This is a genomic window from Parasediminibacterium sp. HNIBRBA5674, assembly GCF_056745525.1.
In genome coordinates this window covers 1-48,125 of the sequence record NZ_JBQWIE010000031.1, presented here as the reverse complement: position 1 = coordinate 48,125, position 48,125 = coordinate 1, and the positions used below count along the sequence as shown (strand labels likewise).

Annotated in this window: 37 protein-coding genes and 1 tRNA gene; 25 read left to right on the top strand and 13 right to left on the bottom strand. The window is 36.1% G+C overall.

The features are described 5' to 3' along the window. Nucleotides 1–285: 285 nt before the first annotated feature. Complete coding sequence (locus tag ACT9TX_RS14480; RefSeq protein ID WP_481339307.1) at nucleotides 286–732, top strand: peptidylprolyl isomerase; 447 nt, start codon at nucleotides 286–288, stop codon at nucleotides 730–732. A 64-nt stretch (nucleotides 733–796) separates the two neighbouring features. Here ACT9TX_RS14480 and ACT9TX_RS14475 read toward each other — a convergent pair whose 3' ends face one another. Beyond that, complete coding sequence (locus ACT9TX_RS14475; protein ID WP_481339305.1) at nucleotides 797–1,669, bottom strand: LysR family transcriptional regulator; 873 nt, start codon at nucleotides 1,667–1,669, stop codon at nucleotides 797–799. A 197-nt stretch (nucleotides 1,670–1,866) separates the two neighbouring features. Here ACT9TX_RS14475 and leuC point away from each other — a divergent pair, with 197 nt between their 5' ends. The 5 genes from leuC to leuB all read left to right on the top strand — a co-directional run bounded on the left by leuC (nucleotide 1,867) and on the right by leuB (nucleotide 7,136). Next, the gene (gene leuC, locus ACT9TX_RS14470) at nucleotides 1,867–3,261 is read left to right on the top strand and encodes a 3-isopropylmalate dehydratase large subunit (protein ID WP_481339303.1); all 1,395 of its coding nucleotides are present in this window, start codon (nucleotides 1,867–1,869) and stop codon (nucleotides 3,259–3,261) included. A 101-nt stretch (nucleotides 3,262–3,362) separates the two neighbouring features. Further along, on the top strand, nucleotides 3,363–3,959 hold the full coding sequence (leuD, locus tag ACT9TX_RS14465) for a 3-isopropylmalate dehydratase small subunit (RefSeq protein WP_481339301.1): 597 nt from the start codon (nucleotides 3,363–3,365) through the stop codon (nucleotides 3,957–3,959). Between the two features lie 59 nt (nucleotides 3,960–4,018). Next, nucleotides 4,019–5,566: an alpha-isopropylmalate synthase regulatory domain-containing protein gene (locus tag ACT9TX_RS14460; protein ID WP_481339299.1), complete on the top strand. Its 1,548-nt coding sequence runs from the start codon at nucleotides 4,019–4,021 to the stop codon at nucleotides 5,564–5,566. Between the two features lie 65 nt (nucleotides 5,567–5,631). Further along, entirely contained in the window at nucleotides 5,632–5,991 is a 360-nt protein-coding gene (locus ACT9TX_RS14455) for a four helix bundle protein (RefSeq protein ID WP_481339297.1), read from the top strand. A gap of 74 nt (nucleotides 5,992–6,065) precedes the next feature. Next, nucleotides 6,066–7,136, top strand: coding sequence for a 3-isopropylmalate dehydrogenase (leuB, locus tag ACT9TX_RS14450; RefSeq protein ID WP_481339295.1), 1,071 nt, complete (start codon nucleotides 6,066–6,068; stop codon nucleotides 7,134–7,136). 168 nt (nucleotides 7,137–7,304) lie between these two features. Here leuB and ACT9TX_RS14445 read toward each other — a convergent pair whose 3' ends face one another. Together ACT9TX_RS14445 and ACT9TX_RS14440 are read right to left on the bottom strand one after the other, a co-directional pair. Next, nucleotides 7,305–7,925, bottom strand: coding sequence for a hypothetical protein (locus ACT9TX_RS14445; protein WP_481339293.1), 621 nt, complete (start codon nucleotides 7,923–7,925; stop codon nucleotides 7,305–7,307). A 196-nt stretch (nucleotides 7,926–8,121) separates the two neighbouring features. Further along, a complete protein-coding gene (locus tag ACT9TX_RS14440) occupies nucleotides 8,122–8,979 on the bottom strand; it encodes a hypothetical protein (RefSeq protein WP_481339291.1) in 858 nt (285 codons plus the stop codon). A gap of 337 nt (nucleotides 8,980–9,316) precedes the next feature. Between ACT9TX_RS14440 and ACT9TX_RS14435 the strand changes: the two genes are divergently transcribed. The 3 genes from ACT9TX_RS14435 to ACT9TX_RS14425 are packed head-to-tail and all read left to right on the top strand — an operon-like array spanning nucleotide 9,317 to nucleotide 11,928. Then, nucleotides 9,317–10,615 (top strand): NCS2 family permease, encoded by a 1,299-nt coding sequence (locus tag ACT9TX_RS14435; protein WP_481339289.1) that lies wholly within the window; start codon nucleotides 9,317–9,319, stop codon nucleotides 10,613–10,615. A gap of 9 nt (nucleotides 10,616–10,624) precedes the next feature. Beyond that, nucleotides 10,625–11,437, top strand: coding sequence for a 5'-methylthioadenosine/adenosylhomocysteine nucleosidase (locus tag ACT9TX_RS14430; protein ID WP_481339287.1), 813 nt, complete (start codon nucleotides 10,625–10,627; stop codon nucleotides 11,435–11,437). 29 nt (nucleotides 11,438–11,466) lie between these two features. After that, nucleotides 11,467–11,928 (top strand): nuclear transport factor 2 family protein, encoded by a 462-nt coding sequence (locus ACT9TX_RS14425; protein WP_481339285.1) that lies wholly within the window; start codon nucleotides 11,467–11,469, stop codon nucleotides 11,926–11,928. Nucleotides 11,929–11,982: 54 nt separating this feature from the next. Here ACT9TX_RS14425 and ACT9TX_RS14420 read toward each other — a convergent pair whose 3' ends face one another. Next, complete coding sequence (locus tag ACT9TX_RS14420) at nucleotides 11,983–12,753, bottom strand: restriction endonuclease (protein ID WP_481339283.1); 771 nt, start codon at nucleotides 12,751–12,753, stop codon at nucleotides 11,983–11,985. Nucleotides 12,754–13,165: 412 nt separating this feature from the next. Here ACT9TX_RS14420 and ACT9TX_RS14415 point away from each other — a divergent pair, with 412 nt between their 5' ends. From ACT9TX_RS14415 to cysM, 10 genes are all read left to right on the top strand, one after another. Next, entirely contained in the window at nucleotides 13,166–13,879 is a 714-nt protein-coding gene (locus ACT9TX_RS14415; protein WP_481339281.1) for a hypothetical protein, read from the top strand. Nucleotides 13,880–13,962: 83 nt separating this feature from the next. Further along, nucleotides 13,963–15,258: an aminopeptidase P family protein gene (locus tag ACT9TX_RS14410; RefSeq protein ID WP_481339279.1), complete on the top strand. Its 1,296-nt coding sequence runs from the start codon at nucleotides 13,963–13,965 to the stop codon at nucleotides 15,256–15,258. 56 nt (nucleotides 15,259–15,314) lie between these two features. After that, the gene (locus ACT9TX_RS14405) at nucleotides 15,315–15,671 is read left to right on the top strand and encodes a four helix bundle protein (protein WP_481339277.1); all 357 of its coding nucleotides are present in this window, start codon (nucleotides 15,315–15,317) and stop codon (nucleotides 15,669–15,671) included. 38 nt (nucleotides 15,672–15,709) lie between these two features. Beyond that, nucleotides 15,710–16,534, top strand: a complete 825-nt coding sequence (locus ACT9TX_RS14400; RefSeq protein WP_481339276.1) for a CDP-alcohol phosphatidyltransferase family protein — start codon at nucleotides 15,710–15,712, stop codon at nucleotides 16,532–16,534. Further along, complete coding sequence (gene purS, locus ACT9TX_RS14395) at nucleotides 16,531–16,782, top strand: phosphoribosylformylglycinamidine synthase subunit PurS (RefSeq protein ID WP_481339275.1); 252 nt, start codon at nucleotides 16,531–16,533, stop codon at nucleotides 16,780–16,782. The genes ACT9TX_RS14400 and purS overlap by 4 nt, the downstream gene beginning before the upstream one ends. A gap of 26 nt (nucleotides 16,783–16,808) precedes the next feature. Then, on the top strand, nucleotides 16,809–17,552 hold the full coding sequence (rsmI, locus tag ACT9TX_RS14390; RefSeq protein ID WP_481339273.1) for a 16S rRNA (cytidine(1402)-2'-O)-methyltransferase: 744 nt from the start codon (nucleotides 16,809–16,811) through the stop codon (nucleotides 17,550–17,552). Nucleotides 17,553–17,665: 113 nt separating this feature from the next. Continuing rightward, nucleotides 17,666–18,382: a Crp/Fnr family transcriptional regulator gene (locus tag ACT9TX_RS14385; protein WP_481339272.1), complete on the top strand. Its 717-nt coding sequence runs from the start codon at nucleotides 17,666–17,668 to the stop codon at nucleotides 18,380–18,382. Between the two features lie 89 nt (nucleotides 18,383–18,471). After that, nucleotides 18,472–19,020, top strand: a complete 549-nt coding sequence (locus ACT9TX_RS14380; protein ID WP_481339270.1) for a hypothetical protein — start codon at nucleotides 18,472–18,474, stop codon at nucleotides 19,018–19,020. Further along, complete coding sequence (locus ACT9TX_RS14375) at nucleotides 19,007–21,403, top strand: heavy metal translocating P-type ATPase (protein ID WP_481339268.1); 2,397 nt, start codon at nucleotides 19,007–19,009, stop codon at nucleotides 21,401–21,403. Before ACT9TX_RS14380 ends, ACT9TX_RS14375 begins: the two co-directional genes overlap by 14 nt. 132 nt (nucleotides 21,404–21,535) lie before the next feature. After that, nucleotides 21,536–22,408, top strand: coding sequence for a cysteine synthase CysM (gene cysM / locus ACT9TX_RS14370; RefSeq protein ID WP_481339266.1), 873 nt, complete (start codon nucleotides 21,536–21,538; stop codon nucleotides 22,406–22,408). A 5-nt stretch (nucleotides 22,409–22,413) separates the two neighbouring features. Here cysM and ACT9TX_RS14365 read toward each other — a convergent pair whose 3' ends face one another. Continuing rightward, on the bottom strand, nucleotides 22,414–23,847 hold the full coding sequence (locus ACT9TX_RS14365) for a PAS domain-containing sensor histidine kinase (protein WP_481339264.1): 1,434 nt from the start codon (nucleotides 23,845–23,847) through the stop codon (nucleotides 22,414–22,416). 692 nt (nucleotides 23,848–24,539) lie between these two features. Here ACT9TX_RS14365 and ACT9TX_RS14360 point away from each other — a divergent pair. Both ACT9TX_RS14360 and ACT9TX_RS14355 read left to right on the top strand, forming a co-directional pair. Beyond that, nucleotides 24,540–25,310 carry a DUF6261 family protein gene (locus tag ACT9TX_RS14360; protein ID WP_481339262.1) on the top strand — a complete coding sequence of 257 codons (771 nt, stop codon included), beginning with the start codon at nucleotides 24,540–24,542 and terminating at the stop codon, nucleotides 25,308–25,310. A gap of 272 nt (nucleotides 25,311–25,582) precedes the next feature. After that, a complete protein-coding gene (locus ACT9TX_RS14355; RefSeq protein WP_481339260.1) occupies nucleotides 25,583–30,580 on the top strand; it encodes a PAS domain S-box protein in 4,998 nt (1,665 codons plus the stop codon). A 39-nt stretch (nucleotides 30,581–30,619) separates the two neighbouring features. On the opposite strand, the gene ACT9TX_RS14350 is transcribed toward ACT9TX_RS14355, so the two are convergent. The 3 genes from ACT9TX_RS14350 to ACT9TX_RS14340 all read right to left on the bottom strand — a co-directional run bounded on the left by ACT9TX_RS14350 (nucleotide 30,620) and on the right by ACT9TX_RS14340 (nucleotide 33,114). After that, nucleotides 30,620–31,183 (bottom strand): hypothetical protein, encoded by a 564-nt coding sequence (locus ACT9TX_RS14350; RefSeq protein ID WP_481339259.1) that lies wholly within the window; start codon nucleotides 31,181–31,183, stop codon nucleotides 30,620–30,622. A gap of 101 nt (nucleotides 31,184–31,284) precedes the next feature. Next, nucleotides 31,285–32,109 (bottom strand): N-acetylmuramic acid 6-phosphate etherase, encoded by an 825-nt coding sequence (gene murQ, locus ACT9TX_RS14345; RefSeq protein WP_481339258.1) that lies wholly within the window; start codon nucleotides 32,107–32,109, stop codon nucleotides 31,285–31,287. Nucleotides 32,110–32,277: 168 nt separating this feature from the next. Beyond that, the gene (locus ACT9TX_RS14340; protein ID WP_481339257.1) at nucleotides 32,278–33,114 is read right to left on the bottom strand and encodes an N-acetylglucosamine kinase; all 837 of its coding nucleotides are present in this window, start codon (nucleotides 33,112–33,114) and stop codon (nucleotides 32,278–32,280) included. A 202-nt stretch (nucleotides 33,115–33,316) separates the two neighbouring features. Between ACT9TX_RS14340 and ACT9TX_RS14335 the strand changes: the two genes are divergently transcribed. After that, nucleotides 33,317–34,906, top strand: a complete 1,590-nt coding sequence (locus ACT9TX_RS14335) for a S41 family peptidase (RefSeq protein ID WP_481339255.1) — start codon at nucleotides 33,317–33,319, stop codon at nucleotides 34,904–34,906. A gap of 342 nt (nucleotides 34,907–35,248) precedes the next feature. On the opposite strand, the gene ACT9TX_RS14330 is transcribed toward ACT9TX_RS14335, so the two are convergent. From ACT9TX_RS14330 to ACT9TX_RS14315, 4 genes are all read right to left on the bottom strand, one after another. Then, the gene (locus ACT9TX_RS14330) at nucleotides 35,249–36,364 is read right to left on the bottom strand and encodes an alkaline phosphatase family protein (protein WP_481339253.1); all 1,116 of its coding nucleotides are present in this window, start codon (nucleotides 36,362–36,364) and stop codon (nucleotides 35,249–35,251) included. Between the two features lie 155 nt (nucleotides 36,365–36,519). Beyond that, nucleotides 36,520–37,275 (bottom strand): DUF6261 family protein, encoded by a 756-nt coding sequence (locus tag ACT9TX_RS14325; RefSeq protein WP_481339251.1) that lies wholly within the window; start codon nucleotides 37,273–37,275, stop codon nucleotides 36,520–36,522. 427 nt (nucleotides 37,276–37,702) lie between these two features. Then, nucleotides 37,703–39,358: an FAD-dependent monooxygenase gene (locus ACT9TX_RS14320; RefSeq protein ID WP_481339249.1), complete on the bottom strand. Its 1,656-nt coding sequence runs from the start codon at nucleotides 39,356–39,358 to the stop codon at nucleotides 37,703–37,705. After that, on the bottom strand, nucleotides 39,351–39,974 hold the full coding sequence (locus tag ACT9TX_RS14315; protein ID WP_481339247.1) for a TetR/AcrR family transcriptional regulator: 624 nt from the start codon (nucleotides 39,972–39,974) through the stop codon (nucleotides 39,351–39,353). The genes ACT9TX_RS14320 and ACT9TX_RS14315 overlap by 8 nt, the downstream gene beginning before the upstream one ends. A 419-nt stretch (nucleotides 39,975–40,393) precedes the next feature. On the opposite strand from ACT9TX_RS14315, the gene tyrS reads away from it, so the two are divergent. The 3 genes from tyrS (at nucleotide 40,394) to ACT9TX_RS14300 (ending at nucleotide 42,560) form a co-directional block, all read left to right on the top strand. Next, the gene (tyrS, locus tag ACT9TX_RS14310; protein WP_481339245.1) at nucleotides 40,394–41,677 is read left to right on the top strand and encodes a tyrosine--tRNA ligase; all 1,284 of its coding nucleotides are present in this window, start codon (nucleotides 40,394–40,396) and stop codon (nucleotides 41,675–41,677) included. An 88-nt stretch (nucleotides 41,678–41,765) separates the two neighbouring features. Beyond that, nucleotides 41,766–42,413: an alpha/beta hydrolase gene (locus tag ACT9TX_RS14305; RefSeq protein WP_481339243.1), complete on the top strand. Its 648-nt coding sequence runs from the start codon at nucleotides 41,766–41,768 to the stop codon at nucleotides 42,411–42,413. A gap of 73 nt (nucleotides 42,414–42,486) precedes the next feature. Then, nucleotides 42,487–42,560, top strand: a tRNA-Gln gene (locus ACT9TX_RS14300). A gap of 120 nt (nucleotides 42,561–42,680) precedes the next feature. On the opposite strand, the gene ACT9TX_RS14295 is transcribed toward ACT9TX_RS14300, so the two are convergent. Further along, the coding region (locus ACT9TX_RS14295) for a beta strand repeat-containing protein (protein ID WP_481339241.1) at nucleotides 42,681–48,125 on the bottom strand (5,445 nt) is incomplete at its 5' end.

The following is a 48,125-nucleotide window of genomic DNA, read 5'->3' as shown; positions in this document are numbered from 1 at the left end:
GTTTGATGAGTGTGGTAACTTTTAAACTCTTTTCGATGCTCACTTATTTTATAACTAGCAACTTGCGTTAATTATTCCGAAAAACATAGAAATGGTTGGCATAACTAATATTTACATGCTAAAAATAATCATTAAATAGTAAACAAAAGAAAGTACATCAAAAGTTAGTATTCATAGCATCTAAGCATTTTGAATACCATATCTTATGATTATTGAAGCACCAGGGCAAACGCCCCCACACAATAACCATAAACCATTACTTTCGCTAGCTAATTTGATATTGACATGAGCGAAACAACTTTAACAAAAGGTACTATTACTACCGCTAAGGGTGTAATAACATTTGAATTGTACGACGATGCAGCACCAATTGCTGTTGAGAATTTTAAGAAACTAATCAGCGAAGGGTTTTACAATGGCATTAAATTTCATAGAGTAATACCAGATTTTATGATACAGGGTGGCTGCCCTATTGGTAATGGTACTGGCGGGCCGGGTTACTCAATTAAATGCGAAACAAAAGGTGATAAACAATACCACGACCGTGGCGTATTGTCTATGGCGCATCGTGGTAAAGACACTGGCGGCTCACAGTTTTTCATTTGCCACAGCCGTAATAACACTAGCCATTTAGATGGTGTACACACTTGCTTTGGTAAAGTAATTGATGGTATAGAAGTGGTAGACCAAATAAAAGCTGGTGACGTGATGGAAAAAGTTGAATTGATCTAGAAACCATTACGCTACAATACTTCAAAGCTCTCTTAGAATTAAACTTTTAAGAGAGCTTTTTTATTTACCGCAGCAAAAAGCCAATAGCTGCTTTGGCTATTTCAGAATCATCATCTTTTGGTGTAGCTATTAATACATCGGTAAACAAATTACCTTTCTTCAATTCAATAAATCCTAACTCTGAATAGTTGTGGCTTTTTAAAATATTTGTGGGTACAATAGATGATCCCAACCCATTTTTAACCAACTGAATGATAGACGATATATTGTTGGATTCATGTACTACTTTGGGTACAAAACCATAAGTGGCACATATTTCTAGTAGCAACTCATAATAATGTGGTGCGTAATCTTTATTAAAAAATACAAAAGTCTCGTCCTTTAGTTTCTCTATATCTTGTTCCGTGTCAAGCTGTACCAATTGCTTATTAAACACTACCGAAAAACTATCCCTAAACCATAAATCGGTAGCAATTTTAGGCGATTTTAGTGGTGCACGAATAATACCTAAGTCTAGTTTTCCTTGCTCTAAGTCACTAATTTGCCTTGCTGTAGGCACTTCGTACAAACTAAAATTTACAAAAGGATATTTGCTAGACAAGAACTTAATTAGCTCAGCAATATCACCAGAAAACGTAGAACTGATGTAGGCAATCCTAAATTCACCACTAATATTATTACTAATCTTCTGGGTTTTTAGTTTTATTCTATCCAAATTATCTAGCAGTATTGTCACTTCTTCCTTAAAGTATTTGCCAGCTTGTGTTAGTTCTACTTTTTTACTATTTCTGTCAAATAATTTTGCCCCTAACTCGTCTTCTAATTCTTTTATCTGACGGCTCAATGGCGGTTGAGAAATAAATAATTTCTCTGATGCCTTTACAAAACTCAATTCATCTGCTAAAGTCAAAAAATATTTGAGGTGCCTTATTTCCATAAATACCTATTAAGTATTGATAATTGACAAAATAAGTATGTTTTTGTCATGCTTCAACACTTTACTTTTGTAAGCGAGTAAGAAAAAGGTATTTGTAAATGATAGAAGCGATACGTAGGCTTTTGTTCTATTTACTTACCAAAAACAAAAAATTACTGATATTTACAAACTATTTTTAATAAATAAACAAAAGCTTTATGGCTAGTACATTGTTTGATAAAGTGTGGGATGCCCACGTTGTACGTAAAATTGAAGATGGCCCAGATGTGTTTTTTATCGACCGTCATTTTATTCACGAAGTAACCAGCCCGGTTGCGTTTTTAGGTTTAGAAACAAGAAATATCGGTGTGATGTTTCCTGCTAGAACCTTTGCTACCGCTGACCATAACACACCTACTATCAATCAACACTTACCTGTTGAAGATCCATTATCGGCTAATCAATTAAAAGCATTAGAAACAAATGCTGCTAAATATGGTATTTCGCATTGGGGTTTAAACAATCCTAAAAATGGTATTGTACACGTTGTAGGGCCAGAAAATGGTATTACGTTACCAGGCATGACCATCGTTTGTGGGGATTCTCACACCTCTACACACGGTGCTTTCGGTGCTATTGCCTTTGGTATTGGTACTTCTGAGGTAGAAATGGTATTGTCTTCTCAATGTATTATGCAGCCAAAGCCTAAAAAAATGCGCATTACTATTAATGGCCAATTAGGTAAAGGTGTTTCGCCAAAAGATGTGCCTTTGTTCATTTTATCGCAAATTTCTGCAAGTGGTGCCACAGGCTATTTCATTGAGTTTGCAGGTGAAGTATTTGAGCAAATGAGCATGGAAGGAAGAATGACGGTTTGTAACTTATCTATAGAAATGGGTGCTCGTGGCGGTATGATTGCGCCAGATGAAACCACTTTCAATTATTTAAAAGGTAGAGAAAAAGCACCAAAAGGCGATGCTTGGGATAAAGCGGTAGCACATTGGAAAACCTTAAAAACCGATGCTGATGCACAGTTTGATTTAGAGTTAACATTTACTGCTGACCAAATAGAACCACAAATTACTTATGGTACAAACCCTGGTTTAGGTACTGGTATTAGCAAAAATATTCCCATGGCTGCCACTGTTAAAGACGGTGCAGCATCTTATAAAAAATCATTGGCTTACATGGGCTTTGCCGAAGATGAAAAAATCATTGGTAAGCAGGTTGATTATGTGTTCTTAGGTAGCTGTACCAATGGTCGTATTGAAGATTTTAGAGCATTTGCAAGTATTGTAAAAGGTAAACAAAAAGCTGATAATATTACTGCTTGGTTAGTGCCAGGTAGCCATATTGTAGAAGCGCAAATTAAAGAAGAAGGTATTTTAGATGTGTTAAACGAAGCTGGTTTTCAATTACGTCAGCCGGGTTGTTCAGCATGTTTGGCAATGAACGATGATAAAATTCCTGCTGGTAAATATGCGGTAAGCACTAGCAACAGAAACTTCGAAGGTCGTCAAGGCCCAGGAAGCAGAACGCTTTTGGCTAGTCCATTAGTGGCTGCTGCTGCTGCTGTTACAGGTGTTGTTACAGATCCTAGAGAGTTAATGTAAACCCCTTACCCCTAAAGGGGGAAAGAGAAAAAAGTTTTTTATAAATATTAAATTGAAAAAATACTACACCCCTTTAGGGGCTGGGGGCAAAAATAATTATCATGGCTTACGATAAATTCACTGTTCTTACAAGTTCTGCGGTTCCTTTACCAATAGAAAACGTAGATACTGATCAAATTATTCCTGCACGTTTCTTAAAAGCTACTAAGCGTGAAGGTTTTGGCGATAATCTTTTTAGAGATTGGCGCTACAATAACGACGAAACACCAAAGCAAGATTTCGTTTTAAACAATCCTATTTACTCGGGCAAAATATTAGTAGGTGGCAAAAACTTTGGTAGCGGTAGTAGCCGTGAACATGCTGCTTGGGCAATTTACGACTACGGATTTCGTTGCGTAGTTTCAAGCTTTTTTGCTGATATTTTTAAAGGCAACGCTTTAAACATTGGCATTTTACCAGTTACTGTAAGTGATGAATTTTTAGTAAAAATATTCACTGCTATTGAGGCTGACCCAAATGCACAATTAGAAGTAAACTTACCAGAACAAACCATTACTATTTTAGCTACTGGCGAGTCTGAATCTTTTGCTATTAATGGTTACAAAAAACACAATATGCTCAATGGTTTTGATGATATTGATTATCTACAAGCCATGAAAGACGAGATTAAAACTTTCGCAGCCAATTCAGCATACTAGCCCCCTGCCCCTAAAGGGGATATAAAAGTGGGTTTTGTGAATAAAAATTTATCCAATAAATGAGCGATAAAAAAAGAAATCACCCTTTAGGGGCGGGGCGTCACATAGAAATAATGGATACCACGCTACGCGATGGTGAACAAACGAGTGGTGTATCCTTTTCTGCTTCAGAAAAATTAACGATTGCACAATTACTACTAACAGAGGTCAAAGTAGATAGAATTGAAATTGCTTCTGCACGTGTTTCAGAAGGCGAATTTTTAGCCGTAAAAAAAATTACGAATTGGGCTACTGCTAATGGCTTTATTGATAAAGTAGAAGTACTCACTTTTGTTGATGGTGAAACCTCTATTAATTGGATGGTAGAAGCTGGCGCAAAAGTGATGAACTTATTAACCAAAGGTTCGCTGAATCATTTAACGCACCAATTGAAGAAAACACCACAGCAACATTTTGATGAAATAGCTGCTGTGATTGCTTTAGCCAATAGCAAAGGCATTACTTGCAACGTGTATTTAGAAGATTGGAGCAATGGTATGCGTAACTCTAAAGACTACGTTTTTCAATACCTTGACTTTTTAACGCAACAACCTGTTAAGCGCATTTTATTACCTGATACTTTGGGCGTTTTAATTCCTTCAGAAGTAAGTGAATTTATAAGCGAGATAGTCAACAGATATCCAAATACGCACTTCGATTTTCATGGTCATAACGATTATGACTTAGGTACAGCAAATGTTTTAGCCGCTGTTAAAGCTGGTATTCATGGTTTGCATCTTACTGTTAATGGTATGGGCGAAAGAGCTGGTAATGCGTCATTATCTAGTACTGTTGCGGTATTGAATGATTTTGTAAAGAATATAAAAACATCGGTGGTTGAAAAATCGTTGTATTCTGTAAGCAAGTTGGTTGAAACTTTTTCTGGCTTTCGTGTATCGCCTAATCAGCCAATTGTGGGTGAAAATGTATTTACCCAAACAGCTGGTATTCATGCAGATGGCGACAAGAAAAACAACTTGTATTTTAATGATTTAATGCCTGAACGTTTTGGCCGTCAGCGTAAATATGCTTTGGGCAAAACAAGCGGTAAAGCCAATATTGAAAACAATTTACAGCAACTAGGCATTCAATTATCTGATGAAGATTTGAAGAAAGTTACCCAACGTATTATTGAATTGGGTGACAGAAAAGAAATGGTTACGCAGGCTGATTTGCCCTATATCATTTCTGATATTTTAGATAGTAACACCATTGAAGAAAAAGTACAGATTGATAATTATGTACTCACACATTCAAAAGATTTACGTCCATCAGTAACATTAAGAATCAGTATTAGTAACGAAATATTTGAAGAACATGCACAAGGCGATGGTCAGTACGATGCCTTTGTAAATGCTTTGCAAAAAATATATAAACTCAAAAAATTGGAATTACCACTATTAACAGATTATACCGTTCGTATTCCTCCTGGTGGTAAATCAGATGCTTTGTGCGAAACCATTATTACATGGCTACACAATGGCAAAGAGTTTAAAACCCGTGGCCTTGATAGCGACCAAACAGTAGCAGCTATTAAAGCAACGCAGAAAATGCTCAACATAATTTAGAAGGCAAAGAGGTGTAAGGCAAGGAGGCAGGAAGATGTAAGACAGAAAGTAAAAAAAGTATACAAATGACACCAATTAAATCATATAGAGACTTAATTGTTTGGCAAAAAGCAATGACATTAGTAAAGGATATTTACCTTACAAGTCAAGTTTTTCCGCAAGAAGAAATCTATGGTTTAACAAGTCAAATACGTAAATGTGCCGTTTCTATACCAAGCAATATTGCAGAAGGTTATGGTAGAAATTCAACTGGTGATTACAAACGTTTTTTACAAATAGCAAATGGCTCTCTGTACGAATTGCAAACACAAATTCAAATTGCTTTAGACCTAAATTATATTACACAAGAAAGCTTTAATAAAGTATTTAACCTAAGTATTGAAGTTGATAAAATTTTATACACCATTATTCAAAAACTAAAATAAAAGAGACATTTGTTAGTCGCTTAGATCAACTCTTTGCCTTTCTGCCTTTCTGCCTCTTTGCCTCAAAAGAAAAAATGAAAAAACACATCTTAATCGTTCCTGGTGATGGTATTGGTCAGGAAGTAACTGCTGTAGGTAAGCAAGTTTTAGACAAAATAGCTGCTAAATTCAACCATGAGTTTACATACGATGATGCCTTAATTGGCCACGTTGCCATTGAAGCGACTGGCAATCCTTTACCAGACGAAACTTTGGTAAAAATGAAAGCCTCTGACGCTATTTTATTTGGTGCGGTTGGTCATCCAAAATACGATAACGACCCTACTGCTAAAGTACGTCCAGAGCAAGGTTTATTGAAAATGCGTAAAGAACTTGGCTTGTATGCCAACTTACGTCCTATCAAATTATTCGATGAATTGTTAGGTGCTTCTAGCATTAAACCAGAAATTTTAAAAGGTGCTGATATTTTATTCTTCCGTGAATTAACAGGTGATATTTACTTCGGCGAAAAAGGTCGCAAAAACAATAACGATACTGCTTTTGACGTAGCTGAATATAGCCGTTTTGAAGTAGAACGTATTGCTCGTAAAGCATTTGATGCAGCTATGACACGTGGCAAAAAACTAATGTCGGTTGATAAAGCCAACGTTTTAGAAACCAGTCGTTTGTGGCGTGAAGTGGTACAAAAAGTTGCTTTAGAATATCCTGAGGTTGAAGTAACACACCAGTTTGTTGACTCTTGTGCTATGATGTTGATTAAAGATCCAAAGCAATTTGATGTAGTAGTTACAGCCAATTTATTTGGTGATATTTTAACCGATGAAGCCTCTCAAATTGCAGGCTCTATGGGCATGCTAGCGTCTGCGTCTATTGGTGATGGCACGGGTGTTTACGAGCCTATTCATGGTTCTGCACACGACATTACTGGTAAAGGTGTTGCTAATCCTTTGGCTTCAATTTTATCGGCTGCTTTGTTGTTAGATATTTCTTTCGGTCTTAAAGAAGAGTCAGAATTGGTAATTAGCGCTGTAGACAAAGTATTGAAAGAAGGTTACAGAACTCGTGACATTGCCGACGCTACCACACCGGCTGACAAAATTTTAGGCACAGCAGCTATGGGTGCAGAAGTATTGAAATTTTTATAAGCTTTTATATTTTGTGTTTAAAACATCCTTAAAGCCAAAGGCTTTAAGGATGTTTTGTTTTATGTAACTAAAGTGAAAATTCTATACATTATTGATACAAGAAGAAAGGAAGGCTGTAATATTTAAAGGAAAAAGATATTATTGAAGAGCGTTTGATTTCAAAAAAAATTAAATATTTTTTAAAATCATTTTTTCAAAATTTTTGCCATGACACAATATAAATGGAAGATTATTACCACAAACACAACGTGAATTTCTAGTACCCTTCATTTTCAAAATACAAAGTATCATTGTTTTAAGTTCGTATAAATAATTCAAATGAATCGCTTGTTCATTAGTCAAGTTGAAGCTAAGTAAATTGGCTCTTTCACCTCTATTTTCAAAAGCAAATATTGCTTCGCATACTTTGATTAAATCATCAACTAAAGGATTAGTAGTTGTATTTAGCCTGATATTTTGAATCTGTTTATTATCGTATTTTAACTTTGGGTCAGCAACAAAAAGTATTCTTCTAGCACCATTATTTTTTGGTGTAATATCTTTTAGATTACCATTTAAATCTTCCCAAACTGCATGAGCTTCTGCTTCGATAAGATTATTTGTCTGCCAAATTTGCCATCCCATAATCATTTTGCCCCCGCAAGTTTCTGCTTTTCTTAAAACAGAAGGAAAGCAATCACTTATCATCACGCCTGGTTCGGCTTCAACTCTCATAAATATCGGCTCGCTCGGTGAGTTAATGATTGTAAGTAGCGTCAATACATCTTTGTTAATTCTATTTGGCGTCATTTAAATACATTTTCAATCTAAGTTAATTGCAAATTTAACCCGCTATTCGGGGATATTCCTGAGGGCATCCCAAAGTCTAGATAAGGGCAAATTATTCATCTGAATTCACTTTGATTTATCATTTATCAACTCATCCACATTCCTTGCAGAACATGATAAGCATGGGAAACAATGGGATGCTGAACCATTTTGGGTATCAATTTTTAATAAATTTTGTTTCAAGTCTATCGTTCCAATACCTTGACTCTTTGATTTCCATAATTTTTCTTTCGACAATGGAATTATCATCATTTATATAAATAGCTTCATTTAAAATTGACTCAATATATAATGGATGAAACCTCTCAAGATTTGCTTTAAATTCACTGAGGTATAATTCAACAAAAGTTGTCCAATACATTTTCGTTTTATTAGTTGGAACAACCTTGACCAAAGGGATGATAAAATCTGTATTATGTAATTGATTAAGCAATGATTTTTTACTTTTACGAGGTTCGATATTTAGTTTAAAGGCAAGATTTGTCAACGAGTTTAGAGTCATGTCATTTAAGTATTCCTCCTTTGTAACTGCTTTATCTTGAATTTTTAAATAACCAAATTTTTGATAAAACTCAGCTACTGAATTGTTCATTGTCCAGTAAGAATTAACTTCAATATCTTCTTCAATTAAATACTCCTCAAATAAACTGAAGAGGAATAATGATGAGCCCTTTCCAATTTTGTTGTCGAATTTCTTTTCATTTATTTTTTCAATAAATTCTTCAAAGGATTCAACTTCGACTTCTGGTGGTAAAAATATTTTTTCAAAGTCTGAAAAAGTGAATCTTTCTCTTTCATTTTGAGAATATCCACTATAATAGTAGCTAGCATATTTAGTCTTGTCCTTAATTTTTACAAGGAACTTTCTATTATCTCTATTATAATTAGGAAACTTAAACTTGCCATTAATTTCATCAATAAAATATGAGAAATCAAATGTGCCTGTTTTAGCTGAGGTATAAGGAAGCATATTTTGAAAAATTTCTATCAACTCTCTTATTGGTGCAACTTCCAATTCAAAAGTTCAAAATTGATTATTAATTATCGAGCATTTATAGTTGCTTTTTTTGTGACAATGGCAATATAAAATAATTTATCCATCAAAACTTTCTACTCTTAATGAAGATACCGAGGGAATCCCAAAGTTTAGATAAGAGCAGATGTTTCATCAGTCTTTACTATGTTATTATCATTTATCTGTATTTTGACATCTATTGCAAAATATCTAAAGAAAGAAAAATTCACAAAGAAATAAAGTCCCCGAAGCATCAATACTTCGGTGTTGTCATTGAGTTACATCAGCTTTATCATAAGCCCTTCGCACTTATCTTTGAGCAAACCACCTAATTGCTATGCAGTCATTTGCGTTACAAGATAAAAAGCCTGTTTCTCTATCTACAGAAATATTGGCTGGTATTTCTTCTTTTTTAGCAACAGCTTATATCATAGTTGTTAATCCGTCTATTTTAAGTCAAGCAGGTATGTCGTTTTCAGCGGTGCTTACTGCTACAGTACTGGTATCGTTTTTCAGCAGTTTACTCATGGGTTTATATGCACGTAACCCTATTTTGGTAGCACCAGGTATGGGGCTAAATGCCTTTTTCACATTCACCGCTGTGCTTACTTTAAAAGTGAGTTATACTGTAGCCTTGGGTGCAGTTTTTTGGTCAGGTATTATTTTCTTATTATTATCAGTATTCAATATTCGCACTTACATTGTAAAAGCCATCCCTAAAACTTTGCGTTATGCAATTGCTGCTGGTATTGGTTTGTTTATTACGTTGATTGGTTTTGTAAATGCAAAGTTTATTGTAGCTAATCCTGCAACCATTGTTGGCATCGGTACATTATCAGCACCAGTTATTACCTTTTTAATTGGACTTGCTATTACAGCCATCTTGTTACTTAAAAAAGTAAAAGGCGGCATCATCATTGGCATTATTGCAACTAGTGTATTGGCTTGGCCAATTGGTAGATATTGGGGCGGCACAAATACCATCATCAATTTCAATGGTATTGTCGCCATGCCAGATTTTAGTTTGCTCTTTAAGCTAGATATAGTGCATTCGTTACAATACAGCATGCTACCAGTAATATTTGCTTTTGTATTTACTGATTTGTTTGATAGCCTTTCCACTTTTGTAGGTCTTGCCGAAGCGGCAGATTTGATGGATGCTTCTGGCGAACCTCGTAACCTAAAACAGTCTTTGCTAGTTGATGCTTTTTCTACCACCATTGCAGGCTTATTAGGTAGTAGCCCTGGTACAGCTTATATAGAATCTGCTGTAGGCATTGAAGCTGGTGGACGCACAGGTGTTACTGCCATTACAGGTGCTATTTTGTTTTTACCGTTTCTATTTTTATCGCCATTAATTAGTGCAGTACCAGCTATTGCTACCGCACCGGCTTTGGTTTTAGTAGGCGTGTTTATGATGAAGCCTGTGGTAAAAATTAATTGGCTAGCTATGGAAGAAGCCGTGCCAGCTTTTATTGCGATGGTACTTATTCCTTTCACGTATTCTATTACACAAGGCATTATTTGGGGCTTTTTAAGTTATACTACTTTGCAAATAGCAGCAGGTAAATTCAAGAACATATCATTAGCCATGTGGCTTATTGATGCTTTTGCTATTGCAGCACTTATTTTTTAAATCATCCGTATGAAACATTTAATAGCATTCTTTCTAAGTTTAGTATTGTGTATTGCTAGCGTTAAGGCGCAAAAAGTAATTGGTATTTTGGGTGCTTTTCCACCAGAATTGGTATTGCTAAAACAACAATTGGTACAGCCTTCAGATACCATCATTCAGCAAATACATTTTACCAAAGGATTATTGCGTGGCAAACAAGTAGTGCTAGCACAAACTGGTATTGGTAAGGTAAATGCAGCTATTACCACCACGTTAATGCTAGAACATTTTAAGCCGCAAAGCATTGTATTTTCTGGTATTGCAGGCGGTGTAGATAGTACGTTACAGCCTGGCGATATTGTGATTGGCACTACCCTTACCTATCATGATTTTGGTGCAGTTACAGATACTGGCATGGTGTACAATCCTACCAAACATCCTGTAACGATGCAACCAAATCCTTTGTATTTTAATTGTGATTCAAGTTTGGTTAAAAAGGCGATGGCCGTAGCTAAAACAGTGCAGTTAGAAAAAGTACAACGAGGCGATAGCAATTTTTTACCGATTATTAAAAGCGGCATTATTGTTACAGGCGATGTATTTGTATCGTCTGAAAAGCTGAACCAACAACTACGCTACCAACTGCATGCAGCCGCTACCGAAATGGAAGGCGCTGCGGTGGCACAAGTTTGTTGGCAACAACAAACGCCATTTTTAGTCATCAGAAGTTTGAGTGATAATGCCAATAGCAAAGCAGCAACAGATGTAAAACATTTTTATGACATTGCTGCTAAAAATGCCGCTACTTTGGTAATGGCTTTACTAGAAAGCTTGCCACAATAATTGTATTACAATATCATAACAAACTAGCCATGAAACAATTCATCACTACCCTATTTTTTGCTGCCTTTGTATTTATTGCACAAGCACAAAACCCAACCGAAGAAACAGCCGTAAAAGCTGCCGTAACACAATTATTTACCGCCATGAAAACATCTGATGCGGCTTTACTTAATAGTTGCTTTGCCGATAGCGCTTTGCTACAAACCATCGTTACAAACAAACAAGGTAAAACAGTGGTACGTAACGAAGCCATTGCAGATTTTGCCAAGCAAATAGCACAGCTACCAAAAGGCGCAGCCGATGAACGCATCACTTTTGGCAACGTACACATAGATGGTGCTTTGGCCAATGTTTGGACGCCTTACCAATTCTATTACAACGGTAATTTTAGCCATTGCGGTGTCAACAATTTTGTATTGGTAAAACAAAATAACGTTTGGAAAATTCAATACATTATTGATACGAGAAGAAAGGAAGGCTGTGGGTTGTAAGAGTTTGAAAGTCGAAGAGAACAGCATCGATGTGCTAGAAAATGTTAGCTTATTTTATCTATATGCTTTTAGCCATTCTTTTAAATTCTCATAATCTTTTAATTCTAGTTTCCCTCGAAACTGTTTTGCTTCTTCTTGTGCATCTCTAGTAAATGTACTCGTAGTAACAATTATACTTTTTGCGGGCTCCTTTAAAAGATGTACACCTGCAACGCTTCTTACAATAGAAACATTCACCTTATTGTCAGGTGCGTATCTTTTACACTCTACAAGAATTAGAAAACTAGTTAGTGAATTTTTTATTTGTGCGATAATGTCACTACCTCCATCTCTTGTTGCTTGTGTTAGTTCAACACTTAGCCCCATATCTTCTAAAATACTTGCAACCAGTTCTTCAAATTTTCTTGGGCTTATTTCATAAAGTTTTTCTGGATGTTTACTTAAATACTTTTTTACTTCTTCATTAATATCAGTAATTACTATCTTTTGTTCATTCTTATCTATTTTTACATCTTCAGAATAGAATTGTTCTTTGTACTCGCCTGTCTCATTTGATAATACTAATTTTCCAACTAACTCTATTTCCGCACTTTTTTGTGAATGTAAAGAGACAGCCAAGTCAATTGCAGAATATTCATTATTACCATTTTTTGCAAGAATTACATAAGACCAATCGTTGTCAATTTTATCTCTTAAAACTGTTGCAAGCAAATTACTTTCTTCCGCTTCAAACCAACTTTCTTCCGTTCCAAAAATATTGGCCATACCATTTTTTAGCACATTATGCTCATAAAATTTATCTTTTGATATTTTAATTACTCCCATTATATATTTATTGTTCTTAACCTTGGTAAAATAATATTCAATAATTGCGGCTAATACAAAAGTAGAAGCTTAAATCTACTAATAGCTACTAACATTTTTATAGTACCATATAATTTATACGAAATTTCTATACAGCTCCCCGCAATACATTTCCAAACCAAAACTACCTTACGGGATTGCCCCACAGTCCATTTTGCAAAAAATATCTATTACGGGAATGCCCCGTGATATACTTTTTAAATAGAAATTAACAAAGTGACTGCCCCGTAACGCATTTCACTACTAAAAATGTACTACGGGGCATTTTTAATACCAATTTATCTATTTTAACAATGCATTAATAGCTTTCTTTTTTGTATAAAAATAAAGAAGTAATAATTTAGACTATCCAATCATTTAAATTATTACAGCTATGACAATCAAACAAAAACAAATGCATCCAGATGCAACGAATGCAACAGGTTCAGCCACCACCACTTCTACTACTGCATCTACCACATCTAACATTCCTGCAAAAGATGTAGATTTTTTACACACAGTAGAAACCGTGGCTACTACTTGGGCTACACAACCAAAAATTAATTTGCTATGGGTTACCCAATCTGAATTTGCCACTACGGCACAAACCTATCGTACCGTACTTAGCCAAAGGCAATCTACAGGTGGTGGTCGCTCATCAGTTACCAATCAATTAAAAAAGCTAGACAAACAAATAAACGATGCAGTAACCGAAGTGAAAGTGTATATAGAAAAGCAATTTAAAAAAGCTAATGCTGTTGCAGAGTTTAGCCGCTACGGCATAGTAAAAGAAGGTAAAAACTATCGCTTACCATTTGATAGAAATAGTCGCTTGGAAGCCTTAGCACTCATGCAAGCAGCTATTACTAAAGATGGTTTTGACAATGAAGAATATGGTAAAACCTTTTGGGCAACTATTGCAGCCGATTATAAAACGGCTCTAGAAACAGCTAATACCATTGATAGCACCGTAAGTGGTAAAGTAGCCACCAAAAATGATCTTAAAAAGCAACTCACCAAAGTATTAAAAGCCTTACTACTGTTGATAGAAGCCAATTACCCCGATACACACAAGGGCGTAAAAAGAGAATGGGGCTGGAAGAAATAATGGGTAGAGACGCCAAACATTTAATACGTAGAGACGCCACGCATGGCGTCTCTACGTATATTGCAACCTCTAAACTGTTGTAAATGAAATATCTACCTCTTAATCCGAATATTTTTATTAATAATCGTAAGCGCTTTGCTAAAGAAATGCAGCCAAATAGCATTGCCATTTTTGTAAGCAACGATGAGTTTCCTAGCAATGGTGATGCCATTCATAAGTTTAAGCAAAACAGCGACTTGTACTGGCTAAGTGGTGTAGAACAAGAAGATAGCATGGTGATTTTATATCCTGATTGCTATGATGAAAAATACCGTGAAGTGTTGGTTTTGGTGCGCCCAAATGAACTAAAGGAAAAATGGGATGGCAAGCGCCTTCGTGCTAATGAGGCCACTGCTATTTCTGGTATACAAACCATTATTTGGCTAGATAGTATAGATGCATTGCTGCAAACATGGGTGCATTTGGCAGATAATATTTACCTAAATAGTAACGAGAACGATAGAAAAGCAAGCCTTGTACGCAGCCGTGATTATCGCTTTATTGATGAGATGAAAAGCCGCTATCCTTTGCACAACTACTTGCGTGCAGCAAAGTTGATGAAGGCATTGCGTGGTATAAAAACCAAAGAAGAAGTAGAGGTATTACAAACAGCCATAGACATTACCCAAAAAACATTTGAACGTGTATGTAGGTTTGTAAAACCGGGTGTAATGGAATACGAAATTGAAGCAGAAATTATGCATGAGTTTTTGCGCAATCGTGCTACAGGCGAGGCTTACGGCAGCATTATAGCAAGTGGTGATAGAGCAAGAACTCTACATTATGTAAGTAACAATCAAGCGTGTAAAGACGGCGAACTGATATTGATGGATTTTGGTGCAGAATATGGTGGCTACTGTGCCGATTTAACAAGAACAATACCTGTAAATGGCAAGTTTAGCAAGCGCCAAAAAGAAGTGTACAATACTTGCTTGCATTTACACAATTACGCTAAAAGCCTTTTAAAACCAGGCATTACCATACTTGACTATACAGATAAAGTAGGTGAAGAAGCTACGAAACAGTTTGTAAAAATTGGTTTGCTTACCAAGGCTGATATCAAAAACCAAGACAAAGACAATATGGCCTACAGAAAATATTTGTACCACGGTATTTCGCACCATTTAGGTATAGATGTACATGACCTTGGCACACGTACCGAACCTATAAAAGCAGGTATGGTGTTTACAGTAGAGCCAGGCATTTATATAGAAGAAGAACAAATGGGTATTCGCATAGAAAACAACTTGTGGATTACCAAAAACGGCAACATTGATTTAATGAAAAATATACCAATTACGGTAGAGGAGATAGAAAAATTAATGAGAGCAAGACCATAGACGACAGACCATAGACCATGGTAGCAGCGAGTAATAAACTGTATAATAAAGATAACATGGCATTTAAGTTTGAGAATTTAAAAGTTTGGCAAGCATCACTTGACTTGGCTGATGATATTGATAAGCTGGCTCTCACTTTTCCTAAGCACGAACTCTATTCATTGTCAAGTCAAATTAAAAGAGCTGCGGACTCAGTTTCTTTAAATATTGTTGAAGGTTCTACAGGCTTAAGTAATTTAGAGTTTAAAAGGTTTTTGAGAATTGCCAATAGGTCAGCTTTAGAAGTAGTTGGGTGTTTATTTCTTGCAAAACGTAGAAGCTACATGAACGATGATGATTTTAACAAATTTTATTTGCAGATTGAAACTTTGGTAAAAATGCTGCAATCACTAATCAACTCAATAAAAGAATAAATCACTATGGTCTGTGGGCCATGGACTATCGACTTATTATGAAACAACAAATCCCCAACATTTTCACTTTACTAAACCTCTTTTTTGGTTGCTTGGCTATTATTGCCACGGTTCAAACAGGCTTAACCATTTCTACAGATAACAGTTTGGTGATTATTCCTGAGAAAATAGTAATGGCTAGCTTGTTTATAGCTATTGCAGCCGTAGTAGATTTTTTTGATGGCTTTGTAGCAAGGCTATTAAAAGTACCTTCAGAATTAGGTAAGCAACTAGATAGCCTTGCTGATGTAGTAAGCTTTGGTGTTGCGCCCGGTATGATTGTGTATCAGTTTTTGCGTTTAAGTTTTGCGCAGCAAGCAAATGGCTTAGATATTAATACGCTGTGGCTAATGCCTGCGTTTATCTTGCCTTGTGCAGGGGCTTATCGTTTGGCAAGATTTAATATTGATACCGAACAATCTTATGGTTTTAAAGGTGTACCAATACCTGCTGCTGGGTTGTTAATTGCCGCTTTTCCATTAATATTTTGGGTTGATAACAAAGGATGGCTTTTAGAAATTCTAGGTAACAAATGGTCTAAAATAGCACAGTTTTCAGATGTTTTTAGGGCAGAAACTGTGAGTATTCTAGTTAACAAATGGTTTTGGTATGCAGTGGTACTTGCTATAAGCTATTTAATGGTTTCTACCCTACCAATGCTAGCTTTAAAGTTTAAAAATGCTACGCTAAAAAGCTTTGTTCCATTTATTATCATAGCTGCTGTAGCAATTGTGTCAGCATTATTTTTCAATTGGATGGCTGTACCTATTACATTTGCAGCCTACGTAATTGTATCGTTAGTTTTCAAACCATTAAAATCATGATATACAATATTCAAATTAAGGTAATGCCATTAAAAAATTTGTTAGACCCACAAGGTAAAGCCGTATTAAGTGGCTTATCAAACCTTGGTTTAACATCGGTACAAGATGTACGTGTGGGCAAGCACATTACCTTACAAATTGAAGCAGACAGCGAAGCAGCCGCAAAAGCGATTGCAGAAGAAGCAAGTAAAAAATTATTAGCAAATGCAGTGATGGAATATTTTGAGATAGAAGCCCTTATTCCCTAGAAGGAAATTTTAATAGAAATGAAATAATGGCTACCACAGGAAATATTGTATTGTCTGATGAAGAAGATGCTTCAAAAAGTTCCCCTTCGGGGAATTTAAGGGGCTTGTACCTTGTTCCCACACCTTTAGGTAATTTAAAAGACATTACATTTCGTGCAATAGAGGTATTGCAAAGTGTGGATGTAATTTTGTGTGAGGATACAAGAACATCATCTAGGCTTTTAAACCACTACAATATAAAGAAGCCTTTATCGCCTTACCATCAACACAATGAGCATAAAGTAGCCACACACTTGGTAGACCAAATGCAAGCAGGTAAAGTATTTGCATTAATTACCGATGCCGGCACTCCTGCCATTAGCGACCCTGCATTTTTTCTAGTTCGTGAATGCATAAAACACGATGTAAAAGTTGAATGCCTACCAGGTGCTACTGCTTTTGTACCTGCTTTGGTAAATAGTGGCTTACCTACTGATAGCTTTGTTTTTGAAGGTTTTTTGCCGCTAAAAAAAGGAAGGCAAACCAAGTTGAAACAACTGGCTTTAGAAGAAAGAACCATCATTATTTACGAAAGCCCCATGCGACTAGTAAAATCTTTAGAAGAATTTGCCGTATATTTTGGTCCTGATAGGCAATGTAGTGTAACAAGAGAATTGACCAAACTATTTGAGGAAAATAAACGTGGTAGTTTGCAAGAAGTTGCTGCGTATTTTAAAGCAAAAACCGTAAAAGGTGAAATTGTTGTAGTGATTTCGGGAAATACAAAATAATAATACTTCACAAGCACCGTTTTTGTAAGCTATAATAAGGTTTTAGAGAAATCAGTTTATCGATTGCTGTATTATTTGTTAATTTTGTTAAACCATTTGTTAAAAATTATCTCATGAGATTGAATCAAAACGAATTTTCACCCTCTTGCGCTGTTTGTGCAAAAGCAACACATTCATTTTTTTCAATTTTAGATAAGGAAAATCTTGAAGAACTTAATCTCAATAAGTCTTGTACCAATTTTAAAAAAGGGCAAGTTATTTTTTCCGAAAATGGATTGCCTTTAGGATTATTCTGTGTAAGCAATGGTAAAATTAAATTATCTACTTCTGGGCCTGATGGCAAAGAGCAAATTTTACGTTTGGTAAAGGGCGGAGATATTATTGGCTATCGTTCACTACTGTCAAACGATCGCTACCACTGTAATGCCATAGCTTTAGAAGATAGCAACATTTGCATAGTAGATAAATCCTATTTTATGAACTTGGCAATGAGTAACAATAAATTGTGCTTTGCCTTGTTTAAAAAAATTAGCGACGATTTAAAAACCGCAGAAGATCATATAGTGTCACTTTCACAAAAAAATGTACGTGAACGTGTAGCTGAAGCTTTACTATTTTTAAAAGCAACATATGGCTACGAAAAAGATGGTCAAACCATCAACGTACAACTAAGCCGCGAAGAAATTGCTGACTTTGTAGGCACTTCTACCGAAAGTACTATCAGATTATTATCTGAATTTAACACAGGTAAAATCATTGAACTAACAGGTAAAAAGATAAAAATTATCAATTACGATAAACTGTCTAAAACCGCCAATCTCTCCTACTAGAAAAAACATGATAAAAATCATGTTTTGCTTCTGTAACTGTCATAGATAAGCTAAGCGTATCACATCAGATTTGCATAAAAGTATCTGATATGTGTACCCATGCTTCTACTGCCGAAAACGCTATTGCTAAAATCGGGCAAAAACTATATCCGTTTATTGCCGACCAATTTGCAGAGCTGCATAAATACAACGAAAAAGATCCAAACAGTCATCGTTTATCGTTACTATTTGAGTTGGTAGAAAACTTACAGCATCAGTTTGAATCGCTGAGAAACTATGAGGTGAAGCTGGTTTTCCCATCGGTACAATTGGTATTTAATACCAAAGACAATCCAGACTTTAAACCTTCGGTAAATATTTACGAGCTACAGATATTAACGCAAAAGAAAGAAGCGCTGATTAAGAACCTGATTAACGAAATTGAGTTAGAAGCTGAAGCGTTAAAACTTCAAAAAAGCCATCCTATACACGCAGTTATTTTTGTATTTAATGACTCGTTTTTTCCAGAAAAAGAAGCTTGGCACAACATGCTTGGCAAGTGGAATAAAACCTGCACCTGTTTTGCAAAAGCAAACAACACACTAGCGAATCAAGATAAATTATCTAGCTACTTAAATCATTTACATGGTACAAAATAAGTTAGATATAGCCTGCTACCACTGTGGTGATAATTGTAATAGCAAACCCATCGTTGCACACGACCACCACTTTTGCTGTGAAGGCTGTAAAATGGTGTATGAAATATTGAATAGCAAAGGCCTGTGTAGTTATTACGACTTAAACACCAATCCTGGTATTGCACAAAAAATAACAGTACGTGCTGATAAGTTTTCATTTCTAGACGATGTGGCTATTGTGCAGAAGTTAATCAGTTTTACTGATGGTAAGCAAACCAATGTAACGCTGTATTTACCACAAATGCATTGCAGCAGTTGCCTATGGCTGTTAGAAAATAGTAACCGCATAAACGACGGCATCATTTCTTGCAGGGTAAACTTTATGAAGAAGGAAGCATTTGTGGTATTTGACAATCAAAAAACAACCTTACGAAAAGTGGTAGAAACCTTTACCACTATAGGATACGAGCCCCACATCAGCCTACTAAACCTTGAGAATCCCAACCCTAAATCTCTTAACAAACAACAGTTGTACAAAATTGGCATTGCAGGTTTTTGCTTTGCCAATATTATGATGATGAGCCTACCTGAATACTTTGCTACAGGGCATTTATTTGATGTACAAATGGCAGGCATTTTTAGGTACGTAACAGTGCTATTATCGTTGCCTGTATTATTGTATTGCGCTACCGATTTTTTTGTGCTGGCATTGCAAGGCTTGCGCAAAAAATACTTAAATATAGATGCCCCTATTGCTTTAGCTATAGCCATTACCTTTTGTAGAAGCATGTACGAAATTTTTATTAACCATGGTGGTGGCTATTTAGATAGCATGAGTGGTATTGTGTTCTTTATGTTGCTAGGTCGTTTGGTGCAGCAACGCACCTATCAGTCTATTTCCTTTGATAGAGATTTTACCAGCTTCTTTCCTATTGCGGTAAATGTACAGCGTGAAAAAGGCTTTATTTCTGTACCAATAAACGAGCTAAAAGTAGATGACGTAATACAAGTTTATGACAACGAAATTGTACCTGCTGATGCTATTTTATCAAAAGGCAAAGCGGCTATTGATTACAGTTTTGTAAGTGGCGAAAGTGTACCTGTACCGAAAGAAGTGGGTGAAATTGTGTATGCAGGTGGCAAACAATTGGGCGAAAGAATAGAATTGATAGTTGTAAAAGAAGTTGCCCAAAGCTACCTTACAAGTTTGTGGAATAAAGATGTGTTTAAGCAACAAAAACAACAAACATCGTTTATAGATGCTGTAAGCAAATACTTTACAATTGTATTGCTATCATTAAGTGGTTTTGCTGCTACGTATTGGTTTTTACAAGGTCAGCCACAACTAATGTGGAACGCTTTAACCACAGTACTAATTGTAGCTTGCCCATGTGCTTTATTACTATCGGCAACTTTTACCAATGGTAATATTCTACGCATTTTAACTCGTAATAAATTCTATATCCGCCATCCTGATGTGATAGAAGATTTGGCTAGCGTAAACCATATTGTGTTTGATAAAACTGGGACGCTTACGCAAAACAAACAAGTACGTGTAAGCTATACTGGCTACAAATTATCTTCTGATGATGAAATGGCTGTTGCTTCACTATTAGCACAGTCAAACCATCCTTTAAGCAAAGCCGTGTTAAGCTACTTTTCTATTACCAATCATCAGCCTGTGGCACACTTTAAAAACGTGGTAGGCAAAGGCATTGAGGGTTGGATTAATGATAAACATATTCTACTTGGCTCTGCCAGTTTTGTACAATATGCGGGCAATCATCACTACGATGCGGCTACTTTGTTTATAAAAATCGAAAACAATATTGTTGGGCATTTTTCTATTGTAAATAGCTACCGCTTTGGATTAAAAAAATTGCTACAAAACTTAAAAGCTAGTTTTCCAGTATCTATTATTAGTGGCGATAACAATGCTGAATTGCAAAATCTTCAAGGTATTTTGGGTGAAGACAATGAAATTTTATTTAACCAAAAACCTGATGACAAACTAGCCTACATACAACATTTGCAAAGCGTAAAAAAAGAAAAGGTGTTAATGATAGGTGATGGCCTAAACGATGCGGGTGCTTTAAAACAAAGCAATGTGGGCATAGCCATTACTGAAGGCAATAACAATTTTACGCCAGCATCTGATGGCATTTTAGATGCTAGCCAATTTTCTAGATTACCTCAATTTATCAGCTTTGCCAAAGGCAGCAAAAAAATAATAATCGCAAGTTTTATATTGTCATTATTGTACAATATCGTCGGCCTCTACTTTGCTTTGTTAGGCACGTTATCGCCATTGGTAGCTGCCATTTTAATGCCTATCAGCTCTGTAAGTATTATTTTAATTACTTACGGGCTGAGTGGGTTGTTAGCTAAAAAATATGAATTGTAAAATTGAGTTCAGGTAATCTTAACAATGGTTTAAACCAACAATTCCACTTTCAGTAAAAGTATTCTTTCTGCTATGGGTACATTGCAGTATCAATGATTATTTATCAATTATTTTGATACAAAATAAGCAACAATGGCAAGCATTATAGACTTAGTAGGCAATACGCCAATGGCGGAATTACAATACATTAATCCCAACCCAAACGTTACAATATTTGCGAAGCTAGAAGGCAATAATCCTGGTGGTAGTGTTAAAGACAGAGCGGCACTAAATATGATACGTAGCGCCATAGAACGTGGCGATATTAATAGCAATAGCAAACTAATAGAAGCAACTAGCGGCAACACTGGTATTGCATTGGCCATGATTGCAAGCATGTATAAAATTCCTATTGAACTGGTAATGCCATCAAACTCTACAAGAGAGCGTACCCTTACTATGGAAGCTTTTGGGGCTAAAGTAACTTTACTTGATAATATTGAAGCTTGCCGTGATTATGCTGAAGAAAAAGGTGCAAGTGGTGAGTATTTTTTATTAAATCAATTTGCCAATCCTGATAATTATTTAGCCCACTACAAAACCACAGGGCCAGAGCTTTGGCGAGATACCAACGGACAGGTTACTCACTTTGTAAGCAGTATGGGTACTACAGGTACTATTATGGGTACATCTATGTTTTTAAAAGAACAAAATCCTAATATTCAACTAGTAGGTTGCCAACCTACAGAAAATGCTTCAATACCTGGTATTAGACGCTGGCCTGCTGAATATTTACCTAAAATATTTGACGCCAGTAAAGTAGATAGAACCATTGATGTATCGCAAGAAGATGCAACAAATATGGCTAGAAGGCTTGCAAAAGAAGAAGGCATTTTTGGCGGCATGAGTAGCGGTGGCGCTGCTTGGGCAGCCATTAAACTTGCACAAGAATTAGAAAGTGGCGTAATTGTGTTTATTTGCTGCGACCGTGGCGATAGATATTTAAGTAGCGATTTGTTTGGTTAGTCTGTCTATTTTTTTAGTAAAAAAGTAATTGTGAAACACTTGTTATCTACTGATGGCTGCAAAAACATTGTACCACCTATAATGTTTAGTCTTTCTTTTATGGGCGTTATATCTGGGCTTAAATGGTCTGTATGATTAAAAAATGGGTTACTTACTTCATCGGTTATTTGCAATGCAAGTACCTCATCGTTTACTGAAATATTTACTAGTACAGATACCAAACCTTCCTTTTGTGCAATGTGGCTAAGCCACAGTTGTATTAATCTGTAGATATTTATTTTATTACTATCGCTAATGGTTGCTTCGTTTACACCAATATCTAATGCATGTACAACTTCTTGCTTTTTAAACTGCAATTGTAGTAATATATCTATTGCATTTACAAAGCCTACTTCATTAAATTTAGGTATAGAGTTAAGATAGGTAATGGCTCTTAATTCATCTATACAAACAGATAACAAGTCTTTAGATTCTTGCAAGGTTGTTTCTTCGGCACTTTTCTCATAGCTATCTAGGTACATTTTTACGGTTGCAATTATTTGCCCCACATTCTCGTGTAGCTCATAGCTTATGCTATTGCGCTTTTGTTCTTCGGCTGTAAAAATTAAATTACGTATTTGATGCTCGTTATACGCACGTTCTATTTTCGAAATCTTTGATTTTTTTACCACCGAGGTTTTATCGCTACCATTTACATATATCAGTTTGGCTATTTCATCCCACTGCAAGCTCCACGATATATATTTAGTGCTACCATCTTTACATAAAAGTTTGCCTAAAATATTTTTTAATTGCCCTTTAGTACGTACCGTATTTAGTATGCCTTGCATTAGCATTTTATCGTTTTCTGGTACTAGTTCAATTGCATTTATTTGCATCAATTCTTGGTTACTATATCCTGAAATGGTTGTAGCAGATTTACTTGCATAAACGTGGTTACCATGTTCATTTAATACAGACACAATATCTATTGAGAACTCATTAATACTGTGTAAAATATTGTTCTTAGCCACCAACTCGTCTTGTACTTTTTTGTAGGCCGATATATCGGTAAACGTACAGAAAGCATATTCAAAACTACCGTTTTCATTAAAATGAGGTGCTGCGTTTACCAAAATCCAAACTCTATCGCTTGTTTTTGGCCTGTATACACCCATCACTACGTCGTTTACAGGCTTATGAGTAGTCATCACAATGTAAGTTGGGTGAGTATTGCCAGGAAAATCAGTACCATCTTCATGTATCACATTCCAACTTGGGTCTATAGAAGTAATACCCATCATTTGTTCTTCGGTAAGCCCAAGCATGTTTAATGCAGCATTGTTGGCAACTATTATTCGCCCCTCTTTATCTTGCTTTACTATACCTATACCAATGTTTTGTACAAGGGTATGGTATTCTTTTAGGTCTAAAGCATTTTTACCGAGTTGCTGTTGCATTAGTTGTAAGGGGTAGATTAAAAATAAATGGTGTTACTAGTAATAATGGTAACGACAAAAATATGGTTTTAAAAAGTACTCAAAATTAACATTAGCTTAGGCAGATTAGTTATTTTGTATTTTATTATAGATGAGGGGGCTTCATCCGCAGTATCACTTCCCTCATTTAGATAAGCGATGCAAACGCATAGCGAATTAGTAATAAACACCTGTGCTTTTATCCCCTACACCGTAGGTACGCTAGCAATACCTGTTACTTTATCCCCTACAACGTAGGCACGCTAGCAACACCTGTGCTTTTATCCCCTACACAGTAGGCATGCTAGCAACACCTGTTATTTTCTTCCCTACAACGTAGGCACGCTAGCAACACCTGTGCTTTTATCCCCTACACAGTAGGCATGCTAGCAACACCTGTTATTTTATCCTCTACAACGTAGGCACGCTAGCAACACCTGTTATTTTCTTCCCTACAACGTAGGCACGCTAGCAACACCTGTTATTTTCTTCCCTACAACGTAGGCACGCTAGCAATACCTGTGTTTTTATTACCAGCGGTGGTGGCAATAAAAAGCTCTTACACAATAGGCACTACCATTAGCTAGCAAGTAATTTAAAAAAAATATACTAGTAGTATTGCGTATATCAAGATAAAGCATTAAACTTGCATAATATACTAAACTAGTAAAACCATGTTACTTCCAAATGTTTTCCGTTTGCTCAGAAATCCTGAGTTTATACAGCAAGGTAAAGATTTAGCATCCGTTATTCAGGCTGCTAATCCTAGCGTTTTGCTTATTCAAAAGCAGCACGACTTTTATAACAAAAGCGTAATTGCAATTGATAATACTTTTAAACTGAACTTAAAAAGCGATTTAACACAAGTGCTACTAAACCTAGATGGTAAACGAGATGATCTTTTTACAGGCATCTGTTTTATAATAGATGGGTATACTAAAAGCTGGATATTGGAAGAAAGAGAACAAGCATTGCTACTGATAGAAAGTATAGAAGTTTACGGTAGAAACATTACAGTAGATAACTATCAATCAGAATCGGGCAGCCTTAGTAGCCTAATAGATAAATGGGAAAATACCCCTGCTTTAACAGCAGCACTTAAGGCTTTTCATTTAGATGGCTGGAAGGCTGAACTAAAAGCAACTAATACATTATTTATAGCTACCTATACAGATAGGGCAACAGATGATGGCGTAAAAAGTACATTGCCAAAAATGAAAGCACTAAGAGATGATACCATAGCAGCATGGAACAAACTTCAAAAAGTGCTGGAAGGCAAAATAGAAGAATACGAAGACGATGCAGTAAAAGCGCCATTGTACGCAGCCGTTGAAAGCAGCATTAATGGTGTGCTAGATAAGTACAACAACCTTATTACGCAAAGACAAAGTAAAAAAGAAAAGCCCACAGACGAAACACCAAAAGCTTACCCCCCCCTAACATAAGGAATAGCTGGTAACACTATTCCACTAGCCACCTGAAAGGGTGGCTTTTTTATGGCATCAATAGCATTGTACACCTACAAATAGCCCACCCTTTTAGAAAAACAATATTGCTACCTGTTTTTTAATTTTTTATTTTACATTCGTAGTAACCGTATTTTTAATACTGTATTGCCACTGCCTATTTTAATGTACAATGCATTAAAGAAAAGCCTTAATACCTTGTGTATTAAAGTGTATGATGGTAACTATATACGCTTACTAAATGCTTATCAATGCCAGAATTCTCATCCTTTGGAAAAGTACTCGCTTATACACCGCAGCCAAGTGTATTGTTACAAATTACTAATCAAGAGCCCATTATTGTATTTGCCAATAATGCTTATTTACAACTGGTAGGTACAAAGGAAGCAAGCATTGTACAAAAACCGCTATTTACCACACCTAATTTTGGGTTTGCCGATATTAATGCAAAGGTTGCTAAGCAATTAAAAAAACAAATACAACAATGCATTACAAGTAAAACTGTTACACACTTACCAGAAAAGTGTTTTAGCATATTTGATCTTTTTAAAAATTGCTTAACGTATCACGTTATTTCATTTACCATTACCCCTATTGTAGATGATGGTACCAATAAAACAGCATTAGCGTTGGTATCACTTACTGACGATACAGAAAAAGTTGCTTTAAAAAATAATTGCGAACAGCTGCAAAAACAAGTAGAAGCAACCAAAAATGATATTAAAGAAATTGAAAGCAGACTGCTAATAGGTAGATGGGAAATTGATGTGGTTAATAAAAAAATATGGTGGTCGGATGAAGTATATATCATTAGTGGTTACGAACCTCAATCGTTTGACCCTAATGAAAAGCAACAATTTTCAATAACACATCCAGATGATATAGAAAATGCCATAATAACATTAGAACAAACCATACAATATGGCACACCGTTTTCTATAGAAAGACGCTTAATAAAAGCCAATGGCGAAATTGTACATGTACTATCAAAAGGAAAAGCCGTAAGAAATGATGTAGGCGAAATTATTAAAGTAAAGGGCTTTTTTCAAGATATTACAGAACAGGTTGCACAAAAAGAGGCTATCAAATTAGTAAAAATTAACCAAGAGGCACTGATTAATGGCACTAACGATTTGGTATGGTTGATGAATACTCACATGCAAGTATTGGTAGCCAACAATGCCTACAACGATAAAATGAATGAACTTGCAGCAGGCTATCAGCTGGCAGATAACGAGGATATATTAAAAGCGAGAGATGAAAGATTGGCCAAATGGACAAGTGTAATACCCGAAGTACTAAAAGGCAACTCGTTAAGTTTTAAAGAAAAAATTTTAAACCCTTTTAACAATACTTATGAATACGCCTTAGTATCTATTAACCCAATAAAAAACAACCTTGGTGAGGTTATTAATATTGCCTGTTTTGCAAAAGACATTACGACAGAAACAAACAATATTTTAAAATTAGAAGCTACTAATACAAGGTTAGAAAACATTTTAAAAGCGAGTATCGACATTATTTGTGTACTTGATACGAATGCCTTTTTCTTAGATGTAAGTGCTGCCTCAGAAAAAATGTGGGGCTATAAACCCGAAGAAATAGTAGGAAAAAGTATTGCAGACTTTATGTATCCTGAAGATGTATCAGCATCAATTGAACATTTACCAAATATTAAAACATCGGGTGTTCTTATTAATTTTGAAAACAGATATGTGAAGAAAAACGGCGCTATTGTGCATATGAGTTGGACTGGCAGTTATCAATCTGAAACCAATCTTTTATACTGTATAGGTAGAGATATTACCGAAAAAAAGCGCATAGAACTATCGCTTATTGCATCTGAAAAATACTATAAAAACCTTTTTGATAGCAATCCTTCGCCCATGTTTATATGGGATTTTGAAACGCATAAATTTTTAGATGTAAATAACGAAGCGCTAGATTTATACGGCTATACCAAAGCCGAATTTTTAAATTTATCTATTGCAGATATACGACCAGATGAAGATCTGCAACTGTTTGAAGATATTAAAACATCGCAAGAACCATTATCGGCTGTTGAAAAACAAGCCATTAGGCACTTAAATAAACAAGGCAAAATTATATACGCTGATGTACATGCACACATGATGAATTATAAAGGTAGGCAGGCAATATTTTCGCTTATTATTAATGTTACCGAGAAAATAAACATACAAAAAGCTATAGCTGAAAGCGAAGCAAAATATCGTTCGTTTTTCGAGAATAGTATAGATGGTATTTTTATTACAAAAAGTAGCGGAAGTATTTTAGATGCTAACCCCAGTGGCTGCAAAATGCTGCGAATGACGAAAGAGGAAGTATGCAAAGCTGGTAGAAATGGAACGGTAGATATTACGGATTCAAGATTAGAGATATTTTTAAACGAAAGACAAAAGCAAGGTTATGCTAAAGGTGTAGTTACCCTTATACGTAAAGATGGTGGCAAGTTTGAAGCCGAAGTATCGTCTTCTACTTTTATAGATGCAAGTGGCGAAGCCTTAAATGCACTAATAGTGCGGGATATTACTAAACGAAACCAATATGAGAAGGAGTTGTTTTTGCAAAAAAATCAACTAAATATTATCTACAACAACGTAGCAGATATTATTTTCATGGTATCGTTAGATGCTGGAGGAGATTTTCAATTCGCATCTATTAACAAAGCATTTGAACACGCTACAGGTATACCAGCCAGTGATATTATTGGGGCAAAAGTTAAAAACATTCTACCACCTAAATCATGGCCATTGGTTGAAAGCTATTACAAGCAAGCCATAAGCACAAACCAAACAGTTTCTTGGGAAGAAACCTCTTTGTACCCTACAGGTTTAAGAATTGGCATTGTAACTATTACACCTGTATTAGGCCTTAGCGGTGACGATTTTAGAATTGTAGGCTCAATAAAAGATATTACCGAAAGCAAGCTAAGCGAAACAAAAATTAAAGAAAGTAATGAGCGGTTTAACTATGTAACCAAGGCCACAAGCGATGCCATTTGGGATTGGGATTTAAATACCAATAATATTTTTTGGGGTGATGGTTTTAATACAACATTTGGATATTCTAAAAGTAACATTCACTCAAAATTAGAATTTAGGTTGCAACATATACACCCAAGAGATGTAGAACGTGTAACAAATGGTATGTATGCGGTAATAAACGGTGAACAAACCAATTGGGAAGATTCTTACCGCTTCTTAAAAGCTGATGGCACATACGCACAAGTAATTAACCGTGGATTTGTAATTAGGGATGATTATGGCAAAGCCATAAGAATGGTAGGCGCTAAAAGAGACATTAGCCAATATCAATATTACAATGAGCTTGAAAAACTAGAGCGCAATATTCTTGCAATAAACGAGGCTGGAGATAAATCTTTAGAAGAAGTGTTAAGCATTTATATACTAGGTATAGAAGTGCTGCACCCAACTATGATATGTTCAATATTGCAGCTTAAGGGCAATCAATTATTTAGCCTGGCCACACCAAGCCTTCCAAAAAAATATACCGATGCTATTAATGGTATTAGTATTGGTGTAAATGTAGGCTCTTGCGGTACAACGGCATTTACCAAAAAGAATGTCATTGTAACCGATATTGAAAACGATATACGCTGGACAGATTATAAAACATTGGCGGCAGAATTTGGCTTAAAAGCCTGTTGGAGTCACCCAATCTTTAATCAAAAAGATGAAGTAATTGCCACATTTGCTGCTTATTATCAACAAACTAAATCACCTACAGCACTAGAAGAAAATACCATTACTAGAGCCAGTAATATTTTAAAAATTATACTAGAAAGCTACAAGCGTACACAAGCATTAAAAGAAAGTAACGAGCGCTACAACCTTGCCACAAAAGCAACATCAGACGCCATTTGGGACTGGGATTTAATCACGGGCTATGTAATTTGGACAGAAGGCTGGCAAACGATTTTTGGCTATGATTTAATTAAAATGCCCAATAACATTGAGTTTCTGATACAAAATACACACCCAGATGACATTGAAAAAGTAAGAGATAGCTATTATAAAATTGTAAAAAGCAATAAAACGAATTGGACAGAACAACATAGGCTAAAAAAAGTAAATGGTGACTATGCATACGTTATAAGCAAAGGATTTGTACTAAGAAACAAAGAAGGCCGAGCCACGAGAATGGTTGCTTCTACAAGAGATATTACCAAACGGAAAGAGGAAGAACTACGATTGAAACTTCTTGAATCAGTAATTACGAATACAAACGATGCTGTAGTAGTTTCAGAAACCGAATCATTTGGACTATCTGATACAAGAATTGTGTATGTAAATGATGCCTTTACAAAAATGACAGGCTATACAACTAGTGAAATATTAGGTAAGAACCCTAGAATGTTGCAAGGTCCAAAATCTGATAGGAAAGAACTTGACAGGCTAAAAGAATGCTTGAAGAGATGGGAATCTTGTGAAGCTACTTTGCTTAATTATAGAAAAGATGGTAGCGAATTTTGGGTAAATATCAACATAAGCCCAGTGGCAGATGATTCAGGCTGGTACACGCATTGGGTAGCTATTCAAAGAGATGTTACTGAAAAGGTACTAGAAGAGCAAAACCTTACCAAGGCTATCATTAAAGCGCAAGAAAATGAGCGTTATGAGATAGGTGGTGAATTGCATGATAATGTTTGTCAGATTTTGACTTCAAGCCAGCTATCATTAAAAATGCTTAAAAAAGTACTAGGGCCTAAAGAGCTAATTTGGTACGAAAAAGGCACCGAAGCTATTACGCTGGCATCAAGAGAAATTCGCAACCTTTCTCACCGCTTAGCACCATCATTCTTTAACGATACCACATTAGAACTTGCAATTACCACATTAGTGGAAACGTTCAACATCGAAGAAAAATACCAAATACATATTCTATTCGACGATAAGTTTAAGGCACTGCCAACCAAACAAGAATTTCAAATAAACTTATACAGAATAGTACAAGAACAGCTAAAAAATATTTTTAAATACGCAGAAGCATCCGTTATAGAAATTGTAGGCACAGTTAAAAATGGAAAGCTTAAACTAGAAATTATAGATAATGGCTTAGGCTTTGATACTAGTAAAAATTATACAGGCATTGGTATGGCCAATATGAAGCGAAGAACAGAATTATTTTTAGGCAAATTCGAGGTAATATCTACGGTAGGTAAAGGCTGTAAAATTATAATAGAGGTACCAATTGAAGAGGTAAATTAAAAAAAACAAGCCTTAGTAAGCATTTACTAAGGCTTGTTTTTAATCCAATCGCTTCATCAGCATATCATCTATTTTTTTGTACAAATGATAAGGCTTAAAAGTACGCCACTCAGGCAAATCCATTAATTCTATGTAGTAGTTTAACTTGCGTTTTTTAAAGTCGTGTTGGCTTTGTTCTGGCATATTGATGGCAACAATCCAGCCATTTTCATCAGTTACATTTTCAAACCATTCTTCATAATAATCTTTATCGCCACTGTGAAAGTTCAGGATATTTTCTGCAATCAATACAAACTTGGTAATGCCTTCCTCACTTAGCTTATCAACTACTTCTCGCTTAAGTTGCATAATATCGTTTTCAATAGCATCGTTCCACTCACCTATCATTTCTATTACTGCAAAATGTAGCTCATAGTCTACATAAATAATACGCAAATACAATGTAGTACTACCAAAATCATCCCACTGTGGATGGATATAATAATTATAAACAGTCTGCGAAAATTCAAACTCACTATGTACCACACCAAAAAAAGGCGATAGTTTATCTTCCTCAGAATTGTATATGTGACGCCAATTAAAAAAGGGTTCTAAATAATGCATTGTCTCAATGTGATAATTTGATAATTAGATGATGTGATAATGAAATGAAAGAAGAAAAATAAATTTAGCTTTTGTCATTATCAGATTATCACATTATCCAATTAGCTAATTGATTTGTATTCATCTACTGCTTTCTTTACTGTACCATGTTTTAATAATAAATCTTTTGCGGTTTCATAGTCATTTAAGCCTAGTTGTTCCATCAACATTTTTACACCTCTATCAACAAGTTTTATATTACTTAGTTGCATGTTCACCATCTTATTATCCTCTACCCTACCAAGTTGTATCATCACACTTGTAGAAATCATGTTCAGCACCAATTTTTGTGCTGTACCACTTTTCATACGTGTGCTACCTGTTACAAATTCTGGCCCTACCACTACTTCTACAGGATAGTCAGCCGCATCGCTTACAGGCGAATTAGGATTACAACTAATACTGCCAGTGATAATACCACGTTTTCTACATTCGTTAAGTGCACTTATTACATAAGGTGTAGTACCACTTGCAGCCAAACCTATCACAACATCTTTATCGTTTACAAAATGTTTTTGCAAATCTGCCCAGCCTTGTTTGGTACTATCTTCTGCAAATTCTACCGCTTGCGTAATGGCTTTTTCGCCACCTGCAATAATACCAATTACCAAACCATAAGGCACACCATAAGTTGGTGGGCATTCGCTAGCATCTACAATACCCAAACGGCCACTTGTGCCTGCACCTATATAAAACAATCTACCGCCACTTAGCATTTTATCGCTTATTGCAGAAGCCAATCTTTCTATTTGAGGAATGGCTTTTTCTACTGCCAATGGCACTGTTTGATCTTCTTTATTTATGTTTAGCAATATCTCTTCTACGCTCATTTTTTCTAAATGATGGTAGTTAGACGATTGTTCTGTTACTTTTATAAATTTTTTCATGCTTTATTACACTAACTGAGATGAATTACACGAATTACTGCAACGAAATTGCAGCAAATTGCACGAAATAAACAAAATATCATCTACTATTTGCAGCAAAATGCAACAATTGTTTACATTGATTAGAATTAGTGTTATTCGTGTAATTATTTTAGGAAATTAGTGACACTAAGAATGAAACTTAATCAAGCCATCCATCGGTTTTTTAAGAATAGTACCTAATTCTAGTTCGTAGGTATTACACAAATCCTTCAATATATCTTTAAAACCAAATGCAACACTACCTACAAAATTGATAGGCTGTGTCCAACTTTCACGGTACTTATAAAGGTGGTTAAAAAAGAAATCGTTCAACCCGTCTTCTATGATATTTTCTATCATGTAATGCCCTCTATTTTCAGCTAAAAAAATGGCATAGCTTGCTAAATATTTATTGGCCAAAGGCTGCTTGTACACACTATCTAAAATCTCATCTTTCGTAACGTTAAAACGCTTGTCAAATCTCGCTTTCAAGTCTTCGTCAAACGTATTGTACAAGTAATATTGTACTACTTTTTTACCCAAATACGAGCCACTACCTTCATCACCAAGTATATAGCCCAAACCAGGGCTGTTTTTCACTATTTTCTTACCATTAAAATAGCAAGAGTTAGAGCCTGTACCTAATATACAAGCAATGCCTTTATTGTTTCCACACAATGCCCTTGCAGCAGCTAGTAAGTCATGTTCAATATGAATAGTCGCATTTGCAAACAACTTACCTAAGGCATTTTTTACAATTTTCACATTAGCATTATTACTTAAACCTGTACCATAAAAGTGAACCACTTCTATCGTTACTTTTTTAAGCTTAGGCAGCAATTCTTTTTGCAATAAAGCCACTATTTGGTCTGAGTTTAAAAAGTAGGGGCTAATGCCTTGCGTACTGATAATTTTCTTTTTCCCATTATCAAGTAAGCACCATTCACATTTGGTAGAACCACTATCTGCTATTAATTGTACCATAATATTGGTTTATAATTTGGAATTTTTCATTTGATATTAATATAGAAGTTTAAATAGTTTAAAAGAAGTTTAGTCGGTTTATCCTGCTTGTAAACCATAAACTGATAAACTATTAAACTTTCAAACCCTAAACTTATAAATGCCTCTCTCTACAAACTTAATATATTCGTGGCTTGTATAGCTAAATGCAAAGGCAATATTTATGGCAAGTAAAAAATTACAGGTGTGGTTACCGCTTTTATTAGCAGTGGTGATGATTGTAGGGATGATGATTGGCTACGAATTGAAAAGCAAAACCAGCGGCAGAAACTTATTTCAACTTTCTAAAAAATCTAGTGTACAAGAAGTGATGGATTTGGTGAAAGCCAAATATGTAGACGACGTAAAATTCGATAGCATTAACCAAGCAGTAATTGAAGACGTACTAGCGCATTTAGATCCACATTCAACCTATATACCTGCCATCGATTTATCAAAGGTAAACGAGCAACTAGCAGGTAACTTTCAAGGCATTGGTGTAGAGTTTCAGCAGTTTGATGATACAGTAAATGTTACCAATGTAATTAAAGATGGACCTAGCGATAAAGCTGGTATTTTGGTAGGCGACAAAATCATCAAAGCCAATGACACAGTGGTTTTAACAGGTAAAAATGCAACACCAGATTTTATTCGTAAGCAACTTCGTGGCGAGGCTGGCTCACCAGTAAACATTACTATTTTACGAGGTAAAGCCATTAAAACAATTACCATAAAGCGTGGCAATATTCCTGTGCCTTCTATCGATGCGGCTTATATCATTGTACCACACACAGGCTACATTCGCATCAATAAATTTGCCGATAGAACCTACGAAGAATTTATGCAAAACCTAGAAAAGCTACAAAAAGATAGCCTTTCGGGTTTAATACTTGACTTGCGTGGCAATGGTGGTGGTCTACTAAGCGAAGCCACAGCCATTGCAGATGAATTTTTAAGCGAAGACAAACTGATTGTGTACACACAAGGCAACAATGTACCTCGATACGAGTACAAGTGCAAGCGTGATGGCTTGTTTGAAAAAGGTAAATTGATAGTATTGGTAGATGAAACAAGTGCTAGCGCTAGCGAAGTATTAAGCGGTGCCTTGCAAGATTGGGACAGAGCAACGGTTGTAGGTCGTAGAACCTTTGGCAAAGGTCTCGTACAGCAGCAATTTGGTCTTAGCGATGGTAGCGCTGTTCGTTTAACCATTGCTCGTTATTATACACCACTTGGCCGCAGCGTACAAAAACCTTACAGCAATAAAAGCAAACACGATTATGAAGCAGAATTATTCAACCGTTTTGAAGATGGTGAAGTGGTAAAAGAAGATTCTACCAAGCAACAAGGTAAAGCTTATAAAACACCAAAAGGCCACATTGTGTATGGTGGCGGTGGCATTACACCAGATGTTTTTATACCTTACGATACGGCTAAATTGCCTACGCCTATCATTAAAATGTACTACAAAAATTCATTGGCAAATTATGCTTACCACTATTTCATAGATAACAAAGCAACTTTAAGTAAATACAGCAATAGCGCAGCTTTCAACCAAAACTTTACAACATCAGATAAAGATTTTCAAGCCATTGCTAGCTATGTGGCTGAAGATACGATTGCTTTAAACACTATCGATGCAAAGTCTAAAGCTGACATCTTACATCGCTTTAAAGCCCTTGTTGCAAGGCAACTTTTTAGAGGTGAAGGCTATTACCAAGCCATCAATGCAAATGATGATGCGATGAAAAAAGCCATAGAATTGCTAAAATAATGTCTATATTAAAAGTTACTGTAGCCCATGCTTTTTAGGTATCCTTGATTATGGCTACGGTACTTACAACTTAACCTCAATGCTATCAAAAACACCAAAGGCAATATCTATGAAACCGCCTTCGCCATAGAAAAATAAGAAGCCCTCTATGTATTTGGCGATGAAGGTGAGAAACTACCAAGCCCCACCATTAAAGGTTTCGATCATTTTGAGAAAGCATTTAACGAAGTTATTTCACACAAAGAAACTAATCATACAAAGGGCGCAAAGTGATTTTATAAACTTAAAAGAAGGTGCGATAGTGTTAAAGCTATCGCATATTTTTTGCTTTTAAACAAGCAACTATCTAGCCGCAACTTGAACATTATTATTAACAGTACTTACAGTGCTTGTACTTTGTGGTAAAGCAATTGGCTTACCCACAGTTGCGGTAGGCTTAAAGGTTTCACCTACAAGCATGGCTACTGTGGCTGCTATTTGGTTTTGATACAACTGCTGCGTTGCTTTTACCTCACCCAAAGGCGCTATTGAAGAGCCTAATACTGCCAACCATATGTCGCCAGAACCTCTAGTAAATAAGCTATGTGTAAACCATGTATCGGGCTTTTTACCACGGCCATGATCGGTAGTAATAATAAAAGTGGTATTGTTTTTATAAAAAGGATTGGTTTGTACATAATACCATAGTTCACCAATCATTTTATCAACCGCATTGGCTTTTTGCAAGTACATATCATACTGGCTTTTGTGGGCATATTCATCTGTTTCGCCAAGGCTTAAGTACACCACTTTAGGGTGATGCATATCTATGTATTGTTTGGCACTCACAAAGGTTAACCAATCGTTTCTGCAATGGTTTTTCTCGGCGGCATTTTGCACATTGTTTATTTGTTGGCTAGCACTATCGTTTTCTGCTAGTGCTTCGTAGCCCCCATTAATAGTAATATTGTTGCGCTGTTCGTTCAATATATAAGGCATCACGTTCCACGAACTAAAGGCCACTACTTTATCGTGGTACTGCGGTGTGTTGTTTAAAAACTCTAAAAAGTTGATGTTTTTGTTGTACACTTTTTTGTTAAGGATAATACTAGGGTCAGTAGTGCCAGTAAAAATTTCGTTGTAGCCTGGATAAGATATTTTGTAGAAATTTTTCACGTTCACCTTATTATCAGCCTCTCTGTTGCCATACAATTGCCCTTTTGCAGCTATCACGTTCCAGAAAAAGGGCATTAGTTTTTGGCGTCTCATGCTTTGGTCTTGGTGCCAAAATAAATCTTTGGTAATGCCAGTATCTTTTACCAATCTGCTAGAATTAATCATTACGCTATCGGCACCATTAAATACTTCTTGCCAGCGAAAACCATCGGTAGTAATTACAAAAATATTTTGCGCTTGCTGCGCATGTAACACAGAACCAACTGCAAGCAATATCAACACTAATAAACTGCTAGTTTTCATGTAAAGGGTTTTGCAAAAGTTGTATCTCAATGTTACCAGTAGACTATGGCAGCATTAAGTTTGTGTTAGTTGTACCAATGATGCTTGGTATAACCACATAAAAAAGGTGCGATAGCTTTTACACTATCGCACCTTATTACTTTTAGCATTTACTACTACCCTGCTGATGGCGGTGTGGGTTTATCTGCTGCTGCTGCTGCAACGCCTTCTCTTTTTGCCAATAAATCGGCAAAGTATTGTCTGCCATTATTTAATACCGCTAAAATATTGGTGTAATAATCTGTGTTCTTTTTGGTTTTAGCCATTACAAATACATAGTCTGCTAGGTTTTTATAGCTGGTTACTAAATTGGTACGTAACAACTTCGTATCGTACACCACCGTGCTTGCAGCATCGGTTGAGCGCTTATCGAATACAGTGGTGAAATTGGTATTGGCTATTTCTAAATTGGTTACGTGCTTATCTATACCTAACAGTTGTGTAAACGGTAAATTGGTAGCGTTGCGCAATTCTTTTATCAAGTTTACAATGCCTAATGTTTCGGCTTCAAAATTTAACTTCTCTAGCCCATCAAAATTGTTCAATACTATCTTCAAGTTTTTATAAGCTATTTTCTCTGCTTCAATATCTGTAAATTCATATACCGATACTGCCCTGCGAATGGTGGTAATTTTCTTATCACGTATATCATCCCGTTCTGCAATCATGGCCGATTCTGCTTTGGCTTTTATTTGTACCAAGGCATCGTTGTACACAGGCGATTGTGTAACAATAGCTTGGCACAGCGCATCAAATTCGGCATCTGTAGTAGTAATAATGCCAGCATTTTTTAAGTCAGTTAAAAACCGTACAATAAACTGACCGATTTCTACATAATGTAGGCGAGAAAGATTGAGCGGATACAACTTCATAACGATGTGTTTTAGTTTTTAAAGATTGCTTTTACGTAAGCTAAAATACTAGTATTCGTTTGAAAAAACAACTAAAAAAGCGCCTTTTATTAAAAAAAAGATACTACCGCTGTATTTGTACAACGAGCAAAAACTTGTCGGCAGCCTGTTGTACAGGTACAATTGCTTCCCGCAGCTTGCAGCAGCCTGTTGTATAGGTACAATTGCTTCCTGCAACTTGCGGCAGACCGTTGTATAGGTACAATTGCTTCCCGCAGCATGCGGCAGCCTGTTGTATAGGTACAATTACTTCCCGCAACTTGCGGCAGCCTGTTGTATAGGTACAACGGGTGGCTGAAAATTGAGAAATGGGGATTTTTTGAGGGGAAAGGTGTACTGCCAAAAATCTTACTTCGATGCCCTACGCCAAATAGACAATGCTTGTTGATTAATCATTATTAAACCATTTTTTTAGATACGTAACAATTTCGTTTGTATTAGATGGGCTACAACGAACAGCAATATAATTATCAGGTCTAACTAATAAAAGAGAAGACTCTTTTATACCATACCTTTTATGAGCAACTTCATCAATATCGTAGTACAAACTTTCAATAGGATATGTAGTTTCGGTTGAACTTGTAATGACTAACTTATCTACCCATTTGTAGTTTGTTTCAAATAAAGTTTTATCAAGGTTGTTTTGGTTGCCATTATCGAATAAAATCAATTTCCATTTTGGTGTGGCTAACTCTTTGAAAAGTGAAACTTCTTTATCAGAAGAGGCTTTAACAATATCTGCGTCTAAAATTCTAAACCCAGCTTTCACACCTTTATGCTTTAAAGTTTCTTTGGTCAGTTCACTATCTTTATAGTTTTGATTTAATTGACTAAATACTTTTGCAAGGTTGTACCAAAATTTATTTAAAAGTGCATTACCAAACTTTTTCAAAAACCATTGATTAAACTTAGGAGCAGGTAGAGTATATTTTAGCGTACTTAACTGTACTTTTTCCATTGCTAATCTCAAACTTCTTCTCTCAGCGTTATAGGTATTTAATAAATCTTTTGAGGCATAACCTTTGATGACATCATTTAACTTCCAAGCCAAATTAAGACCATCTTGAATGCCAATATTAAGTCCTTGCCCACCATTTGGAAGTATTGGATTTGAAGAATCACCAGCTAAAATAATTCTGTTATCTATCATTGATGGTGCAACACCTGTTAAAAGTTCACCGTGGCTTAACCAAATAGGGTTACTAAGGGTTGCAGTATTATCACCAGACATTTTTCTTAATTTAACCTGCATTTCTTCAAGCGTAGGAACCCTGTTCGGAATACTTTCTTTAGGTTCAAAAGCCATTACTTTGGTTATACCATTTGGCAAGTGAATAATTGCACCAAAGCCTATATCATAGTAGAAAAGCCACATTGACTTCATTGTTTTTAGGCGTTTCCACTTTAAAGTTGCATCAACTTGCCAAACATACTTTCCTGTTTTTACTGGTTCAAAATTGCAGTTAGTAAAAGTTCTTGTTGTGCTACGAGGTCCATCGCACCCAACAACGTATTTATACCAATTAATAACTTCTTTTCCATTGGCATCAATAGTGGCTTTTACACCATCATTGTTTTGCTCTAATTTTAATAAACGATGTTTGAAATTTATACTTCCTCCAGCATTTTTAAATTCGCTTGCAAGGTTCGTTTCTATTAAATCTTGACCTAAAAAAACAACATCACTATGTGGACTCTCAGTTAGGTGCATATCACGTGGACTAACATTGATTCCATAGGTATACATCATATAATTGTTCATTTTTCCACCATCTTCATACATAATGTCACTTAGCCCATACACTTCTAATTGCTCTAATGTGCCTTGCATCAGGTTTGTTGCTTTGGTATGTATTGAGGTAGTTTCACTTGCTTCAATAATGGTTAATGAAGTTCCAAGTTTTTGAAGGGCGTTTGCTAAAGCAAGTCCAGTAGGGCCTGCGCCTACTATTAATACATCAGAAGCGTAATTTACCATTTTACTATTTATTAGTTTTGGGAAGCAAAAATAGTAAAGTTTTTCATAAAAATGACTTTTAGTCATTTTTTTTTACACCTCTCACAAAAATATTTATGTAGTTATCAAGTATGTCTTTTTCTGATAAGCTTTCGTGATTGTTTATTAGCCCAGCTTTTACTTTTAAGAGTTGCATTATCCCAACCGTCATTCCCCACATACTAAAAGATAAAATCGTTGGTTCAATTTCATTGTCAATACTACCATCTATCTGACCTTTGTTTATTATAGTAATTACTAGCCCTGAGATTTTACCTATAACAGAAGCCATTTCTTCAGTTTCAGTTTGCCTTTCGTTTATTTCATAAAATGAAACTAGTTCGTAGTAAAGTGCATTCTTTTTTAAAAAATCATAATTTGCAAGTATAATTGCTTTGAGTTGATCGATTGGATTATCAACTTTTGAAACTGCTTCTTCGAAAGCTTCTAGTAATAAAACTCTAGCCTTTAAAGCTAATGCAGCAAAAATGTCTTCTTTGCTTTTGAAATAAAGATATAAAGTACCTTTTGCTAAATTTGATATTAAGGCTACTTCGTCCATATTTAAAGCGTAAAGCCCTTTTTCTTTCATTAACTTTTCTGCAACCTCTAGAATCAGATTATATTTTTCTTGTTTTTTTGTTATTGATTTTATCCCCGCCATATTCTTTACGATAATTTATAAATCCAAAAGCGAAAGTAGTAACAATTCAATCTATTTTCACCTTTGTTGGTATGTAGGGCTGGCAAATGTGCGCAAGCATACCAATTACATACATCTTTGCTGTTGGTCAAAGACACAACAGCGGCTATGCTAGTAAACGTTTAATACTCGTTAGATGCTTCCTTCGTCAGCATGACAAATGTTGCGTCCTTCGTCTTCTTTGTTCCTTTGTGAGAAACCCTACGCTACCATAAAAGCCCCATAACGCACAGAACGTAGAAGTGTGCGACGCAACAACAGCCTCATAGTAGTACAAAAGCTGGTTACATAAAAACTACCACACACATCAGCTACAATCAGTAAAATCTCCGTCATCAGCGTTCCCGTCCTATCCTTACTTTTGCCACAAATTTTTTGTAATGACTTTTATAGAAGAACTACGTTGGAGGGGCATGATTCAGGATATTATGCCGGGTACAGAAGAACAATTGGCGAAGGAAATGACGAGTGCCTATATTGGCTTTGACCCTACGAGTGATAGCTTGCACATCGGTAGTTTGGTGCCTATTTTATTGCTGGTGCATTTGCAAAAAGCTGGGCATAAACCGTATGCATTGGTAGGCGGCGCTACTGGTATGATAGGTGACCCTAGCGGTAAAAGTGAAGAACGTAATTTATTGAGTACAGAGGTTTTGGCGCATAATCAGGCGGGCATTAAAAAGCAATTGGAACGCTTTTTAAACTTTGACGATAGCTTGCCTAACAAGGCTGAAATGGTGAACAACTACGATTGGTTTAAAGAAATTTCGTTTTTAGAATTTATACGAGACGCTGGCAAGCACATTACTGTGAACTACATGATGGCTAAAGATAGCGTGAAGAAGCGCCTTGAAGGCGATAGCGGTATGAGCTTTACCGAATTTACGTATCAGCTAATACAGGGTTACGACTTTTACTGGCTGTACCAAAACAAAAACTGTAAGCTACAAATGGGCGGTAGCGACCAATGGGGCAACATAACCACAGGTACAGAATTGATACGCAGAAAAGCAGGTGGCGAGGCATTTGCATTTACTTGTCCGCTAGTAAAAAAAGCCGATGGCGGTAAGTTTGGCAAAAGCGAGAAAGGCAATGTGTGGTTAGACGCGAATAAAACAAGCCCTTATCAGTTTTATCAGTTTTGGCTAAACGCAAGCGATGAAGATGCTAAGAACTGGATAAAACTATTTACGTTACTTGACAGAGCAACCATAGAAGAATTAACCGCACAGCATGAAGCAGCACCACACTTGCGTGTATTGCAAAAAACATTGGCTGAGCAATTGACCGTGTTTGTGCATAGCAGAGCTGATTATGACTTTGCCGTAAAAGCGAGTGAGATTTTGTTTAACAACGATACTGCTGAAATATTACAACAGCTAAATGAAACGCAGTTACTACAAGTAATGGATGGTGTGCCTACTGTGAACATTAGCAAAGAGCAGATAGAAGCAGGGTATGATTTTGTGAGCTTTTTAGCAGAATCGGCGGTTTTTCCTAGTAAAGGCGAAGCCAAGAAAATGTTGCAGGCTGGTGGCTTGAGTATTAATAAAGTGAAAGTGAATAGTGAAAAGTCAATAGTGAATAGCGAAGATTTATTGCAGGGGAAATTTATCTTACTACAGAAAGGAAGAAGAAATTATTATTTGGTAGTGGTGGGGTAGATTATTCTCTCGCAGATATCGCAGAAAAGCGCAGATTAAATTGTTTCAGCGTAAATCTGCGATATCTGCGAGACATAAAACCATAAGCATGCAGAAAGTCTATTTTATATCTGGTTTAGGTGCTGATGAAAGGGCTTTCTCTTTTCTGGATTTGTCTTTTTGTGAGCCAGTATTTATTCAGTGGCTTGAGCCGAAGGTGAAAGAATCGCTAGAGGATTATGCGATGCGCATGAAAGCTACTATCACAGAACCTTCGCCAATAGTAGTGGGCTTGTCATTTGGTGGTATGCTAGCAACAGAAATAGCAAAAGCTGATAGCAGCGCTAGGGTGATTATTATTTCGAGTAATAAAACCACTAGAGAGTTTCCTTTTTGGCTAAAAATAGGCATCTACTTCCCTATTTACAAATGGATGCCAGACAGCGTATTTACAACTACCAAGCTTGGTATCTATTGGTTTATGGGCGCTAAAACAGCTGAAGAAAAAGCTGCAGTAAAAGCAATTGTAAGCGATGCAAAAGTGGACTTTTACAAATGGGCCATTTATGCCATTTTAAACTGGAAAAACAAAATAGTACCTAAGAATGTCTATCATATTCATGGTACAAGCGATAAAGTGTTGCCTTTTTGGTTAACAAAAAAGGTAGATGTGCGACTAACGACAGGCGAACACTTGATGATAATGAATAAAGCGGTCGAAATAAGTGCGCTTCTTTCAAAAAAAATTTTAGAATAGAGCAATTTTTTTTTGGAACATGATAAGGTCAGCCTTATTTTTGCACCCCGATTAGAAATAATCACATACGGATTGGGTTATTGTGTAATGGTAGCACTACAGTTTTTGGTTCTGTCTGTCTAGGTTCGAATCCTGGTAACCCAACCAAAAGGTCATCGAAAGATGGCCTTTTTTGTTGCCCATAACTACCTAACATAAAAGAGGCGTTGACAAAAATTTGTCAACGCCTTTTACCTTTTATCCTATCCTACCTTATCTAAAACCTATCTATTGTTTTAATATTGTTTTACTACCTAAGAAGCCATTTTGTGCATCTGACACATGTATTACATAACTACCAGGTTGTAGGTTTCTAAAGTCGAACATCGCACTTAAATTAGTACCAACTGAAACAGGAAGCACTTGTTGTGTTTGAATAATTCTACCATTTAAATCCATCAACTTAATAGTAGTTACTGTTGTAGAAGCTGCTCTATAGCTTACCTGAACCGTATTAACCACAGGGTTAGGATATACACTTACGTTAGCAACACCTACTTCATTAATTACCTGAGAAACAGAATCTTTACAAGTACCAATACCGCTAACTACTAGCTTCACAGTATAAGTACCTTGAATATAAGTTAGGGTAGGATTAACCAATGTAGAAGTGGTACCATTACCCAAATCCCACATGTACGACATATTACCTGCTGCCAATGTACTTGCACTAATAAAGGTTTTGCCTGCGCCATTACCAGTATTGCTTAGTACAGAGAAATTAGCTACTGGCTTAGCACCTATTACAATGTGCTTAGCAGTTGCATTGCTTTCACAGCCATTTGCATCTATTACTTTAAGATGTACATCATGTTCACCATAAGTAGCAAATGCTTTTGTAAGGTCTTTAGTAGTAGCAGTGCTGCCTTCACTTATTTGCCATAAGTATGTATATGGTGCAATACCGCCAGTTGTGGTATTGGTAAATACAAACTGATTACCAGTAATACATTGCTGTGCATTATTTACAGTAAAACTAGCCTGTACTGTACAAGGAATAATAGCTGGTGTAACTGTTACATTAGTTGTTTTACTTACAATATTGCTACAAGCATCTGTTACGGTGTAAGTAATTCCTGTAGTACCAGCACTTATACCAGAAACCAAACCAGTATTTGCATTTACAGTAGCTATAGAAGTATTTGAACTTGACCATTTACCACCAATAACGCTATTGCTCAATAAACTCGTTGTACCAGCACTTAAGCTAGTATTACCGCTAATTGATGGTAGTGTTATTGGTAAACTATTTACAGTTAACACCAATGTAGCTGTGCTATCGCAACCTACTGCATTGGTTAAATGCGCTACATAAGTGCCAGCTGTTGTGTAAGCTGTACCATTGAATATGTAACTATTACCAGCGCATATACTTGCATTAGTGGTAGAGCTTGTAGGCTGTTTAACAGACAATATCAAAGTAGCTATACTATCGCAACCTACTGCATTAGTCAAAGTCTTAGTGTAAGTGCCAGCAGCTGTATAAACTGTACCATTGAAAGTATATGAACCACCTGCACAAATACTTGCATTTGTAGTAGAAGCGCTTGTAGCTTTTACAGTTAAAACCAAAGTTGCAGTGCTATCGCAACCAGCAGCGTTGGTTAAATGCGCTACATAAGTACCTGCGGTTGTATAAGTAGTACCATTGAAGCTATAGTTATTACCTGCACATATACTTGCTGTAGTGGTAGAACTTGTAGGCCGTTTAACAGACAATACCAACGTTGCTGTACTATCACAACCAGCTGCATTGGTTAAATGAGCTACATAAGTACCTGCGGCTGTGTATGCAGTACCGTTGAAGGTGTAACTATTACCTGCACATATACTTGCTGTAGTTGTAGAATTTGTAGGCACACATGCTTGTGATACCAATATAATTTTACTAACACTTGCATTACCACAGCTATTTGTAACCGTGTATGTAATGGTTGCAGAACCAGAAGCAACACCAGTTACTAAGCCATTTGCACTAACTGTTGCAATTGCTGTATTTGAACTTAACCAAACACCACCTGTAGTTGTACTTGACAATGTAGTAGTACCACCAGTTGAAATACTGTTATTACCAGTAATAGCTTGTGGCTGAGTTGGTACAGCATTTACAGTAACAATTTTAGTAATGCTATCAGTACCACAAGTATTAGAAACGATTAGCTTAACATTATATACACCTGCTTGTGTGAAAGTGTGTGACGCATTCGCTGAGTTAGCCGTAGTTCCATCACCAAACTTCCAGCTGTAAGCTAAAGCTGTACCAGAAGCACTGTTGCTAAAGATAAAATTATTACCAACTAAACATTGAGTATTTGTATTAATAGTAAAGTTTGCTAAAGGTGCTAAACAATTACTATTTGTAGCCAAAACCGTTATAGGCATACTAACAGAAGTTGTACCACATGTATTTGCCACAGTGTAAGTGATAACTGTGTTTCCAGCTGTTATACCTGTTACAATACCGTAATTATTGATAGTTGCAACAGTAGTATTAGCACTAGACCACACACCACCAGTTGTAGTATTACTTAATCCAATTACACCACCAAGTGCCACACTTGTAGGGCCAGTAATTGCTGAAGGTGTTGCTGGTGCACCATTTACAGTGATAGTTTTTGTTACAGTATTGGTACCGCAAGTATTGGTTGCAGTTAAAGTAACATTGTATGTTCCAGTATTGGTAAATGTGTGTTGCTCATTAAGGTTGTTAGATGTAGCAGTACCATCACCAAAGTTCCAAGTGTAAGTATTATTGTTACCTGTAGATGTATTGGCAAATACGAAACTATTACCACTTAAACACTGTGCAATATTATTTACAGAGAAATTGGCTAATGGGCCAGTGCAATAGTTATTGCTGCTATCTACTGTAATCACTTTTGTAATAGTATCGCTACAGCCAAAGTTGCCAGTTACTACCAAAGTAACAGTGTATGTACCTGGTGAATAGGTTGTCATTGGATTGATTAATGTAGACGTAGTGCCATTACCAAGATTCCAACTATAATTCATCCAACCACCACTTATAGTAGATGTACTTACGAAAGTAAAGCCATCACCATTACCAGAATGTGTGTAGATATCGAAAGAAGCTTTTGGTTTTGCGCCAATGTATATCTGTACGGTTGATGCATGTGCTTCACAGCCTCTACTATCTTTCACAATGAAGGTCACATCATGCTCACCAGCTGTTGCGTATGTATGTGTTACATCTTTAGTGTTAGCATAATTACCATCATTCAAATCCCATAGATAAGTAAATGGTGCAGTACCACTAGTAAAGTTACCAGTGAATTGGTATTGGTTATTAGTAACACATTGAGACAACTGATTAACACCAATAGTTGCTGTCATATTACAATTTGGCGAAGCCACATATTTATAACCTGCACCAACAGTAGTGTTATTTAAACTTAAGCCACTACCTGTGGTGTTAATAGCAATTACTGGGCTAAAGCCAGTTGCAGGATCTGCAACACTATTGTTATTAGTATTCGTTGATAAATTTTGAGTTGTCAACGCACCATCTTGTGCAACTAATGGGAACTTCACTTTGTAGTTACCATTTTCTGGAATTATAAAATTGTAGTAACCAGGTTTACCATTGTAAGTAGCAGTTGTAGTTGTTTGTGCCAATACGTAGTTACCGTTGGTATCTTCTTTATACAACTCAATCACCACATTATTAATACCATTTGTGGTAGACTCGTTATTAATGCCATCTTCATTGGTATCTACCCAAACATAGCTACTGATATTACCATTAGGTAGTACAGATACTTTCATCGTATCTGAACATGCACCGTTAATAAATAGATATTCGTAAGTACCAATTGCGGTGAAATTTTTAACTTCTGTAGTAGCATTTGCAGCATCTACAATTACTGAAGAGCCAACATTTGTTGTATTTGCTAGCCAAATACCAGCACCTACACCACCAAGTGTGACAGAAGCGTTACCATTATTATAACCAACAATTTTATCTACACCAGCATTTGGTTTTGGTAAAACAGTTAATACCAAAGTTGCAATACTATCGCAGCCTAAACCTGAAGCCAAATAAGCATTGTAAGTACCAGAAGTAGTGTAAGTAACACCGTTAAATAAATAACTATTACCGCCACAAATAGTTGCATTTGTAGTAGATGTTAAAGCAGCTTTTACTGTCAAAACCAATGTTGCAGCACTATCACAACCGCTAACATTTGTTAAATGAGCCGTTTGAGAACCAGCACCTGTAAATGTCAAGCCATTCCAAATATATGGTAAAGCACTTGGGCAAATGCTCATGGTTGTAGTAGATGCTGTAGCTGCACCACCCACCAATACTAATGTTGCTGCACTATCACAACCAACATAGTTTGTTAAATGTGCAACGTAAGTACCAGGTGTATTATAAGTAACACCATTAAATGAGTAAGTACTACCAGCACACAATATAGCTGTCGTTGTAGAAGCACTTGTCGCTTTTACAGTTAAGTTTAATGTCGCAACTGAATCACAACCTACTGCATTAACTAATGTCTTAGTATAAGTACCTGCTGTGGTGTAAACTGTACCATTGAATGTATATGAACCACCTGCACAAATACTTGCATTTGTTGTAGAAGCACTTGTCGCTTTTACTGTCAAGTTTAATGTCGCTATTGAATCACAACCTACTGCGTTAACTAAAGTTTTTGTGTAAGTACCAGCTGCATTTAAAGTCAAGCCATTCCAACTATATGGTAGTGCACTTGGGCAAATGCTGGTATTTGTTGTTGAAGCGCTTGTAGCTTTTACAGTTAATACTAAGGTCGCAACTGAATCACAACCTACTGCATTAACTAAAGTTTTGGTGTATGTACCAGCTGCATTTAATGTCAAGCCGTTCCAACTATATGGCAATACACTTGGGCAAATGCTTGTATTCATTGTAGAAGCACTTGTAGCTTTTACAGTTAATACTAAGGTCGCAACTGAATCACAACCTACTGCATTTACTAAAGTTTTGGTGTATGTACCAGCAGTTGTGTAAACTGTACCATTAAAAGTATATGAACCACCAGTACAGATGCTTGCATTTGTAGTTGAAGCACTTGTCGCTTTTACAGTCAAGTTTAACGTTGCTATCGAATCGCAACCTACTGCATTCACTAATGTCTTTGTATAAGTACCAGCTGCATTTAATATTAAGCCGTTCCAACTATATGGTAATGCACTTGGGCAAATGCTGGTATTTGTTGTAGAAGCGCTTGTAGATTTTACTGTTAAGTTTAAAGTAGCGATTGAATCACAACCAACCGCATTAACTAAAGTTTTTGTGTATGTACCAGCTGCATTTAGTGTCAAGCCGTTCCAACTATATGGTAATGCGCTTGGGCAAATGCTAATATTTGTTGTAGATGCGCTTGTAGCTTTTACAGTTAAGTTTAAAGTAGCGATTGAATCACAACCAACCGCATTAACTAAAGTTTTTGTGTATGTACCTGCTGTATTTATTGTTAAGCCGTTCCAACTGTATGGTAATGCACTTGGACAAATGCTGGTATTCGTTGTAGAAGCACTTGTAGCTTTTACTATTAATACTAAAGTTGCAACTGAATCACAACCCACTGCATTAACTAGAGTTTTTGTGTATGTACCTGCTGTGGTGTAAACTGTACCATTGAATGTATATGAACCACCTGCACA

Coding starts and splice junctions, on each gene's coding strand:
- ACT9TX_RS14320 (WP_481339249.1), bottom strand. CDS start 39,358: ATGACTAAAAGTCATTTTTATGAAAAACTTTACTATTTTTGCTTCCCA.
- ACT9TX_RS14415 (WP_481339281.1), top strand. CDS start 13,166: ATGACAATCAAACAAAAACAAATGCATCCAGATGCAACGAATGCAACA.
- ACT9TX_RS14400 (WP_481339276.1), top strand. CDS start 15,710: ATGAAACAACAAATCCCCAACATTTTCACTTTACTAAACCTCTTTTTT.
- leuC (WP_481339303.1), top strand. CDS start 1,867: ATGGCTAGTACATTGTTTGATAAAGTGTGGGATGCCCACGTTGTACGT.
- ACT9TX_RS14325 (WP_481339251.1), bottom strand. CDS start 37,275: ATGAAGTTGTATCCGCTCAATCTTTCTCGCCTACATTATGTAGAAATC.
- ACT9TX_RS14335 (WP_481339255.1), top strand. CDS start 33,317: ATGGCAAGTAAAAAATTACAGGTGTGGTTACCGCTTTTATTAGCAGTG.
- ACT9TX_RS14455 (WP_481339297.1), top strand. CDS start 5,632: ATGACACCAATTAAATCATATAGAGACTTAATTGTTTGGCAAAAAGCA.
- ACT9TX_RS14315 (WP_481339247.1), bottom strand. CDS start 39,974: ATGGCGGGGATAAAATCAATAACAAAAAAACAAGAAAAATATAATCTG.
- ACT9TX_RS14365 (WP_481339264.1), bottom strand. CDS start 23,847: ATGCAACAGCAACTCGGTAAAAATGCTTTAGACCTAAAAGAATACCAT.
- murQ (WP_481339258.1), bottom strand. CDS start 32,109: ATGAAAAAATTTATAAAAGTAACAGAACAATCGTCTAACTACCATCAT.
- ACT9TX_RS14460 (WP_481339299.1), top strand. CDS start 4,019: ATGAGCGATAAAAAAAGAAATCACCCTTTAGGGGCGGGGCGTCACATA.
- rsmI (WP_481339273.1), top strand. CDS start 16,809: ATGGCTACCACAGGAAATATTGTATTGTCTGATGAAGAAGATGCTTCA.
- purS (WP_481339275.1), top strand. CDS start 16,531: ATGATATACAATATTCAAATTAAGGTAATGCCATTAAAAAATTTGTTA.
- ACT9TX_RS14475 (WP_481339305.1), bottom strand. CDS start 1,669: ATGGAAATAAGGCACCTCAAATATTTTTTGACTTTAGCAGATGAATTG.
- cysM (WP_481339266.1), top strand. CDS start 21,536: ATGGCAAGCATTATAGACTTAGTAGGCAATACGCCAATGGCGGAATTA.
- ACT9TX_RS14380 (WP_481339270.1), top strand. CDS start 18,472: ATGTGTACCCATGCTTCTACTGCCGAAAACGCTATTGCTAAAATCGGG.
- ACT9TX_RS14420 (WP_481339283.1), bottom strand. CDS start 12,753: ATGGGAGTAATTAAAATATCAAAAGATAAATTTTATGAGCATAATGTG.
- ACT9TX_RS14330 (WP_481339253.1), bottom strand. CDS start 36,364: ATGAAAACTAGCAGTTTATTAGTGTTGATATTGCTTGCAGTTGGTTCT.
- leuB (WP_481339295.1), top strand. CDS start 6,066: ATGAAAAAACACATCTTAATCGTTCCTGGTGATGGTATTGGTCAGGAA.
- ACT9TX_RS14355 (WP_481339260.1), top strand. CDS start 25,583: ATGCCAGAATTCTCATCCTTTGGAAAAGTACTCGCTTATACACCGCAG.
- ACT9TX_RS14360 (WP_481339262.1), top strand. CDS start 24,540: ATGTTACTTCCAAATGTTTTCCGTTTGCTCAGAAATCCTGAGTTTATA.
- ACT9TX_RS14305 (WP_481339243.1), top strand. CDS start 41,766: ATGCAGAAAGTCTATTTTATATCTGGTTTAGGTGCTGATGAAAGGGCT.
- ACT9TX_RS14425 (WP_481339285.1), top strand. CDS start 11,467: ATGAAACAATTCATCACTACCCTATTTTTTGCTGCCTTTGTATTTATT.
- ACT9TX_RS14340 (WP_481339257.1), bottom strand. CDS start 33,114: ATGGTACAATTAATAGCAGATAGTGGTTCTACCAAATGTGAATGGTGC.
- ACT9TX_RS14410 (WP_481339279.1), top strand. CDS start 13,963: ATGAAATATCTACCTCTTAATCCGAATATTTTTATTAATAATCGTAAG.
- ACT9TX_RS14405 (WP_481339277.1), top strand. CDS start 15,315: ATGGCATTTAAGTTTGAGAATTTAAAAGTTTGGCAAGCATCACTTGAC.
- ACT9TX_RS14435 (WP_481339289.1), top strand. CDS start 9,317: ATGCAGTCATTTGCGTTACAAGATAAAAAGCCTGTTTCTCTATCTACA.
- ACT9TX_RS14480 (WP_481339307.1), top strand. CDS start 286: ATGAGCGAAACAACTTTAACAAAAGGTACTATTACTACCGCTAAGGGT.
- ACT9TX_RS14375 (WP_481339268.1), top strand. CDS start 19,007: ATGGTACAAAATAAGTTAGATATAGCCTGCTACCACTGTGGTGATAAT.
- ACT9TX_RS14385 (WP_481339272.1), top strand. CDS start 17,666: ATGAGATTGAATCAAAACGAATTTTCACCCTCTTGCGCTGTTTGTGCA.
- ACT9TX_RS14445 (WP_481339293.1), bottom strand. CDS start 7,925: ATGACGCCAAATAGAATTAACAAAGATGTATTGACGCTACTTACAATC.
- ACT9TX_RS14350 (WP_481339259.1), bottom strand. CDS start 31,183: ATGCATTATTTAGAACCCTTTTTTAATTGGCGTCACATATACAATTCT.
- tyrS (WP_481339245.1), top strand. CDS start 40,394: ATGACTTTTATAGAAGAACTACGTTGGAGGGGCATGATTCAGGATATT.
- leuD (WP_481339301.1), top strand. CDS start 3,363: ATGGCTTACGATAAATTCACTGTTCTTACAAGTTCTGCGGTTCCTTTA.
- ACT9TX_RS14430 (WP_481339287.1), top strand. CDS start 10,625: ATGAAACATTTAATAGCATTCTTTCTAAGTTTAGTATTGTGTATTGCT.